Origin of the sequence: Paraburkholderia kirstenboschensis (genome assembly GCF_032806925.1) — a bacterium.
Lineage (GTDB): Bacteria > Pseudomonadota > Gammaproteobacteria > Burkholderiales > Burkholderiaceae > Paraburkholderia > Paraburkholderia kirstenboschensis.
The window spans coordinates 1,441,054-1,498,724 of record NZ_CP136511.1 but is presented as its reverse complement, the minus strand read 5'-3'; the positions used below and the strand labels follow the sequence as shown (position 1 = coordinate 1,498,724).

General features: G+C 59.9%; 43 protein-coding genes and 16 pseudogenes (1 of these 59 running past the window's edge). 29 read left to right on the top strand and 30 right to left on the bottom strand.

Annotation, left to right across the window (positions count from 1 at the left end; translation table 11 throughout):
* Together RW095_RS07335 and RW095_RS07330 are read right to left on the bottom strand one after the other, a co-directional pair.
* Window positions 1-767: the 5' portion of an aspartate racemase/maleate isomerase family protein gene (locus RW095_RS07335; protein WP_317015413.1), read on the bottom strand. 457 nt of this gene lie to the left of the window's left edge; only the first 767 of its 1,224 coding nucleotides appear in the window; its start codon is at window positions 765-767; its stop codon lies beyond the left edge, outside the window.
* 176 nt (window positions 768-943) lie between these two features.
* Window positions 944-1,843, bottom strand: coding sequence for a LysR family transcriptional regulator (locus tag RW095_RS07330; protein WP_317015412.1), 900 nt, complete (start codon window positions 1,841-1,843; stop codon window positions 944-946).
* A gap of 118 nt (window positions 1,844-1,961) precedes the next feature.
* Here RW095_RS07330 and RW095_RS07325 point away from each other — a divergent pair, with 118 nt between their 5' ends.
* From RW095_RS07325 to RW095_RS07295, 7 genes and pseudogenes are all read left to right on the top strand, one after another.
* Window positions 1,962-3,041, top strand: coding sequence for a tartrate dehydrogenase (locus RW095_RS07325; protein ID WP_317015410.1), 1,080 nt, complete (start codon window positions 1,962-1,964; stop codon window positions 3,039-3,041).
* On the top strand, window positions 3,041-4,429 hold the full coding sequence (locus RW095_RS07320) for an amidase family protein (RefSeq protein WP_317015409.1): 1,389 nt from the start codon (window positions 3,041-3,043) through the stop codon (window positions 4,427-4,429). Before RW095_RS07325 ends, RW095_RS07320 begins: the two co-directional genes overlap by 1 nt.
* A 93-nt stretch (window positions 4,430-4,522) precedes the next feature.
* Window positions 4,523-5,401, top strand: a complete 879-nt coding sequence (locus tag RW095_RS07315) for a polysaccharide deacetylase family protein (protein WP_317015407.1) — start codon at window positions 4,523-4,525, stop codon at window positions 5,399-5,401.
* A gap of 203 nt (window positions 5,402-5,604) precedes the next feature.
* Window positions 5,605-5,742, top strand: a complete 138-nt coding sequence (locus RW095_RS07310) for a hypothetical protein (protein WP_317015406.1) — start codon at window positions 5,605-5,607, stop codon at window positions 5,740-5,742.
* Window positions 5,739-6,791 carry a CobW family GTP-binding protein gene (locus tag RW095_RS07305; RefSeq protein WP_317015405.1) on the top strand — a complete coding sequence of 351 codons (1,053 nt, stop codon included), beginning with the start codon at window positions 5,739-5,741 and terminating at the stop codon, window positions 6,789-6,791. Before RW095_RS07310 ends, RW095_RS07305 begins: the two co-directional genes overlap by 4 nt.
* Before the next feature lie 29 nt (window positions 6,792-6,820).
* Window positions 6,821-7,363 carry an MOSC domain-containing protein gene (locus tag RW095_RS07300; protein WP_317015403.1) on the top strand — a complete coding sequence of 181 codons (543 nt, stop codon included), beginning with the start codon at window positions 6,821-6,823 and terminating at the stop codon, window positions 7,361-7,363.
* Window positions 7,364-7,494: 131 nt separating this feature from the next.
* Window positions 7,495-7,569 (top strand): annotated as a pseudogene (locus RW095_RS07295) (IS6 family transposase); the annotation flags it as partial.
* A 392-nt stretch (window positions 7,570-7,961) separates the two neighbouring features.
* On the opposite strand, the pseudogene RW095_RS07290 reads toward RW095_RS07295, so the two are convergent.
* The 3 pseudogenes from RW095_RS07290 to RW095_RS41370 all read right to left on the bottom strand — a co-directional run.
* Window positions 7,962-9,115 (bottom strand): annotated as a pseudogene (locus tag RW095_RS07290) (IS110 family transposase).
* A gap of 255 nt (window positions 9,116-9,370) precedes the next feature.
* Window positions 9,371-9,748 (bottom strand): annotated as a pseudogene (locus tag RW095_RS07285) (transposase); the annotation flags it as partial.
* A 58-nt stretch (window positions 9,749-9,806) separates the two neighbouring features.
* Window positions 9,807-10,111, bottom strand: a pseudogene (locus RW095_RS41370) (IS6 family transposase); the annotation flags it as partial.
* A gap of 86 nt (window positions 10,112-10,197) precedes the next feature.
* Between RW095_RS41370 and RW095_RS07275 the strand changes: the two are divergent.
* Window positions 10,198-11,263 (top strand): annotated as a pseudogene (locus RW095_RS07275) (IS110 family transposase).
* 328 nt (window positions 11,264-11,591) lie between these two features.
* On the opposite strand, the pseudogene RW095_RS07270 reads toward RW095_RS07275, so the two are convergent.
* From RW095_RS07270 to RW095_RS07240, 7 genes and pseudogenes are all read right to left on the bottom strand, one after another.
* Window positions 11,592-11,852 (bottom strand): annotated as a pseudogene (locus tag RW095_RS07270) (DDE-type integrase/transposase/recombinase); the annotation flags it as partial.
* A 270-nt stretch (window positions 11,853-12,122) separates the two neighbouring features.
* Window positions 12,123-13,149: pseudogene (locus RW095_RS07265) on the bottom strand (IS110 family transposase).
* Window positions 13,150-13,277: 128 nt separating this feature from the next.
* Window positions 13,278-13,448: pseudogene (locus RW095_RS07260) on the bottom strand (IS6 family transposase); the annotation flags it as partial.
* 360 nt (window positions 13,449-13,808) lie between these two features.
* On the bottom strand, window positions 13,809-15,140 hold the full coding sequence (locus RW095_RS07255; RefSeq protein ID WP_317015402.1) for an ATP-binding protein: 1,332 nt from the start codon (window positions 15,138-15,140) through the stop codon (window positions 13,809-13,811).
* The gene (locus tag RW095_RS07250; RefSeq protein ID WP_317015400.1) at window positions 15,137-15,799 is read right to left on the bottom strand and encodes a response regulator transcription factor; all 663 of its coding nucleotides are present in this window, start codon (window positions 15,797-15,799) and stop codon (window positions 15,137-15,139) included. The genes RW095_RS07255 and RW095_RS07250 overlap by 4 nt, the downstream gene beginning before the upstream one ends.
* Window positions 15,800-15,894: 95 nt before the next feature.
* Window positions 15,895-16,203 carry a DUF4148 domain-containing protein gene (locus RW095_RS07245; RefSeq protein WP_317015399.1) on the bottom strand — a complete coding sequence of 103 codons (309 nt, stop codon included), beginning with the start codon at window positions 16,201-16,203 and terminating at the stop codon, window positions 15,895-15,897.
* A gap of 306 nt (window positions 16,204-16,509) precedes the next feature.
* Complete coding sequence (locus tag RW095_RS07240; protein ID WP_317015397.1) at window positions 16,510-16,755, bottom strand: hypothetical protein; 246 nt, start codon at window positions 16,753-16,755, stop codon at window positions 16,510-16,512.
* Between the two features lie 85 nt (window positions 16,756-16,840).
* Here RW095_RS07240 and RW095_RS07235 point away from each other — a divergent pair, with 85 nt between their 5' ends.
* The 3 genes from RW095_RS07235 to RW095_RS07225 all read left to right on the top strand — a co-directional run bounded on the left by RW095_RS07235 (window position 16,841) and on the right by RW095_RS07225 (window position 22,246).
* Window positions 16,841-18,082: a TolC family protein gene (locus RW095_RS07235; RefSeq protein ID WP_317015396.1), complete on the top strand. Its 1,242-nt coding sequence runs from the start codon at window positions 16,841-16,843 to the stop codon at window positions 18,080-18,082.
* A gap of 142 nt (window positions 18,083-18,224) precedes the next feature.
* Window positions 18,225-19,196, top strand: coding sequence for an efflux RND transporter periplasmic adaptor subunit (locus RW095_RS07230; protein WP_317015394.1), 972 nt, complete (start codon window positions 18,225-18,227; stop codon window positions 19,194-19,196).
* Window positions 19,196-22,246: an efflux RND transporter permease subunit gene (locus RW095_RS07225; RefSeq protein ID WP_317015392.1), complete on the top strand. Its 3,051-nt coding sequence runs from the start codon at window positions 19,196-19,198 to the stop codon at window positions 22,244-22,246. The genes RW095_RS07230 and RW095_RS07225 overlap by 1 nt, the downstream gene beginning before the upstream one ends.
* Before the next feature lie 608 nt (window positions 22,247-22,854).
* Here the strand turns inward: RW095_RS07225 and RW095_RS41365 are convergent.
* Together RW095_RS41365 and RW095_RS07215 are read right to left on the bottom strand one after the other, a co-directional pair.
* Window positions 22,855-23,210 (bottom strand): annotated as a pseudogene (locus tag RW095_RS41365) (porin); the annotation flags it as partial.
* A gap of 175 nt (window positions 23,211-23,385) precedes the next feature.
* Window positions 23,386-23,804 (bottom strand): annotated as a pseudogene (locus RW095_RS07215) (winged helix-turn-helix domain-containing protein); the annotation flags it as partial.
* A 253-nt stretch (window positions 23,805-24,057) separates the two neighbouring features.
* On the opposite strand from RW095_RS07215, the gene RW095_RS07210 reads away from it, so the two are divergent.
* From RW095_RS07210 to RW095_RS07190, 5 genes are all read left to right on the top strand, one after another.
* A complete protein-coding gene (locus RW095_RS07210; RefSeq protein WP_317015391.1) occupies window positions 24,058-24,318 on the top strand; it encodes a cytochrome b in 261 nt (86 codons plus the stop codon).
* Window positions 24,319-24,430: 112 nt separating this feature from the next.
* Window positions 24,431-24,595 carry a hypothetical protein gene (locus tag RW095_RS07205; RefSeq protein ID WP_172163527.1) on the top strand — a complete coding sequence of 55 codons (165 nt, stop codon included), beginning with the start codon at window positions 24,431-24,433 and terminating at the stop codon, window positions 24,593-24,595.
* Between the two features lie 790 nt (window positions 24,596-25,385).
* A complete protein-coding gene (locus tag RW095_RS07200; protein ID WP_317015389.1) occupies window positions 25,386-25,724 on the top strand; it encodes a DUF4148 domain-containing protein in 339 nt (112 codons plus the stop codon).
* Window positions 25,725-25,790: 66 nt separating this feature from the next.
* Window positions 25,791-26,171, top strand: coding sequence for a DUF4148 domain-containing protein (locus tag RW095_RS07195; RefSeq protein ID WP_317015387.1), 381 nt, complete (start codon window positions 25,791-25,793; stop codon window positions 26,169-26,171).
* A gap of 129 nt (window positions 26,172-26,300) precedes the next feature.
* Complete coding sequence (locus RW095_RS07190; RefSeq protein ID WP_317015386.1) at window positions 26,301-26,546, top strand: hypothetical protein; 246 nt, start codon at window positions 26,301-26,303, stop codon at window positions 26,544-26,546.
* A 323-nt stretch (window positions 26,547-26,869) separates the two neighbouring features.
* Here the strand turns inward: RW095_RS07190 and RW095_RS07180 are convergent, their stop codons facing one another.
* The 5 genes from RW095_RS07180 to RW095_RS07160 form a co-directional block, all read right to left on the bottom strand.
* Entirely contained in the window at window positions 26,870-28,423 is a 1,554-nt protein-coding gene (locus RW095_RS07180; protein WP_317015385.1) for a methyl-accepting chemotaxis protein, read from the bottom strand.
* A 500-nt stretch (window positions 28,424-28,923) separates the two neighbouring features.
* Window positions 28,924-29,676, bottom strand: a complete 753-nt coding sequence (locus RW095_RS07175; protein WP_317015384.1) for a maleate cis-trans isomerase family protein — start codon at window positions 29,674-29,676, stop codon at window positions 28,924-28,926.
* 26 nt (window positions 29,677-29,702) lie between these two features.
* Entirely contained in the window at window positions 29,703-31,022 is a 1,320-nt protein-coding gene (locus RW095_RS07170; protein WP_317015382.1) for an MFS transporter, read from the bottom strand.
* Between the two features lie 248 nt (window positions 31,023-31,270).
* Window positions 31,271-32,155: a LysR family transcriptional regulator gene (locus RW095_RS07165; protein WP_317015381.1), complete on the bottom strand. Its 885-nt coding sequence runs from the start codon at window positions 32,153-32,155 to the stop codon at window positions 31,271-31,273.
* Window positions 32,156-32,232: 77 nt separating this feature from the next.
* Complete coding sequence (locus RW095_RS07160; protein WP_317015379.1) at window positions 32,233-33,198, bottom strand: D-2-hydroxyacid dehydrogenase family protein; 966 nt, start codon at window positions 33,196-33,198, stop codon at window positions 32,233-32,235.
* Window positions 33,199-33,424: 226 nt separating this feature from the next.
* Here RW095_RS07160 and RW095_RS07155 point away from each other — a divergent pair.
* Window positions 33,425-33,692, top strand: a pseudogene (locus RW095_RS07155) (phosphate acyltransferase); the annotation flags it as partial.
* 294 nt (window positions 33,693-33,986) lie between these two features.
* Here RW095_RS07155 and RW095_RS07150 read toward each other — a convergent pair.
* The 3 genes and pseudogenes from RW095_RS07150 to RW095_RS07140 all read right to left on the bottom strand — a co-directional run bounded on the left by RW095_RS07150 (window position 33,987) and on the right by RW095_RS07140 (window position 37,826).
* Window positions 33,987-35,191: pseudogene (locus RW095_RS07150) on the bottom strand (porin).
* A 434-nt stretch (window positions 35,192-35,625) separates the two neighbouring features.
* Window positions 35,626-36,054, bottom strand: coding sequence for a DUF934 domain-containing protein (locus RW095_RS07145; RefSeq protein WP_394365011.1), 429 nt, complete (start codon window positions 36,052-36,054; stop codon window positions 35,626-35,628).
* On the bottom strand, window positions 36,051-37,826 hold the full coding sequence (locus RW095_RS07140; RefSeq protein ID WP_317015378.1) for a nitrite/sulfite reductase: 1,776 nt from the start codon (window positions 37,824-37,826) through the stop codon (window positions 36,051-36,053). The genes RW095_RS07145 and RW095_RS07140 overlap by 4 nt, the downstream gene beginning before the upstream one ends.
* Window positions 37,827-38,087: 261 nt before the next feature.
* Here RW095_RS07140 and RW095_RS07135 point away from each other — a divergent pair, with 261 nt between their 5' ends.
* Window positions 38,088-39,503: an aminotransferase-like domain-containing protein gene (locus RW095_RS07135; protein WP_317015376.1), complete on the top strand. Its 1,416-nt coding sequence runs from the start codon at window positions 38,088-38,090 to the stop codon at window positions 39,501-39,503.
* Between the two features lie 44 nt (window positions 39,504-39,547).
* Here RW095_RS07135 and RW095_RS07130 read toward each other — a convergent pair whose 3' ends face one another.
* On the bottom strand, window positions 39,548-39,751 hold the full coding sequence (locus RW095_RS07130; RefSeq protein WP_317015375.1) for a DUF2970 domain-containing protein: 204 nt from the start codon (window positions 39,749-39,751) through the stop codon (window positions 39,548-39,550).
* Window positions 39,752-40,919: 1,168 nt separating this feature from the next.
* Here RW095_RS07130 and RW095_RS41360 point away from each other — a divergent pair.
* Entirely contained in the window at window positions 40,920-41,381 is a 462-nt protein-coding gene (locus RW095_RS41360) for a DddA-like double-stranded DNA deaminase toxin (protein ID WP_394365010.1), read from the top strand.
* 257 nt (window positions 41,382-41,638) lie between these two features.
* Here the strand turns inward: RW095_RS41360 and RW095_RS07125 are convergent.
* Window positions 41,639-41,863: pseudogene (locus RW095_RS07125) on the bottom strand (transposase domain-containing protein); the annotation flags it as partial.
* Window positions 41,864-42,168: 305 nt separating this feature from the next.
* Here RW095_RS07125 and RW095_RS07120 point away from each other — a divergent pair.
* From RW095_RS07120 to RW095_RS07110, 3 genes and pseudogenes are all read left to right on the top strand, one after another.
* Complete coding sequence (locus RW095_RS07120; protein WP_317015373.1) at window positions 42,169-42,372, top strand: hypothetical protein; 204 nt, start codon at window positions 42,169-42,171, stop codon at window positions 42,370-42,372.
* Between the two features lie 133 nt (window positions 42,373-42,505).
* Window positions 42,506-43,124, top strand: a pseudogene (locus tag RW095_RS07115) (IS6 family transposase).
* A 56-nt stretch (window positions 43,125-43,180) separates the two neighbouring features.
* Window positions 43,181-43,367: pseudogene (locus RW095_RS07110) on the top strand (IS110 family transposase); the annotation flags it as partial.
* Between the two features lie 713 nt (window positions 43,368-44,080).
* Here RW095_RS07110 and RW095_RS07105 read toward each other — a convergent pair.
* From RW095_RS07105 to RW095_RS07095, 3 genes and pseudogenes are all read right to left on the bottom strand, one after another.
* Window positions 44,081-44,242 (bottom strand): annotated as a pseudogene (locus RW095_RS07105) (copper resistance protein CopC); the annotation flags it as partial.
* A 92-nt stretch (window positions 44,243-44,334) separates the two neighbouring features.
* Window positions 44,335-44,631 (bottom strand): DUF2946 family protein, encoded by a 297-nt coding sequence (locus tag RW095_RS07100; RefSeq protein ID WP_317016636.1) that lies wholly within the window; start codon window positions 44,629-44,631, stop codon window positions 44,335-44,337.
* Between the two features lie 511 nt (window positions 44,632-45,142).
* Complete coding sequence (locus RW095_RS07095; protein WP_317015372.1) at window positions 45,143-45,478, bottom strand: hypothetical protein; 336 nt, start codon at window positions 45,476-45,478, stop codon at window positions 45,143-45,145.
* Between the two features lie 419 nt (window positions 45,479-45,897).
* Between RW095_RS07095 and RW095_RS07090 the strand changes: the two genes are divergently transcribed.
* The 7 genes from RW095_RS07090 (at window position 45,898) to RW095_RS07060 (ending at window position 53,619) form a co-directional block, all read left to right on the top strand.
* Entirely contained in the window at window positions 45,898-46,089 is a 192-nt protein-coding gene (locus RW095_RS07090) for a hypothetical protein (protein WP_317015370.1), read from the top strand.
* An 849-nt stretch (window positions 46,090-46,938) separates the two neighbouring features.
* A complete protein-coding gene (locus RW095_RS07085) occupies window positions 46,939-47,922 on the top strand; it encodes an AraC family transcriptional regulator (RefSeq protein WP_317015369.1) in 984 nt (327 codons plus the stop codon).
* 16 nt (window positions 47,923-47,938) lie between these two features.
* Window positions 47,939-48,994 (top strand): ABC transporter substrate-binding protein, encoded by a 1,056-nt coding sequence (locus tag RW095_RS07080; protein ID WP_317015367.1) that lies wholly within the window; start codon window positions 47,939-47,941, stop codon window positions 48,992-48,994.
* A 69-nt stretch (window positions 48,995-49,063) separates the two neighbouring features.
* The gene (locus tag RW095_RS07075; protein ID WP_317015366.1) at window positions 49,064-49,879 is read left to right on the top strand and encodes an ATP-binding cassette domain-containing protein; all 816 of its coding nucleotides are present in this window, start codon (window positions 49,064-49,066) and stop codon (window positions 49,877-49,879) included.
* A 2-nt stretch (window positions 49,880-49,881) separates the two neighbouring features.
* Window positions 49,882-51,165, top strand: a complete 1,284-nt coding sequence (locus RW095_RS07070; RefSeq protein WP_317015364.1) for a sugar ABC transporter permease — start codon at window positions 49,882-49,884, stop codon at window positions 51,163-51,165.
* A gap of 25 nt (window positions 51,166-51,190) precedes the next feature.
* Window positions 51,191-51,919, top strand: coding sequence for an SDR family oxidoreductase (locus tag RW095_RS07065; RefSeq protein WP_317015363.1), 729 nt, complete (start codon window positions 51,191-51,193; stop codon window positions 51,917-51,919).
* Between the two features lie 71 nt (window positions 51,920-51,990).
* Window positions 51,991-53,619 carry an FGGY-family carbohydrate kinase gene (locus tag RW095_RS07060; RefSeq protein ID WP_317015361.1) on the top strand — a complete coding sequence of 543 codons (1,629 nt, stop codon included), beginning with the start codon at window positions 51,991-51,993 and terminating at the stop codon, window positions 53,617-53,619.
* Window positions 53,620-54,016: 397 nt separating this feature from the next.
* On the opposite strand, the gene RW095_RS07055 is transcribed toward RW095_RS07060, so the two are convergent.
* From RW095_RS07055 to RW095_RS07045, 3 genes are all read right to left on the bottom strand, one after another.
* Window positions 54,017-54,298, bottom strand: a complete 282-nt coding sequence (locus RW095_RS07055; protein WP_317015360.1) for a hypothetical protein — start codon at window positions 54,296-54,298, stop codon at window positions 54,017-54,019.
* A gap of 168 nt (window positions 54,299-54,466) precedes the next feature.
* Entirely contained in the window at window positions 54,467-56,764 is a 2,298-nt protein-coding gene (locus RW095_RS07050) for a beta-glucosidase family protein (RefSeq protein WP_317015358.1), read from the bottom strand.
* A gap of 21 nt (window positions 56,765-56,785) precedes the next feature.
* The gene (locus tag RW095_RS07045) at window positions 56,786-57,208 is read right to left on the bottom strand and encodes a hypothetical protein (protein ID WP_317015357.1); all 423 of its coding nucleotides are present in this window, start codon (window positions 57,206-57,208) and stop codon (window positions 56,786-56,788) included.
* Between the last annotated feature and the right edge of the window lie 463 nt (window positions 57,209-57,671).

The following is a 57,671-nucleotide window of genomic DNA, read 5'->3' as shown; positions in this document are numbered from 1 at the left end:
AGCACCGGCTTGGCCCTGAGCAATTTGCCAAAGCCATGCAGCGGTACGTCTATTGACGTCATCTTCAGCGCTTTCCACAACGTCACTGCGATACTGTCGAAAATCGGCTTGCCGAGTTCCGCCTCCATCTCGTCGACCACGGCGGTCGCCGGCAGATTGGTACACGCGACGACGAGGCATTCGGCGTCGGGCGAATCTGCATCGCGCAGCAACTGCCTGATTCGCTCAAACGGCGTATTGCCGATCACGACGTTTTCGGTTTGATCGAGCCTGGCAGCGTTGACCACGGTGAATCCCTGGTTACCGTAAGTCTCGATGATCTTGCGAGTCGGTTCCTCGACGTACGGCACCGCCAGCGCGAAGCGCTTGATGCCGTAGTGCTTGAGCACGTCGAGTTGAGCCAGCGAAGAGGTCGAAGCCGGCACTCCGGTGACTTCACTGATTTCCTCGCACAAGCTGATGTCGGCTTCGAACCCCTTGCCAGTCCAACTGCCAGAGGTGCCGTTCCACAGAATGGCGTCCATACGACCGTCGCTCAGGAGCGCCGCCGCATCCACCATTTTCTGCGTCTGAAACTGGTTGACGTCCTTGCTGTCGAGCGTCAGTGTCTTTACCGGAACCCGACTGAAATGGGTGGAGATGCGCGAGCTGATCTGGTCGGTCATTGCCATCGTCATCGGCTCCAGTGCCGTGTTCGACGACGGCGTGATAAAGCCGACTTTTTTCAAGTCCTTAAGACTCTTCAACTGTTTCGTTGCGTTTCCCATCAGCGTTCCTTCAACAGGTTAATTGCCAGGCTCGGCGCATTGTAGTGTCGACAGGCCGTTAGCTAATCGGTCGATTCGTGAAAAGATAAGACACAAAACGTGAACGATAAACATTGGCGCCCTGATTTTGAACTGATATGCAATGGCGCGCGCCTGCGACCGCGAGGGACGGGGTTTCAAACGTTCGCGGCCAGCCATTCCTCGAGGAACTGCACGCATACGCGAACCTTCGCCGATGTCGACAGCCGGGATGGATAAACAGCCCATACATTCGCGTCCTGCTGATACTGGGGCAGCACCCGTTTGAGCTCGCCGCGCTTCAGACTCGGCCCGACGTCCCACATCGAGCGCAGGATGATGCCGTGTCCGTCGATTGCCCAGCGATGCGCGATCTCGCCGTTATTTGCGGAAAGCGGTCCGCGGATGCGAACCGTTTCTTGACCGTCGGTCGCCTCCAGCTTCCAGCGGCCGAACTCCTGATCGCGCTCGCGGATGACGATGCATCTATGATGCGCCAGGTCGGCGAGGCGTGACGGAGTCCCCCAACGCTCCAGATAGGTCGACGAGGCGCATAGTACACGTGCGTTGCGGGCGATCAGCTTCGTAATAAGGGTCTCCTCACGCACGACACCGATCCGGATGTCCAGGTCGAATCCCTCACGCACCAGATCGACGGGCCGGTCGAGCAGCTCCAACTGAAATTCGAGTTCCGGGTAACGCTGCGCCATCGCCGACACCGCGCGTGACACATGATTCCGGCCGAAACCTGAGCTGGTACAGACGCGCAGCAATCCGCGAGGCGCAATCTTCGAGGACGAAATCGCCTCGGCCATCTGTTCGGCATCCTCCAGGATGCGCTGTGCCCACTGGTAGACGATATGACCGCTCTCGGTAGCCGATACCTTCCGCGTGGTGCGATGCAGTAGTCGCGCCTGGAGCAGGCTCTCGAGCACAGCGATGCGTTTGCTGATCAAGGCTTTGGACACGCCCATTTCGAGTGCGGAGGCGGCGAAACTCTGTTTATGCACGACGAGGCAAAACAGGCGAAGGTCTTCCATCGAGGGGAGATTGTTCACTTTCTGTAGTCGATTGGATCACGTAAGCGATTACTATATCGCGAAGCGTGCGCGCTATGATTCGCCTCAGTCAGGCTTGGTCGGTTCCGGTAAGCCCATTGCAAGATGAGAAGAGTCAATGAAAACACACAGGATTGCGGTTATCGCCGGTGACGGCATCGGCAAGGAAGTGATGCCGGAGGGCATGCGCGTAGTCCAAGCGGCGGCACGTCGGTTCAACATCAAGCTCGAATTCAGCACAATGGATTGGGCCAACTGCGATTACTACACGCGGCACGGCGAAATGATGCCGCCTGACTGGTTTGACCAGTTGATGCAGTTCGAGGCAATCTTCTTTGGCGCGGTCGGCTGGCCCGAGACCGTGCCCGACCATATCTCGCTGTGGGGCTCGCTGCTGCGCTTTCGGCGCGATTTTTCGCAATACGTGAACTTGCGTCCAGTGCGCCTGATGCCCGGCGTGCCGAGTCCTCTGGCCGGGCGCAAGCCGGGTGACATCGACTTCTATGTGGTGCGTGAAAACACCGAAGGGGAATATTCGTCGGTCGGCGGCCGCATGTTCGAAGGGACTGACCGCGAGTTCGTGGTTCAGGAAACCGTCTTCACGCGCCAGGGCGTCGACCGGATACTTGATTTCGCTTTCGATCTCGCTCAGAGTCGGCCGAAGAAGCATCTCACCTCGGCAACCAAGTCAAATGGTATCTCGATCACGATGCCGTATTGGGACGAACGCGTCGAGGCGATGGCGAAGCGCTATCCGGATGTGCGCTGGGACAAATATCACATCGATATCCTGTCCGCGCGGTTCGTACTGAGTCCGGAGCGCTTCGATGTCGTCGTCGCCTCGAATCTCTTCGGCGATATCCTCTCGGACCTGGGCCCTGCCTGCGCCGGCACCATTGGCATCGCGCCGTCGGCGAACCTGAACCCCAATCGCCGTTTTCCGTCGCTGTTCGAGCCAGTCCATGGCTCGGCGCCCGACATCTACGGCAAAAATATCGCCAATCCGATCGCGATGATCTGGTCCGGTGCGATGATGCTCGATTTCCTCGGCAACGGAAGCGGTGTCTATCGCGAAGCCCACGATGCGATCATCCATGCAATCGAAACGGTACTGGTCGAGGGACCGCGCCCGTCGGATCTCGGCGGCACTGCCAATACCACCGACGTCGGCAAGGCCATCGCCGCGGCATTGAAATAATGACGACTACTTCCTCTTCCCCGTTTGCAGCGCTTACAGCGGCCGAGCTCGGCCGCCTGCTGCATGATCGCAAACTCGATGCGCGAGAGCTCACCGATTACTTCGTCGAGCGTATCGAGACGGGGGCAAACCCCGGAGTCTTTACGTCGACCTGCTTCGAACGGGCGCGCCATGAAGCGGCGAAAAGCGCGGCTCGCTATCGGGCTGGTCAGCCTCTTGGCCCGCTCGATGGCGTGCCCGTCGCATGGAAAGACCTGATCGATATTGAAGGTCTCGCCACGACCGCGGGTTCGGCCATCTATCGGGACGCGCCCCCAGCGCCGCATGACGCGCCGATCGTGCGCAATCTCGCGGCCGCGGGTATGGTGACGCTCGGCAAAACCAACCTGTCTGAATTCGCCTACTCTGCGCTTGGAGTCAATCCGCATTTCGGCACACCGTTGAATCCGCGCGCAAGCGACGTGCCGCGCGTGCCCGGAGGCTCGTCCTCGGGCTCCGCCGTGGCCGTCGCTGCGGGACTCGTGCCGGTTGCAATAGGCACCGATACGGGCGGCTCCGTCCGCACCCCCGCGGCATTCAATGGCGTGGTCGGCCTCAAGACCTCCGAGCGATGGATAGACACGCGCGGCGTATTCCCGTTGTCGCGCACGCTCGACACGATCGGCGTATTCGCGCACGACGTCGCCGATTGCTATTTGCTCGATCTTGCCTTGCGCGGCCTTAAGGCCCCGTCGCTCGGACCTGACGCGACGGCGTTGACATCGCTGACGTTGGTCGCCCCGGAAAATGCGATACTCGACGAGGTCGAGCCGGAAGTGCGGCGGAACTTCATCGCTTCGCTCGAGCGAGCGGCGGCGGCCGGCGTGCGGGTGCGATGGCAGCCTGTCCCTGAGCTCACACAGGTGCGCGAGTTGATTGCGCGTCACGGCAATATTGCCGCAGCCGAGGGTTATCAATGGCATCGCGAACTGCTCGAGAGCCCGCGCCATGCGCAAATCGATGTCACCGTCTATAGGCGGATGATGGGCGGCAAGACGATGTTGGCAGAGGACTTCAATGCATTGCAGGGGGGCCGTGTCGCCTTGCAGCGTTCGCTATGGGCTACGCTCGGCGACGCGCTACTCGTGATGCCGACAGTACCGCACGTCGCGCCGCCGATTGCGTCGGTTGAGGCTGATCCCGACGTGTTCGCCCGTGTGAACCTGAAGACGATCTGCAATACGTTGCCAGGCAATATGCTGAATACCTGCGGGCTCGCGTTGCCGAACGGCTTGGGCGCGGCGCAGATGCCGACCAGCTTGTTGCTCAGTGCGCCGGCCGGGCACGAAGCGCGACTGCTGTGCGCCGGTATCGCGCTCGCGCCGATCATCGCGGACGATTTTCCATAAAGGCGCTCCCAAATGGGACTTGTGCTCCTGATGGCGCAACGACGTCCGAGCGCAATGCGACCATCAGTTCACTTCACTTTGTGAGGCACGTGCATGGCTAAACAGATTTTGTGCGGTTTCGGTGTGGATGTGGATGCGGTAGCCGGCTGGCTCGGCTCCTACGGCGGCGAGGACTCTCCTGATGACATCTCGCGCGGTCTGTTCGCCGGCGAGGTGGGCTCGCCGCGGCTCTTGAAGCTGTTCGAGCGTATGCAGATCAAGACCACCTGGTTCATACCGGGCCACTCGATCGAAACCTTCCCGGAAGAGATGCAGGCGGTGGCGAACGCGGGTCATGAAATCGGCGTGCATGGCTATTCGCACGAGAACCCGATCGCGATGACGCGCCAGCAGGAAGCCGACGTTCTCGACAAAAGCATCGAGCTCATCACCCGGCTTGCCGGCCGCAAGCCGACCGGTTATGTCGCCCCGTGGTGGGAGTTCAGCAATGTGACCAACGAACTGCTGATCGAGCGTGGCATCCTCTACGACCACAGCCTGATGCATCGCGATTTCCAGCCATATCGGGTACGCGTTGGCGACTCCTGGACCAGGATCGACTACAGGAAAGATGCGCGCGACTGGATGAAGCCGCTGGTACGCGGTCGGGAAACCGATCTGATCGAGATTCCGGCCAACTGGTACCTGGACGACCTGCCGCCGATGATGTTCATCAAGAAGGCGCCGAACAGCCACGGCTTCGTCAATCCGCGGGATATAGAGCAGATGTGGCGCGACCAGTTCGACTGGGTTTATCGGGAATATGATTACGCCGTCTTCCCGATCACTATCCATCCGGACGTGTCTGGCCGGCCGCAGGTATTGCTGATGCTCGAGCGCCTGTTCGAATACATGTCCGGGCATGCGGGCGTCAAATTCGTGCCCATGGAAGAGATGGCCAGCGATTACGCGCGGCGTTTCCCGCGCAGCTGAGCGGATATCGGGCGAGGCGTGTGATGTGTGGGTTATGCGGAGTGCTCGGCGGCAGAGCACATTGGACCGATGCCGGTAGCCCGGCGGCAGAAGATGAGCATGCACAGGTGCGACGCCGCGAGCGGCAGTTGCGGGTCGCCTGCCTGAACCGGGTGCTTCGAGCGTTTGCCTGTACCGTCAGCGATTGGCAAAGCCACGCCTATTTGATCAGCACATTCACCGGCAAGACGGAAATCGTCGAAAACCTCGCACAGTTGTGGCCGGCGGTCGAGCGCCTGAGCGGTCGCAGTGTCGATCCGCTGGCCGCGGATCTGCTTGATCGTTTGCGGCAGGCATCGTGAACGAACCGCTCAACCCCGTGCAACGGATTCCCATTAATCTGCTGACGGGCTTTCTCGGCAGCGGCAAGACAACGCTGTTAAAGCGCCTGCTTGGGGAACCTGCATTCGCGCATTGCGCAGTGCTGATCAACGAACTTGGCGAAATCGGCCTCGATCATCGGCTGCTGGAACGGCTCGATCACGAGACCGTCGTGCTGCAGAACGGCTGCATATGCTGCAGCGTGCGCGCCGATTTGCGACAGGCCCTGCTCGATCTTCATGGCCGGCGCGAACGCCAACAAGTGCCGGCCTTCGATCGCGTCATCATCGAATCCACTGGCTTGGCCGACCCCGTGCCGGTGCTCAATACGGTCGCCGGCGACCCGGTGCTGCGGCACCACTTCCGGCTCGGCAATGTAGTGACGACAGTCGACGCGGTTCATGCGCTCGATCAATTCGCACAGCAGGCCGAGTCGCGCAAGCAGGCGGCGATCGCTGACCGGCTGGTGATTACGAAGGCGGATCTGGTCGGTGCCGCATACCTTGAGACCGTACAGAGTGCGCTGCGGCAGATCAATGGGTCTGCATGGCTGGCCGTGTCGCGCGACGATGCCGGCGATGCGCAGGTCCTGCTGAGTGAGGATCTCGATCAGCCTGCCGCGCGCATCAACGAGGTGCGGCGCTGGTTCGCGCTGGCGGGTATTGCCAACGGCGCATCGAACACCGCATCGGCGAAATACCGGGCGTTTGGACGACAGCCGGAAGGTCCACACCGCGGTGAGATCTCGACATATTCATTGACATTTGACGAGCCGATCGACTGGGTCGCTTTCGGTATATGGCTGTCGATGCTGATGCACAGCCGGGGCGCCGATATCCTGCGCGTCAAAGGAATTCTGAACGTTGGCGGCTCCGAATTGCCGCTGGTCATTCATGGCGTCCAGCATTTGATTCATGAACCGGTGCATCTGTCCGGATGGCCCGACGGCGAGCGGCGCTCGCAATTGGTGCTGATCGGCAGGTTGCCATCACAAGCGCAGATCGAAGCCTCGCTGCGGGCGTTCAACTGAGCCATGCCAATCATTGGAGGTCACCTGTAGTGGACGGAAAAGTCATTGCGGTTCACCTAAATGCCTCACATACCTTTTCCAAGCGATCCGTTGGTCAAATCATGTTGCTGGAAGGTTTGGGCGTCGAAGGCGATGCTCACTGTGGTGCCACGGTCAAACACCGGTCTCGTGTCGCTCGAGATCCCTCGCAACCCAACCTGCGCCAGGTGCACCTCGTTCATGGTGAACTGTTCGATCAGCTGTTGGAGAAGGGGTTCAGAGTTCTCCCCGGCAATCTCGGCGAGAACGTCACGACAGGCGGGCTGGATCTTCTATCGTTGCCCGTGGGCACAGAATTGCATATCGGCGAACGTTCGATCGTCAAACTTAGTGGCCTGAGAAACCCGTGCGCGCAGATCGATCATTTCCAGGCTGGGCTGATGTCAGCCGTTCTTGGCCGCACGTCTGAAGGAAGACTTTTGCGAAAGGCGGGCGTGATGGGTATTGTGACCGCAGCCGGACCGGTCAAGCCGGGCGATGAAATCGCCGTCAAATTGCCGCCGCCGCCGCACCGCGGCCTTGAAATGGTGTAATAGCGCATGGGCGCAACTAATCCCAACTTTACACGGAGTGCCGACAATGCCGGTCAGGTCAACGAGCTCCCTTTGTCCGAGCCCCGAATGGCACTGTCAGGTTGGTGGGGAGGCGGCGGTAGAACGAAGTGATGAAGAAAAGGAAATCGCTTTATCATGGTCACCGCTTCCCTGCCGTCGTCATCAGCTGCGCCGTTCGGTGGTATTGATATGACTTGGCGTGTCAATCGCCAGATTGGGTTTTCAGGTTGTTGCATCGACGCATGAATTCGTGAGGGCGGCGTAGCAGTAAGTCTCGACGGTGGATCGCACTTCTATGAGCAGGATGTTGTCAAGGACGCTCTTCATACATCTCTCCGGTCGATCCTAAGCCGACGTCGTGTCGCGCTCGTGAGAGGAACCAGCATCTCACCACCTTCTATTCGCTGGCGCGTTGCCAGCCTTATCCTGCAATGCGCGTTACGCCGGAATCGCCTCCGGGAACATGCCCCATCTGAGAGCTATTCGGTTGCGTTTGCAACCCAGCGTGATCACGGGCATGTTCACTTCGAACTCGTTTGCTATGCAACTGCCAGACTCCTTCCTGCGAAACCAGGGCTCAAGCTGACTTTAGGTGCGCGCCTTCGGGAATGACCCCGTCTTTCAGATAGCGCCACAACGGAATGGCAAGCCGTCGCGCTACCGCGACGATGGCAATACGTCGCGCGCGTCGGTTCGGTCCGGTGCCCTGTGTGCGCTGGTCAAACCATCTCGTTAATGCGCTGCCAGGCTGGTAGCGCAGCCAGGTCCATGCGATCTCGACCAGAAGCGCGCGTACCCGCCGGTTTCCCTGTTTGCTGATCCCCTGGTCGACCTGACTCTCGCCACTGTCGAAGGGTTGGGGTACCAGTCCGACGCATGCACCGACTTCCCGACGGTTATGGAAGTCCCGCCAGAACAGCTCGCGGGCAAGGCGTGACGCGCCTACTTCGCCAATTCCCTGGAGGCGCGCCAGCGCATCGGAACGCTGGCGCGCGGGCGCTGGTACGTTTGTCTGTCGCGTCTTCTCCAGCACCGCAAGCTGGTGCTTAACGAGTGCCAGCCGTTCGCACTCGCGCAGTAACCGCTCATGCAACTCGCGCGGCAATGTCGCACCGTCATGGCAGTGCACTTCCCCGCGCTCGAGCCGGACGGCGAAGGTCCGGTGATCGACCGCGTCCCAGCAGCCGACCGTGGTCAGCAGCTTGCGCATCCGGTCGCGGTGCTGCAGGGATTTCCTTCTGCAATTGTCCACGCTCGCGCATCAGGTGACGTGTAGCCTCGTCCTCCTGTGACGGCATGTGGACTACGTGCATGCGGTCGCGCTCGCCGCGCAGCCGCGCGCGCAGGTTGATGACAAGCTTCATGACGTCGAGGCGGTCGGTCTTCGCGCCGCTGATGACGTTCGACCGGAATGCTGGCCGGATCGACGACGTGGCATTCAATGTGTCGGCGCCGCAACGCGCGACAGATCCAGAACGCGTCCTGCCCGGCTTCACAGCTCACGACGATCCGTACGTCATCGGGCAATGACCACTTCTCCTTGTGTATCTCGATCAGGTCCAGCGTCGCCTGCAGACGCGCTGCAGCTTGAGGCTGCGGGACCGTGTGCACGGCCGGCTTCTCGCGCCGGCCATCGTGAAGCGCAACTTTCCATTTGGCCGCCGCCAGTTCCAGCGACACTGCCAGCACTGGTACGTCACCATTACCTGTATATGCCTGATCGGTACGCATGATGTTCTCCTGAGAGCAAACCTCGCCACGCTGATTTTAGGCGTCAGTCTGTCGAGGCCCTCGCTTCATAGGATCTGATATTCGCGGGTTGGGTACCGCATTACAGAGGTCCGCCCCTCGAGCCTGCCGCTATCTAAAGCCGCAAATTGAATGATGTCCGTTGCATAGTCCAACCGCGGGTTACTCGGGAGCCGGGCTACGCCGCCTTCAGGAAACTCCTCCATCTGACTCTTTGTCGGTGGGCGAAGCGCGACGCTACGCTGCCTGTACGTCTCGCGGCATGGCAAGCGACATTGCCAGCCGGCTGACGTCCCAGATGAACCCCGCTAGCTCGCGAGCGACGGCAACGACAGCGATATTCACATTCTTGCCGCGTGCGGTCAGCTTGCGATATCGGCGGCACAGTCGAACCTGTGCGTCCCATGCGCGGTCGATGATGCGCTTGGGGATGCCTTCGTGCCGGCGCTGGATGTCAGGACTCACGCGTGCGGGGTAGCGGTAGCTCCAGGCTGCCTCGACGAGCAGTTTTCTTGCATAGCTGTTTCCATTTTTCGTGATGCTGCCCTGACGACGCCGGTCACCCGAAGAGTGTTCAGATGGTGTCTCGCCCAGCCATGCCATCAGTTGCCGCGGAGGCGTTGTCAAGCTGGCTGCTGCAGGCTAATCGTGTGGAAAATTATAGTTATCCTTATCAGATAACGGTCTCGATTGCGGAAGAGCCAGTCCAATCATGGCATGTGTCGAGGCGTTCTTTGAGTATGGCGCGATGAGGTGCCGCGTTCATCTGATGTCTGGGCAGCGCGAAGTGCTGCCCGATCTGGCCAAAGCGTGACAGAAACGCTTGCGTGCGACGAGCATCGCGAAAGCCGCACATTTGGCGTTCGCGCCTGCCGGTCGGCTGGTGGCTGTTCTCGGCGCGGTTGTTCACGCGTGCAGCCGCCTTGACGAAAAGGGCGTCACATGAGCGAGCTCAGGAGTGTCAGCCTTCGCCGCCGGAATTGGTAAGGAGCTCCCATCCCCTGGCACCTGCTCCTCCCGGTGCCATCATGATAGCCATTGCACATTTGTGGAAGGGGAAAGTCATGAACGCAATTACCGGTGTTGGTGTTGATCTTGCCAGGAATGTCATGCAAATCCACGCGGTCGATGCTGGTGAACATGTTATGGTACGTAAGGCCATTGCACGTGAGCACTTCATTGAGCTGGTTTGCCAACCTTGCCCCCTGTCTGGTGGCGATGGAGGCGTGCAGCGCTGCGCACTATTGGGCCCGCAAGCTCCGCGGTCTCGGGCACGACGTGCGGCTGATTCCCCCGCAATTCGCGGCGCCTTACCGCAAAGGTGGCGCTGGCGTCAACAATGACGCCCTCGATGCTGAAGCGATCTGCGAGGCAGCCAGCCGCCCACACATGCGTTTCGTGCCGGTCAAGTCAGCCGCGCAGCAAAGCGTGCTGATCCTTCACCGCATGCGCACCGGTTTTGTGGAGGAACGCACGGCGCTCGTGAATCGCTTGCGAGGCCTGCTAGCCGAGTTCGGCGTCTTCCTGCCGCAAGGCATCGGTCGGTTCCGAAGCCATTTCGTTGACCGTGTTGAGGACACCAATAACGAACTCGCCGGTCCGGCCCGCCAGGCGCTGATGCATGGCTGGGCCCAATGGCAGGCGCTGGATGAGCAAATCGGCTGGATAGACCGGCAGATCACCGAACACGCCAGTCACGATCCACAGACGCAGCGCTGTATGGCCGTATGTGGCGTGAGCCGAATCACCGCATCTGCCGTCGTAGCGACCGTGGTCAACGCCCGTCAGTTCAGAAACGGCCGGCAGATGGCCGCCTGGATCGGCCTCGTTCCCAAACAGAACAGCAGCGGCGGCAAACAGCGGCTCGGCCGGATCACCAAACAGGGCAGCGACTACCTGCGCACGCTCCTGTTCCAGGGCGCGCGATCGGCCATTCTCACAGCGCACCGACGCGATGACCGGCTCTCGCGCTGGATCGTCCAGCTGCATGCGCGTATTGGCTACTACAAGACGCTGGTCGCGGTTGCCAACAAGCACGCCCGCATCCTCGGGGCCGTATTGGCCAGGGACCAACGCTTCGATCCATCCCATGCGCCCGCCCGCAATGCAATGGCGGCGGCGCACGCATGAACTACAGAACAGAAAGTGCAATGCCACCATGAATTGACTTCCAGGCGCAGCACGCATCACGCAGGGATAGCGACAGGTCAGACCGACAGCGGGCGAACTCGGGCAGCTATCAGGCGCTACAGTTCTTGTATTCGCCGTCGCCGGAATGGAGTCCCGCTGTGCGGTTACTATCCGGGCCGGGGCGCAGCAATCACAGCGCCCAAACAGGCCGTTTATAGGTTTGCAGTCTGCCTCGTCTGCCCTCATGCTTCCGTGCACGCGCTGACAACACAGGATTCGACGTATGACCTATTAAACCCAGCTTGCAAGAAACAGGAGCTCCTTATAGATAGCTGCGCAACCGGTCGGTCACGATCTCGCGCGGCACGGGGTTTGAACGCAGCACCCGCCGGAAGAAGCGCTTTGCCCCGGCCTTATCGCGCCGCTTCTGCACAAGCACATCGAGCTCAGCACCGTCCTCGTCGACCGCTCGCCACAACAGATGCGGCTCGCCGCGCAGCGTCACAAACATCTCGTCCAGATGCCATATGCTGCCCGGCCGGGGCCACGCCGCTTTGGTGCACTGGGCGAATCCAGCCCCGAATTTGTCTACATGAACGGCCCCCTTTGCGCCAGATGTTCGTGTGTTTTGATGAACAGGGTGGGTTGCAGCTCTACATCCGGCCTTTCTTGCAGTCTGCTTCGCTGCGGGCCCCTATGAAATCCGCTGACTCATGCCTCATTCGCACCGCGAGATCATAGTCTCTGACAAATTCTCAGGCTTGGTGAGTCCCGGTCGGACCTGTCTCGTCATCACACTCGAATGCCAACGCAACCGTGAGGTTACTTTCCATATCGTGATGCTGTCTGGCTTGGAACATTACCTGGCTGGTGTTGATCGCACGCTCTCGTACCCTTTCTGATACGGTCTTTGATGTGCCAGTATTGCCCAGATCGTTCGGGCCATCTTGTTAGCGAGCGCCACGACTACCACGTTTAGAGGTCGACGCTTTTTCAACTGTTCGAGCCACGCGCCGACGTCTTTCGCGTGGAATATCACGCTGCGGGCGCCGTGAATGAGCAGCGTCCTCAAATATCTATCGCCGCGTTTGCTTATTCCCAACAGCTCCACCTTGCCGCCGGAACCGGTTTGCCCGGGTACCAGACCGAGCCACGCGGCGAACTCGCGCCCAGACCTGAATGACTTCACATGTCCCATCGTCACTGCCAGCTGTCGCACACAGAAGACCTACGCCTGGTATTGCTGCTATCGCCTTGCTTGCCTCATCCTGTTTCATCCATGCGTGCAAACGGCGCTCGATCTGTGCAATCTGCCGGTCCAGTGCCTCCAGGCCATTCCACTGTTCGCGAAGCGTATCAATCAGTATCGCCGGCAGACGTCCGGATAACCTCTCCAGCACCCCCGCGATAGCCCGGTCCAGCGCGGCACGACCTGTGCCCATTACCTCACCGTATTCAGTCAGCAGGCCACGCAGGCTGTTGATCTGCATCGTGCGAAACTTCACCAGCTGTTGCCGCATCCGGTGCAACGCCAGAACGGCCTGCTGTGCTTCGGTCTTCACGGCCACTTCCTTGCTTGGCATCGGTGTGGCCATCCAGATCGCCCTTGCGTCCGCGGCATCGTTCTTGTTTCCGGTAACGAACGCCTTGACGAATTTCGCTGGCATCAGCTTCACCTGATGACCCATTTCGATCAACCGCCTGGCCCAATGCTGGGAGCCACCACAGGACTCCATGTCGATCAGACAGGGAGGGCGATTCGCAAAGTACTCGAGAAATGCCGCTCTCTTGATGGGTTTGTTCACGATCTCGCCGCTGTCCGCGTCGACCCAGTGAATCTGCATCACATTCTTCGCGATATCCACACCTACGATCGTATGTTTCATGATGGCCCCTCCGGTTTGCCTGGTAAGATCCTCATGATCTTCCAGCCTTGGCAACTCGATGCCGTCGGCCCGTGAGCGAGGACCTACATCCTGCATATCATTACCGTTGGCGGGGGCCGTTCATTCCATTCGCACCACCAACGGATCGTTTCGTACGTCACGACGATGCCACGCTCGAGCAATAACTCCTCGATGTCGCGCAGGCTCGAGCTGAACCGGAAGTACCAGCGAACGGCGCAGCTAATGACGACAACAGGGAAGCGGTGGCCGTGATAAAGCGATTTCGTCCTGTTCTTCACCTCGTTTTAGCCCCTCGTCTCCAGCAACCTGACAGTGCCCTTTTGCTGAGTAATCGGAAGATGCGTCCAGCGAACGGCAACCATACAAATAAGCACGCCACCGCCGATGATGGCAACCAACGCGAACCACCCTTCCGTCGATGTTGGTGGGTCCAATCCAGGCCCTGCCGCCGCGCGTCCCCATGCGACCTAGGCTGGAACTTCCGGACCCGACCCGTTGCGGTCTATCGGACGAGGGCTGCAGCAACGGCAGCTTTGCGCGCCGCTGCGGACATCGGCGCGAGCCTTCAACATACACATGGCACAGCAGTGCGCACGCGGAGCGGCGCCATAATACTCCGTCGATGCCGATTAACTTCTTCAGGCGCTGCGCAGCCCTGTCAAAGCCACGCTAAGCCCCGGCCGGCGGTTGTTGTTCTTCAGGCAGAGCGTGGCGTTATGCCGAACGGCAATGCGCGACGCAATTGCCAGTCCCAGACCACTGCCTTGCTCCTTCGTCCCCGCGCTGCGATAGAAGCGGTCGCAAACCCGGTCCAGTTCGTGCTCGCAAATTCCGGGACCGCTATCGACAACCGTAACGCTGACCTCGGATCCGTTGCGCGAAAGTATTACGTCGACCTTCCCGTGTTCCGGCGTGTACCGGATAGCGTTGTCGATCACGTTATTCAACAGAACTTCAATACCGGCGACTTCTGCGCAGATGTTATAGGGATCGTCAGCCATCAAAGGGGCGGCGAAGTCGAGGCCCAAGTCGATCTTCCTCGCTTCGGCAAGAAACGAAGCGTCCGCTACGGCACGCTCGGCGAGTCCCCGTAAACTGACGACTTCAAACTGATCAGCGCGGGGCGCATCTTCGCGTGCAAGAATCAGCAACTGGTGCACGAGGTGAATCATCCTGTCGAGTCGTCCCTTGATGCGCTCGAACGTCCCTGGACTAGTCAGCGAGCCATCGCGCTCGGTCGCCTGGATCTGAAGCTTCAGCGCGGCCAACGGCGAACGAAGTTCATGCGCGGCATCTGCAACGAAGGTGCGTTGTGCACGTGATGCAATGTCGAGCCGGTTCAGCAGATCATTCAACGCATTGACGAGCGGCTCCAGTTCGACCGGACTACGCCTGTCCAGACCCAACGGAGCAAGTGAATTCAATGAGCGCGCCGCGAGCGCGTGAGAGATTCGTTCAAGCGGTGACAGAGCCCGGCTCACGACGAGGAGCACGATCAGGATAATCGCCGGAAAGAATACCCCCAATGGCCACAACGTACGTAGCGCGAGACGCAACGCGAGATCGTTGCGTACCGATACGGGTTGCGCAACCTGCACGAAACGATCGCCCTGCTGTGAGCCGAATACACGCCAGTGAACCTCCTGGTGTTCGATTGTGCGAATGCCAGCGGGAAACCGGGGAAGATCGACACCGCCCAGCGACGCGTAAACCGGCGTCTCGGTGTTGCCCCAGATTTCGATGAAAAGCCGGTCTTCTGCGAGACCCCCAAAGTCGGGGCCGCGATGCTCTAACGACTTGCCGTCGGTAAGGGTGGACCGTAAAGAAAGGGCGACCGTGCGTAGTTCGTAGTCGAACAGTTCGCTCGCCTCTGATCGCGCGGTATGAAAAATGCCGTAACCTGCAGTCAATACCGCGGCACCGAGCCCTGCGATCAACCACCCGAGCAGCCAGCGGCGGATCGACGTCATTCGCACCTCTTGAGCCGATAGCCGACGCCGCGCACGGTCACGATGTGCTCAGCCCCCAGCTTGCGCCGCAAATAAGACACGTGAACTTCGATCGTGTTGCTGCCGACCTCCTCGCCCCAGCCATACAGTTTCTCCTCGAGTTCGGAACGGGTGAAGACTCGCCTGGGTTCTTCGATAAGTGCCTGTAACAGGCTGAATTCCCGTGGAAGCAGTGACAGTGGCTCGCCACGCAACGTCACCTCGTGGCCGACGGGGTCGAGCGTCAGGTCACCGTGTGTATACAGCGGGCTGGTTTGTCCCGTGCGACGGCGCAGCAGCGCGCGCACCCGCGCCGCCAGTTCGTCGAGATCGAAGGGCTTGACGAGATAGTCATCGGCGCCGGCATCGAGACCCGCGATGCGGTCTTCGACTGCATCGCGCGCGGTCAGGATAATCACCGGGGTACTTCCGCCACGCCGACGATAGCGGTTGAGAACATCGATGCCGTCCGCCTTCGGCAGCCCGAGATCGAGCAACACGAGATCATAGACATCGTGATCGAGTGAGAGCTCGGCCTCACGACCATCGTGGGCCCAGTCAATCGCATAGCCCGCGCGCCGCATGGTCTCCATGATCGGCTCGCCGATCATCTCATCGTCTTCCACTAACAACATTCGCATGGTGGTGCATCTCCTGACTTGTCCGTCACTGCCGATTGCCGAAGCTTAGCGCGGATGCGAGCGGCGCAAAGGTATCCGACAGTGCGGCGCATCGCTCAATGATGAGCGAAAACGCCGCTCGCCGCGCTGGACGAGACGGCATTCCGCGAGGGCACCGTCCGCGATTCCGACGATCCCCCGGGTTGCTTACCGTAGCCTGTATCGGCAGACCCGGTCAGATTCGCCGACTGCTCCGTCGCCGGATAGTGCACCTTCGACTGCATGCGATCGTCTTGCGCCGCCTGAGCGCTTCGAGCACGCACGTCCGCGCGGGTCAGCGGGCCGTTCGCGGGCTGCTGCGCAAAACTTGCAACCGGCACGGCGGCGGCGATAACAACGATGCTGATCGACAGTAGGTTTTTCATGGTGGATTCCGTTTGAGTAAGTCTGCGGTGGATTGCGCACGCCGGTGTCTTTACGTGTCCGTCGTGGACTGCAACGTTAGGACATATTGCGACGCACAGACTCAGATTACGCACGCAACCTTAGCGGACGCTTATGCGCCTTTCTCGTCCCTCGCGAACACTGAACTCAAAGCTGTCGGGACGGTTCCGCGTCATTGAATCAGCCGCCGATCAAGCCGCGAACGAAGGCGCAGGTGCGCAGAGACCACGCCAAAGAGACGCGCCAGAAGGCTCCCACTAGACGCAAGACAGCTCGTTAAGGGTTTCTTAAGCGGCCTTACGGAGAATGGCCCGCTCTTCAGGCATCCGCTCGCGGCTGCCGCAGGTTTTGTTTTGGGAGCCGATTTTGAGCGTACGCAGAATGGCAGCGGCCAGTGCTTCGGCGGCGAATGCAGCGATGAGTTCTTTTACGGCGACACCGCCAGGAATATTGGCAGACCGACCGACCCGCCGCTCATGCTCGCGGCGCCACACGCTGATCGCAATCTGCGCACTGCTGATAAGCGGCTGCACGTGGTACCACCGCGAACCGCTCGCACTTCAGGCAACGCCGACCTCCGCCCGTACGCTTGCGCGCATCCAGATCGATCCTTCGACCATGCCGTTGCCTGAACTGGCCGCGCATCGCTTCGATCCGTCGGACGGACTCGATATCGATGAAGTCGCCATGCTCGCGGTAGCCAACAATCCGGACCTCAAGCTTGCTCGCGACGACCTCGGTATTGCTCGCGCTCAAGCCTATTCGGCGGGCCTCCTGCCCGACCCCCAGTTGAGTGTGTCGAGCGACTATCCGGGCGCCGTGGGCACGACTCGCGCGTTCAACTACGGCCTGAGCATCGACGTGATGGCGATCGTGCTTCGCAGCGCGAACAAACAATCCGCCGATGCCACGGTCGCCAAGACCGATCTCGGCCTGCTGTGGCAGGAATGGCAGATCGTCGCTCAAGCGCGGCAACTGTTCATCAAAACACGCTTCCAGCAGGACACACTGCCGCTCCTGCGACAACAGCGCGATCTGTCGCGCATACGTTACGAGCGTATGGCCGAAGCGCATCGCGACGGCAACCTCACCGATGACACACTCACCGCCGCGCTCACCGCATATAGCGACGCTCGCAAACAGTACAGCGACGCCGAACGCGCCGCGCAACAAACGCACCACGATCTGAATGCGCTACTCGGACTTGCGCCCGACGTGCAACTGCAACTCACCGACATCGGGGAAACAGCCCCACTGGACGACGCCACACTCGACGCCGCGCTCGCGAAACTGGCGCAGCGCCGCCCCGATCTGATTGCGTTGCAAGCTGGCTATGAAGCGCAGGAACAGAAATATCGCGCGGCGATTCTCAGCCAGTTTCCGAGTCTGTCCGTGGGCTTCGTGCGGGCGCGCGATACATCGAACATTTACACCAGCGGATTCCAGATCAACCTGAGTTTGCCGATCTTCAACCGCAACCAGGGCAATGTGGCGATCGAAAAAGCCACGCGGGAGCGGCTGCGCGACGAATACCAGACGCGCCTGAATTCGGCCTATGCCGATGCCGCACAGTTGCGCGCGGACGACGCAATTCTCTCCCGCCAGTTGAAGCAGACCGACGCCGCGCTGCCCGATGTCGATCTCGCTGCGCGACACGCGGCTGAAGCGTTCGCCGGGCACAACCTCACGCTCGGCGCATATACCGATGCACAGAGCGCGGCATTCACCAAACGCATCGACGTCGCGACACTGCGCGAGTCGCTTGCCGAGCAGCGCGTTGCCCTGCAGGCACTGCTTGGCAGCGCGATACCCGACGCCTTCTACTCCGCTCAGAACTTCACTGAAACCCATGCGAAATAGTCCATCTCCGACGCGCCGGGCGCACATTGCGTTGCTGGCGATCGCAGCGGCCGGCGTCGTCTCCACGATCTCCGGCTGCCACTCATCGAGTACTGCCGATGCTTCCGCATCGGATGCTTCGGCAAACAAAACGACCGTGTCGGTGAAGACCATAGGTCCGCAGCGCGCGGCTATCGCTCAACCTGTGCACGCCTATGGCATCGTCGCGGCTTCGGCCTCCAATGTCACCACGATCAATCTGCCCTACACCGCCCGCATCGTGCAGATGCGGGTGCAGCCGGGACAGACCGTGACGCGTGGCGCGCCGCTTTTCGTCGTGCAAGCCGATCCGGCGGCCGTGCTCGCCGCGAGTCAGGCAAAGAGCACGGTCACGCTGGCAGAAGGCGAACTTGCTCGCACGCAGTCATTGTTCGACAAGGGGCTCGCCACGCGATCGCAACTCGCGGCCGCCGGCAAGTCTGTAGAAGATGCGCAGCAGGCACTCGCTGCGCAAAACCAGAGTGGCGTCACAAGCGGAAACAAGATCGTGACAGCGCCGTTCGACGGCGTAGTGCTCCAGACTTCGGTCGCGCAAGGAGACCAGGTCCAGGCGGGTGCGGCGTTCCTGCAACTCGCCGGCGGCGACGGCAAGGACATGCACACGAATGTGATGCTCGGCGTTGAACCGTCGGATGCTGCCGCGATTCACGCCGGTGACGTGGTGACGGTGCACGGGCTCTCAGCCTCGCTCGCCCGAACCGCAGTGGATGGCCGCGTCGTGCTGGTGGGCGCCTCGATCGATCCGCAGAGTCAGCTTGTCGACGTCGGCGCGAAGGTGCCGCTCGATCGGAGCGCGTTCATTCCGGGCACGCGCGTGAGCGCCGACATCGCTACGCGAAATGGCACGCACTGGATCGTGCCGCGCTCCGCCGTGCTGAAGGACGATAAAGGCACGTACGTCTTCCAGATCGACGCGCAGAACAAGGCACGGCGCGTCGCCGTTGCGATCCAGGTCGAAAGCGGTGACCGATACGGCGTGGACGGTCCACTCGACCTTGGCAGGAGTCTCGTGATCAGCGGCAACTATGAGCTGGAAGACGGCATGGCGGTGCAAACCGGTGGAGGCGCACCGTAATGAATTTTGGTCAATGGATGCAGAAGCACCGGCGCTCGTTGCTCTTTGTAATCGCCCTGCTGGCGATTGCGGGCGCCATGAGTGCCTTCCGGTTGCCGATTTCGCTGTTCCCGAACGTCGCATTTCCTCGCGCGGTGGTCTCTCTCGATGCAGGCGACCGCCCCGCCGAGCAGATGGCCACGCTCGTGACCATGCCGGTTGAAGAAGCGCTACGCCGTGTGCCCAACGTGCTCGACGTCCAGTCGAAAACCAGCCGTGGCTCCGCGGAAATCTCTCTCAACTTCAACTGGGGCACCGACATGGCGCAAGCCACGCTGCAGGCCCAGTCGGCTATCAGTGAAATTCTCGCCACACTGCCCCAGGGCACCTCGATGCAGGTGCGCCGAATGGACCCCACCGTGTTCCCGGTGCTGGCTTATAGCCTGACGTCGAAAGACCAGTCGCTCTCGGCGTTGCACGACCTGGCGCAGTTCCAGATGCGCCCGCTGCTCTCTTCAGTGGCGGGCGTGGCGCGCGTGGACGTGACAGGCGGCGCGCAGGACGAACTCGAAGTCGCGATCGATCCTGCCCGGCTCGCCTCGTACAAGCTCTCGCTTGCCGACGTGTCGAAAGCGATTGGCGCAAGCAATGTGCTAATGGCAAACGGCCGCATTGAAGACCACTACAAGCTGTATCTCGTCATTGCCGATGCCACGATCACACAGCTCGACGAACTGCGTAGCGTCGTCGTGTCGGCAAACGGCGCCACGCAGATTCGCCTCGGCGACATCGCGACCGTGCGAAGCGGCGTCGTGCCCCAATGGATGCGCGTGACCGCCGACGGCAAGGACGCGGTTCTCATCAACGTCTATCAACAGCCTGGCGCGAACAGCGTGGCAATGGCCAAAGCGATTGGGGCGAGACTCGCGGACTTCCAGCACCAGATGCCGCGAGGCATACATCTGTCCAACTGGTACGATCAAAGCGAACTCGTGATCGCCTCGGCGACCAGCGTACGCGACGCGATCATGATCGGCGTCGTCCTGGCTGCGTTGACGCTTTTCTTCTTCCTGCGCAACTGGAAGATCACAGCAATCGCCGTCGCACTCGTGCCGGTTGTCATGGCAGCAACCATCCTGCTGCTCCAGGTATTCGGCATGGGCTTCAACATCATGACGCTCGGCGGCATGGCCGCAGCGGTCGGGCTCGTGATCGACGACGCAATCGTGATGATCGAACATATCGTGCGACGCATGCGCGAGGGCGGCGCCCGCGCCTTTCATGGCCGCGTGATGGCAGCGGCCCTCGAATTTACACGGCCGCTTGCCGGGTCGTCGGCGGCGACGTTGATCATCTTCGTGCCGCTCGCGTTCCTCTCGGGCGTCACCGGTGCTTTCTTCAAGGCACTGTCGATCACGATGGCGAGCGCCCTCTTCATTTCCTTTCTCGTCACTTGGCTCGCGGTGCCGATTCTGTGCGACCGTTGGCTCAAACCAAAAGACGCCGAGGAACACCGCGAAACACGCTTTGCCTCGTGGATGAACCGGCGCTACGCGATTCTCGTCGAGCGCGTCACTGAACGGCCCGTCCTGGTGCTGTTGGGCGTCTTACCGCTCGTCGCGGTGGCCGCGTTCGCCTTCACGCGCGTGGGCAGCGGCTTCATGCCCAGCATGGACGAGGGCGGCTTCGTGCTCGACTACCACACGCAGCCGGGCACTTCCATCAGCGAGACGGACCGCCTCATGAAGCAGGTGGAGCGCATCATTCAGGCGAATCCGAATGTCGCGACGTATTCGCGGCGCACGGGCGCGGGTCTCGGCGGCGATCTGAACGAGCCCAACAAGGGCGACTTCTTTGTGCGACTCAAATCCGGCAAGCGAGAGCCCATCGACACCGTGATGGAAGAGATCCGTTCGAAGGTCGAGACGCAGGTGCCCGGCGTCAATGTGGAACTCGCGCAGCTCATGGAAGACCTGATCGGCGACCTCACGGCAGTCCCGCAACCAGTCCAGATCAAGATTTATTCCGACGACCAGAGCACGCTCGATACAACCGCACGCAAGGTTGCCGCACGAATCGGCAAGATCCAGGGCGTGGTGGACGTGAATGACGGCATCAACCCGGCGGGCGACGCACTCGAATTGCACATACGACCCGAAGCCGCTGCTGCCGAGGGCATGGATCCGCAATCGATTGCGCAGGCCGTTTCCGACATGGTCGAGGGTAACGTAGCGACGCAGTACCAGAATGGGCCGAAAACGGTCGGCGTGCGGGTGCGCGTGGTGGGCGCGACTAGTTTGACCGACACGCAACTGGGCCGGCTACAGATACGCGCCCCGGACGGACACCTGTTCGCGCTGAATCGCGTGGCGGATCAGATCACCGTGACGGGACAGCCGGAAATCAGCCGCGACAATCTCAAGCGCATGGTCGCGGTGACGGCGCGCATCGACGGACGGGATCTCGGCTCCACCATCGCCGACGTACAAAAGGCACTCAGCGATAAAAACCTGTTGTCGGGCGGCGTCTACTACGAACTGGGCGGCTTGTATCAGCAGCAGCAGATTGCGTTCAAAGGCTTACTGACCGTGTTCGGCGCGGCGATCGCACTGGTGTTCGGGCTGCTGCTGTTTCTATATGAGCGCTTCCGCGTGGCGCTGGCGGTCATGGCCATGCCTTTGTTAGCGGCGGGCGCAGTGTTCATCGGGCTATGGATCACCGGCATCGAACTGAATATCTCCGCCATGATGGGAATGACGATGATTATCGGCATCGTGACCGAGGTGGCGATTTTCTATGTGTCGGAATTGCAAGGACTCAGTCGCGAAGAGGAGTTGCCGTTCGCGGAGGCGTTGACCGCTGCCGGACGTAATCGCCTGCGGCCCATCGCAATGACGACCATCGCGGCGATCCTTGCGCTTCTGCCGCTCGCTTTCGCGCTTGGTCAAGGATCGGCCATGCAACAGCCGCTGGCGATTGCGATCATCTCCGGGCTGATTGTCCAGATGCCGCTCGTTCTACTCCTGCTGCCCGTGCTATTGAAGTTGCTGATGAAAAATCGGGCCATTTGACCTGTCGTTAAGTGGCATAAACGGATTGCCGCTTTGCCAATCTGGAATTAATGCCGACCGCCAGAAAAGCAGCGTCGTCTGATCTGTGCTCGAAGACGCTAAAAAATCTGCGATTGTCTGGCCTCCTTCGACGATAGAGGCCGCAAAAACTCAGGCTGTCTGAGTGAACCGGCGATCGAAACGTACGACCGAAAACTGGAAGCGGTCGTACGTGGATCACGCTGGGCGTTTTTAGCGACTCCCTTTGACCGCCCACAGCTCCGAATGACGATTCGCGGATGGGAAGAGGACATCACAAAAGTCAGCAAAGTGACGGGCGAGTGTCGCCTTCTGGCGGATCGGTGCATCATGCAGGCAGCCTACGCGCACCGAGGCGGCAGGGCGCACCGTTCGGCGGCAGGCAAGCCCTTTCGGGCTTCTACGAACCAAACGGGAAGAGCACCCCGATGGACCAAGTGGTGTTTCCGGAATGGCTAGAATGCGCAAACAACGGCCTGAATTTCGTGAGTTGCCCGCGGGCCGAAGGCGAAACCGAGAGCTGGTAATTGGCGTTGGAGCCGAGACTCGTTGAGTCGCCGAATGCGTAGCCTGCGCTGGCGAAGACGCCGTTGGCCCGGGTCTTCCATCTGGCCGTTGGCGACTACGAATTCGCTCTCGAGACGGAAAATGATTCTCGTGCCGCCACCGATGTCCTCGGCGCCTTTTAGACCCCAGCGGCTGCCGCTAAACCACGGTTCACCGTCATTACCCATGCGATGACGTGATTGCCGTTGGTGTCCGCGTGGGTCCGGTACGTCGGAAAGCTCAGGTCCATCAGTCCGTAAAGCTGGACACTCGACTGCGCGTGCGCACCGGCCGCCCCGCAAACACTGGCCGCGACTGCCAGCGTAAGGTACCTTTTCTTCAAGTTCGTCTCCTCGTGTTGCTGCGTTGAAAATCTGCTTGCCTTGCTCTGCTCCCGCATTGGCGGCGTTGGTGATCGCGCTTCATCGCGTCTGGCCGTGATTCATCTAGCGTGGCCGTCCGTTACACCGTGGTCGAATCGTAGATACCTGAATCCTTCACGCGCCTTTCCTGTACCATTGGTACAACTAAGTACATCTACCGATTCGCACGCGTTGACGTTGTTCGGATTCGGACTACTCGATAGCTTTTGGCCGCAGAATATAGCCGAGGCCACGCAACGTCGTGATCTGCGCGTTGCAATTGGCGAGATGCTTGCGCAAGCGGTGAATATAGATGTCGATCGCGTCCGCACTCGGTTCGTCGTCGAGACAAAACACACTTTCCATCAACACGGATTTCGATACTGTCTTGCCCTTTCGTAACATTAGTGTTTCAAGGATCGTATGTTCACGGCGCCGCAGCGCTAGCCGAGCGTCGTTGTGGAGAAACTCACGGGTGTCGGATATTAGTGCAGGTCGACACACGTGAGGCATGACGTCATGTCGCCCAATTGCCGGCGAATGTGCGCCTTGATGCGCGCGACCAGTTCACGCGCGTCGAAGGGCTTGACCACGTAATCGTCGGCACCGGTACTGAAACAGTCCACCTTGTCCCGGGAATAAGTCGCCCGTACTTGCGGTTGTGCTCCGGTCAGCATAATCGCAGCAGTTACCTGTTCGCGAGTGTGAATCGGGTGGGGAGCGCGCCGCTGCATTCACAGGTGACTCAACCACTTTGATGCGAGCGACGGGAATAAATCCGGCTCTGAGAAGGTATGTCAGTTTGTAGCCACGCAGATTGCATCGCCGATTGATCTGGCAAACGAGGTTCCGCCCGTCACATTATTTTGAAAAGTGAGATTTTTCATGACCCGCGCCAACAATGACACTTACACACGCTTTGCCATCATCATGCACTGGTCCATTGCGCTCCTGATCCTGTTGAACCTGTCGATCGGACTCTATATGGATACATTCCCGCATAACTCACCTCGCTTCAACGGCATCCTGTTCTATCACGCATCGATCGGTAGCCTGATCTTCATGCTGATGGCACCACGCCAATTGTGGCGCCTTTTACATACGCCGCCGGCACTCCCGCCCAGCATTCCGACGTGGCAAGCGTAATCCGCGAGCGTTTTGCACGGGACGCTGTACGTACGCTGTTCCTGGTGCCGTTTGCCGGTTACGTGCACCGACTGGCGGGTGCACATCCGGTAAGTTTTTTGGTTTGATGGATATGCCGGTCTTCATCGGCCGGGACGAACCTTTGCGTCTGCTGACTGATACCCTGCACCGCGGGTTGGTGCTGACGCTTGCGCTCTTGCTGATTGCGCATATCGCCGCCGCGTTGAAACACAAGTTCATCGACCGCGACGGCGTTGCTGGACGTATGGGCATTTGATCTACAGGAACTTCGCGGGAGGCGCCGCCTCCCGGCTTCCTTCGAGACTTTCGTCAACGTAGGCAATGGTGGGGCATCGAATTCACAGTGACTGACGAATCGCTCGTGATCGCCGTCACCGCTGCATGGAAGTTGATTCGCTGGCTCATGGTTACCGATCGAGTCCCCGGGCGACGGATTTATCATGGAGGTCGGGTAGGCATCTTCCATGGCAGCAGCGAGGCGCTGTCGTCAGCGTGTGCTGCAAACGGTAGCTCCATCCCAGATCACGAATAAGCCTGATTCGTCACCCGCCTTGAGGTCACCGGCGAGATTCCGCTGCGATTTGCCCGGATCCTTCCCGGCCCTCCTCCCATCGGCCTGTCCTCCCGGTTTCCCGGCGTCTGACAGAAATAATGGAAAGCGTGCCTGTTTATTCTAACGATGTGCCGCATTCTGCGCACGAAGTTCGTGCCACAAGCGTCCATCGTTCGTGCTGATGTATTGGGTATGCGCTGGCGCCTTGAATCGAACTGATCGGAGGGCGTCACTTCGCTGACGTTGATCTGCACCAGCAACTTGCCAGGCGACGCGGTCGCCACTGCATCATGTTTTGTCCGCAACCTGGGTAGCGTTGGGAATAAGCGGCGCCCGCCCCCGGTATACCGTAGCGTGAGCACGCAGATGACGACCGCAGCGTTTCGGTCCCCTCACATTGATGCGAGCAGAGAAAAGAAGACACCGGTTGAGTCTTCCGAGCGCTTCATGATGCAGAACCAGCAATTTCCCCTCATTTAAATTGGAGCCCGAAGTGAATAAACGAACCATGCTTTTCACCCTGATTCTCGCCGCCGCAGCGGGCATTTCGATCAACGCACAGGCTCAGGAAAAGACCCAGACGCAGGTGCGGCAGGAGTTGATTGAAGCCGAACACAACCGTCTGAATTTCGTGAGTGACGCGTCGTACCCCGACGTCGCGCCGATCTTTGAACAGCAAGTCGCCAGGCTCAAGCAGCAAAATAGCGACAGCGGGATGGGTGTTTCAACGACAGGCACAAGCGATGCCGGCCACATCAAACAGGAGACGCCTTCAAATCCGTCAGCCTGCGTTGGACCTGTCAGCTTCTGCACTATTTATTCCGGCTCCTGAGCCACACGTCAACGTGTTTCACTAGTTCCCCGGCAAACGGGTCCCTTGTTGGAAGGAGTCAAGATTATGAAAAAGCTCGCCTTACTGGCGTTGACACTCAGCGCGGTTGTCAGCTCCACATCGGCTTTTGCGCAGTCCGCGTCCGCCCCGCTCACCCGGGCGCAGGTACGCGCCGACCTCATCAGGCTCGAACAGGCTGGATACAATCCGTCGGCTACCGATGACGCGACCTATCCCGCCGATATCCAGGCTGCGGAGGCGAAGGTAGCCAGCCAGGACGCTGAACAGCAAGCCGCCACACCCCAGCAGCAAAAAAGCGACAGTGGCATGGGCACCGAAATGAAAGGCACGAGCGATGTCGGCCACAAAAAACAAGATACGCACCCCTCAAATCCGTCGACCTGCGTCGGACCTGTCAGCTTCTGCGATATTTTTTTCGGCTCGTGAGCCGTACACCATCGCGCTTCGCTGGAAGGGATTTTATACACGCCCTGTGCCAACTTCTCGCATGCCGTGTTAGTTTTCCCAGCAAGGCACGACGAGAAAAATTCGCAGACGGTCAAGTGTACGTAGCTCATGGCTATTTCAGATGCTGATGATCTTTCGCCCGTCGTGCACACGCCTTCTGCCAGCTCAGATGAAGCCACCCTTGTCGAAGCTACACTCGACGAGAAGCTTGCGCTGGGCGGCATCGAACTGATCTCCTCCGCACCGCAGGAACCATTGCTCGATGATCACGACGCTGCGTCGATACCGGCGCCGCTGGAAGATTGCGCGTCTGTTCGCATGACTTCAACAAGTTCAAGAGTGTTCTTACTCTGAGATTGACCCGCCAAAACGGACACTTATCCTTTTGATCAGGAGGTGTCGAAATGGGCAGGCATCGTACCCCATACCCTGTGGAATTCCGGGCCCACATGGTCGAGCTGGTGAAGGCAGGAAGAACGCCTGAGGAGCTGGCGCCCGAGTTCGAGCCGACCGAACAGACGATCAACAACTGGGTCGCCGCGCAGGCCGATCGGGATGCGGGTGTGCGTCACGACGGCCTGACCGGTCACCCACCGCAAGCTCGCAGAACGGCGCGCTCATTCGCGCGCTGCCGCCGACGCATGGCCCCAACGTCGCGCCGCGCCGGCCCCGGAATGTCACGATGCATGCACACGAAAAACCGAGACAGCATTGTCCAGTTGCCCCGCCTGCTCTTTCAACGACAGCGCCGCCGCGGAGGCCTGCTCAACTAGCGCCGCATTCTGCTGCGTCACCTGGTCCATCTGCACCACTGCGCTATTGACCTGTTCGATGCCCTTCGACTGTTCTTCAGACGCGGCGGCAATCTCACCCATCAAATCACTGACCTTCCGCACCGAAGCCAGGATGTCCGCCATCGTGCCGGTTGCTCGATCTGCCTGCCGCGCGCCCGTTTCCACTCGGTTCAGTGAATCGGTAATCAGCTCCTTGATCTCTCTCGACGCCGTTGCGCTGCGTTGAGCCAACGAACGGACTTCGCTGGCGACAACCGCGAATCCGCGTCCCTGCTCGCCCGCGCGTGCCGCCTCCACGGCCGCGTTCAGCGAAAGGATATTGGTCTGAAACGCAATCCCTTCGATGACACTGGTGATATCGGCGATCTTGCCGGACGCATCGGACAAGCTCCGCATCGTCTGAACGACTTCCTGTGCCGCAAGGCTGCCCTGCTCAGTGAGCAACGCCGTGCTGCGAACCACCTGACTCGCCTGCTTCGCATTGTCGGCGTTCTGACGAACTGTCGAGGTCAATTCTTCCATTGACGAGGCGGTCTCTTCCAAAGACGCGGCCTGCTCTTCAGTCCGTTGCGACAGATCCAGGTTGCCGGCAGAAATTTCCTGCGCGGCGATGTCGATCGATCGCGATCCGTCTCGCACGACATCAATCGTTTGTACTAGCTTGCGTTGCATTGTCTGGAGGCCGGCCATCAAGCGTCCCATCTCGTCGCTTGTTTGCACCTCGACCCGCGTCGTCAGGTCGCCACTGGCAATCGCGTTGAAATGGTCCAGCGTTCTCGCAAGTGGCTCGCCTATTGCGCGCTGAAGTGTCCACCACGCCATCATCGCCGCGCCGAGCGCTATCAGTATTCCCGCAACGGCTACGCCTACGAACCAGTGAAAGCGCGCTTGCGCGGCATCAAACCTCGCTTTGGCAGCGGAGACTTGCATGGCGGTCAGCGCATCCATGCCGTCAGTGACATCAATGAACATCGACGCCGGCGTGTGCAAGGCAACGTCAGTGAGCTTCGCTGAGTCGTGAGCTGAGACAGCGTTGAGCATCGGCTCCAGGCCGCCCGAGAGGAGCTTTTCAAATTTCGAATTCACGTCGGTCGCGCGGCTGGTTTCGTCAGGTCCGGAGAACGGAAGCGCGCGATATTGTTCCCATGCTTTCTTCGAGACAACAACCAGATCGCGAGCAGCCTGTGCTTGCTGCGGCACACCGGAACCGGTGGGATCGAGCGCTATGCGAAAAAGCCAGAGACGCGCTCTTGCCAGCGAAACACTCGCTCGATTGAGCGCTTGTGAGGATGCGAGCCGGCTTGAATAAAGCTCTTGCACATCGCTATTGCTCATCGCGACGCCGACAATACCCATGACGCCGACGACGATCAGCAACGCGCTGAGAAAACCCATTGCCAGCGCGAGGCGGACACGGATACTGGTGTTTTTGAACATGCTGATAAAAGAATTGAGATTGAATAGGATGACGCGTCGTCGACATTGAAAGGGACGCGGGAGATCAAGCACTCAGCACGTTGCCAGAGCACGGTGTCTGAGTAGAGTTTCCCTGATGTTGTTTACGGCGTAACGCCGCGGATCTTTATTATTCGTCAGTTGTTCTGAAAGAACCGTGCTCGCTCTCGCGTAGTGCATGACAAAGAGATAGCCAAAGTATTTTGAATTGGCCGCAGCCTGGACGCTTTCCTGAGACTGAGAAGGTGCGATGTGTGAACTAAAGCGAAAGGAAGCCAGAAATATAGAAGCCGATCTACCCGAGCATGTGACTCATGGCATAGATCGGCTTTGCATTGGTGCGTTGTTGAAAGTCAACCCGCAGTGACGCAAGACTCAAGAGATGATTGTCTAAACGGGCCGCAAGCCAGCGAGGGACAAAACTGTCACCGTCGAATGACGCCGCCGCTATCACAGTAGCGGTCGACGTAGCGCTGTTGTTCTTAAAACTTGCCGGACAAAAGATGCCCGGCGTTGGGCACGCGTGCCTCCAGTCCAAGCGTCTTCAGAATGCGATAGACGGTCGCTGCGGCAGCAGAGAGAACGGGCTTGCCGAGACGATCTTCGACAGCCTGGATGGCCGGCAACGACGGCATCTGCACACATGCCGACAGCACGACGGCATCGGCTTTGCTGATGTCGAGCCGATCGGCGTGACCGATCAGGTTCATCGGATCGAGGCGGCCAACTGCCAGATTGTCCGATACTTCGAGGCTCATCGAATCAGTAACCTCGATATCCTCGCTCTGGATGTAGTCGACAACCTGCTGTGTCAACGGCTTCATGTACGGCGTGATGATCGCGACCCGCTTGAAGCCCATGGTCTTCACGCCTTCAACCAACGCACCCGCCGAGCTGATGATCGGGGTCGGGGCGTTGTTGCTTTCAACCGCTTTCTGCAAACGCGCCTCAGATACACGGTGATAGCCCGCGCCCTGGCACATGATCGCGACGAGGCACGCATAGGCCAGAACGTCGCAACGCGCGTCGCTGAGTTCGAGCGCGCAACGGTCGCTGTCGACATCCATCTTCTTCAGTTCTTCCGGAGTCACATGCATCATGCGCATCCGTGCGGAGTGAAATGTGAAGCGCTCTTCCGGGAAAAGCGCGTAACGCGAGTTGAGCATCGCCGGGATTTCGGTTTCCATCGTGGTGTTGGAGCTGGGCACGATCTGGCCGATTCGATAAGTCTTCATGGTCGATTCAGATTAAGAGTTGGCAATCAGTTTCCGCTTGTGAGTTCTACGCCCTGCGTTTCTCGAAGCGTGAAAACAAGAATCGCGGCGGTGACATAGGCAATCGATGCAATGCAGTAAGTCGCGGTGAAGCCGATCAGCGGGATCAACACCGGTACGAGCTTGATGCCGGCAATCGCGCCGACGCGGCCAAAGTTGAAACAGAAGCCCGCGGCAGTAGAACGGATGCTGGTCGGAAATAGTTCCGCGTACCACGCTCCGAAGCCGCTGAAGTAGCCCGTGAAAAATCCAAGCAGCGCCGACAAGATGCCGATGATCACGATGTTCTGTGCGTTGAAATCGAGCTTGCCGTTTGTAAGCGGAATCATTGTCGCGCCGTAGGCGAAGATCGGCACGGCGATCGCGATACCGGCGAAGAAGCCGGCGAACGCGGCGCGTCGTCCAACCCGCTCGGCCAGCCAGCCATAAACGAGGTAGCCAGCCGTCGCACCAATGCCTGTCCAGACGAGAAACACCGGCGCCTGATCGATACGGACATGCAGCACGCTTTGCAGATAGGTCGGCGTGAAGGTCGTGATAATCCAGTAACCGTACATCCCGAGAGTCGAGATCGTCAGCGCCAGCAGCGTCGTGCGACGAAACTCAGGCCTAAAAATCTGCATCAGGTTGCCCTTGCTCGCGTTCTTTCTCAGGAACTCGCGATTGGCGAGCCATACGGGCGACTCTCTGACGAACATGAGAATAAACAGCGCAACACAGTAGGCCGGAATGGCGGACAGGATGAAGAGCTTGCGCCACGAAGCGGGGTTCGACGCGTCGAGCAGCGTCCACGCGAAGATCGCCGCCAGTAGGCTGCCGCCCGACCAGCCGGTCTGCATCACTGCGATGGCTTTCGCGCGGCCCGAAGGCGGCCAGATTTCGCTCACGAGCGCGACTGCGGCCGACCACAACCCGCCGACGCCGATCCCAACCGCAAAGCGGAACGCGTTCAGTTCCCAGATGCTCTGTGCAAAGCCGCACAGCAGCGTACCAGTCGCATAGGTCAGGACGGAAATCAGCAGCGTTCTCTTGCGGCCGATCTTGTCGGCGATATTGCCGAGAAAGAATCCACCGATGCCCGTCGCGAGCAGAAACCATGCGACGGTCGATACCACGTCGGAAAGCGAGACCGAGAACGTATGAGCGACCGCCAGAATCACGAAGCCGAACACCGTTGCATCCAGCGCATCGAACAGCCATGCACCCCATGAACCGCCTAGAATCACGTAGCGACCCGCACCTGACATCCGACCGGTTGAATCGGCGAGCGCAGCCCGCTTTGTCTCCATTGCTCCAGTGCTATCCATTTTTTTCCGATGACGGCCGCGTGGACCGTGTTGATCTAAAATTCCGGGACGCCCATGTATTGCGCGATTCAACGCCTGCGCACGCCGAAACCGGGAAGCCCGTGAATGGGCTGGCGGTCGAGCTGGCTCGTCGAAGGATGTCTGCCGCTACGAATGTGCGTCAAGGGCTTTGATGCTAAGGATGCCGCGCGCGGCCGTCCAACAGCGAATGGCTAGGCCGCCATAACGAAACGCGATGGCAGAACGCGTCAGGGACTCGCGCGCAGATGGTCGAAGAAGAGGCGCGCAGCGGGCGATAGCGCGTCGGCACGCCGCACGCAGATCACAAGCTCGCGGACTGCCCAAGGCTCATCGAGCTTTAACATGCGGGTGCCCGGCAAGCGATAAATTTCGGCATTGCCTGCCGGCAGAATGCCGATGCCCATGCCTACTTGAACCATCTTGCAAAGCGCGTCGTATGACGACACTTCCACCTTCGCACGCAGCGGCTTGCCCGCCTGACTGGCGGCATTCAGCATCTGGTGACGCAGGTGCGTACCGGCGCGCAGAACGACGTGTTCATAGTTGAGCGTCTCGGCGAACGTGACACGTTTGCGGGTCGAAAGCGGATGATCGACCGGGACCAGAACCTTGAGTTCATCGCTGCGAAACGGATGCACTTCGATGTCGGCGCTATGCGGCAGGCGCGTGAACACGCCGATCTCCGCGACGTTCGCCGCGACGCTTTCGGTAATCGCGAGACTGTCGCGCTCCAGCAGCGAAACGTTCACTTCCGGATAGCGCTCAACGAACGACTTCACGAGGGGCGGCATGCAGGTCGACACGGCCGAAATGTTGACCAGCACGCGTACAGAGCCACGCAGACCATCCGAGAACACCTTCATTTGCAGGACGATGTTGCGTAGATCGTCCAGCACGTCGCGCGAAAGAACGGACAGATTCATCCCCGCTGCCGTCGGCGTGATGCCTTTGTTGGTCCTCACAAGGAGCGCCGTGCCGAAGAGTTCTTCGAGTTCTCTCAGCCGTTTGCTGACAGCCGGGGCGGCAATGTGTTCCCGTTCGGCGACGGCCGCAATCGTGCCTTCTTCGACGACGCGCACGAACAGCCTGAGCGACAGTGGATCGAGCTTCAATGATTTGCTCCAGCTTCAATGAGCGATACTCGCCGCGCGCCTGGCGCAACGCCGCGAGTTGGGGTGGGCGCGACGCGTTATGCGTTGTCCGCCGGCTTAGTCTGATCGAGCCATTCGACGATGTTTCGCACGGTATCGCCATAGAACGTTTGATACAACTCGCGCGTCACATAGCCGATGTGCGGCGTCGCGAGCACGTTGGGCTGTGAGCGCAGCGGATCGGTGAGGTCGAGTGGCTCGGTGTCGTACACGTCGATGGCGGCGCCCGCGATTTGTCCGCTATTCAATGCAGCGAGCAGCGCTTTGGTGTCCACGATCGGGCCGCGCGATGTGTTGATGATGCGGCTCGTCGGCTTCATGCTCGCCAGTTCAGCGGCGCCGACAAGACCGCGCGTGCGCTCGCTCAAACGGACATGGACTGACAGGAAATCCGACATGGAAAAGAGCGTGTCTTTATCGACCCGTTGCACGCTCTTCGATTGCGCGCGTTCCTCTGTAAGATTCTGGCTCCACGCGATCACGTTCATCCTGAACGCGCGGCCGATCACGCCGACGGCCGAACCCACACGACCCAGCCCAAGCAGCCCGAGCGTCTTGCCGGCGAGTTCCGTGCCGAGCGTGCGTTGCCAGCCGCCTTCAAGCAAAGACCGATTTTCGGTCGTGATGTTTCGCGCCATTGCCAGAATCATCGACCACGTGAATTCGATGGTCGGCGTGGACGAATAGCCGGTATGCGCGACCTTGATGCCGCGGTGCTCGGCCGCGTCGGTGTCGATCGCCGCGTTAGCTGAACCGGTTGACGCGATCAGTTTGAGATTCGGCAGACTGTCGATGATTTCGCGTGTGAGCGGCGTGCGTTCACGCATCACGCAGACCACGTCGAAAGGCGTCAGGCGCTCGATGACCTGCGCCGTGTCCGCGAGGTGATCGTTAAAGACGGTGATGTCCGCGCGCTCCTTCAGCGGGGACCAGTCGGCCGAGTCGAGTGCGACGTTCTGGTAGTCATCGAGAATCGCGATTCTGACGCGGGACGGCAAGGGCATGCTCCACTCCTTTAGGTGGAAAGACGGAGACCAAAGTCTACTCGTCGACGCGGAATCCTGCTGTTGCTTGCGCTAAGGCATGCGGGCGTTGCTTATGGTCTCGGTTGTAGATAAAAATAGATCCTTCAGTTGGTATGTGGCCGCAACGGAGGCTGTGACGTGCCCGCGGATTGCTTTCGCTCACGGTTATCGGTGAACTGAGGCTGGAGGAAATTCCGGTGCAGGCGTTCTGCTGAAGCGCGGTGAAGCGGACGCGATGATCTGCGCATGGTGGGCAGGACGCACGGCACCTGCACTTCATCGATCAGGTGGTCGGCAAGAGGAAGGGCTGAAACGTCTCCGCGGTGATGGACGCGCTGGTGCTGCCAGGCCGGCAGATTTTTCTCGTCGATACGCATGTGAACGTTCATCCGACGGCGGAAGAACTCGCCGAAATCACCATCATGGGTGTCGGCGAGGTGCGCCGTTTCGGCATCGAGCCTAAGATCGCGGTGGCGGGTATTGCGGAAACTATCCGGCACAGAGTCGGTGCTCACCCTAGGTGTGACGCTCCTCTGCGGGAGGCTGATCGCTCTGGCAGACGGGGCGTGATGGTCCGCTTGCGTCAAGCGACCGGTATTCTCACAACGTGGCCTGAATTCATCGGACACGTGAACCTTGGGTTAAAAGGCTCCCATACACTCACCCGGTCACCCGGTCACATTGGGGCGTCGTCCGCAGCGAATCGGGACCCCGGTCAACGCGCCAGCGGGTGAGCAACCCTCACCGTTTCTTTTCGCGACTCGTCGTCAATTGCGACGGCTGATCGAGTAAGCACGGAAGGATGCCGGATTGCCTTGGAAACGCGTACGCATTCCCAGCGTGCCGACTACCTGATTGGCAGTGGACGACGCAGCCCCCGAGGTCTTCATGAACGCAACGTAGTTTTTGCCCGTGACGTGCTGATACATCGCTTCGGCGTAGACGTCGGTTCGCTTCGAAAGCGAGTACACAGTCTGCAAATCCAGTTGATTCCACTTCGGATCGGTGCCATAGGTGCGGGTGTTGTCCACGTGGCCTTTCGTGTAGGTGTAAGCGACGGCGACACTAATGTCCGGTGTCAGCATGTACTTGCCATTCATCTCGAAGTTGTGGAACGAAACGTTTCCGCCGCTTGATCCAAACGAACCCGAACCGCCGAGTTGGGTGTGCGTGTAAACAAAGCCGACCAGGGCCGGCCCGAATCTGTAGTTCAAGCCGCCGCCGAACGTACGCTGGTGTTCGGCGCCAAGCGAGAAGCCGCCGTGGCCATTGACGGAGGATGCCTTGACATCGATCGCCCCTGCGCTGCTCGCGGAGCTTCCCTCGAGCCGTCGATCTGCAGGTAGGCTACGCCCGCACCGAACGGTCCGTAGATGTAGCTCGCGCCACCGCTCCCTGCGCGATTCGCGGAGAACGCAGCGCTGTTGGAAAACGCGTACATGGCATTGAACATCAACCCGCCGTAATCGTTGCTCGCATACTTTGCAGCGTTGCTGATTCGCACTGAGTGATTCAGATTGTCGTTGTCGAACGGGTGCGAAAAACCTGCGCAGCCGGACTTACCGGAAACGGCAGAGAACGGCGTAACAGAGTCGGTCATGGAGTCGTACTGGCGTCCCAGAGTGACCGTGCCGAATCGGCTGTCGCTCAGTCCGACGTATGCCTGCCGGCCAAAGAGCCTGCCGTTCTGACCGGATTTGCCGGTCTCCACATTGAAGCCGCTTTCGAGAACGAAAATGGCTTTTACTCCGCCGCCAAGGTCTTCCGCGCCACGCAGGCCGAAGCGGCTTCCATTGACGGTGCCGCTGGTTGCCTGCCACAGCGCGCCGTGCGCATCTCGGCTTGCTGCATTGTTGGTGTACATGATGCCTGCGTCGATCAATCCGTACAGTGTTACCGAACTCTGCGCGTGGGCCTCGGACTCAGCAAGCGCTGCGATGCACGAGCCGGTTACGATGAGGGTCTTCTTCACGTCAACTCCGATTGGATGGTTATATTGGGAGAGTCGACGGACTGCAGAAATGCGAGGCGGCGAGATTAACGCGGTGTGACAGAAAAGTCTGTTGCAGGTTTCAGAACAAAGAGCCGCCTTCGTCAGACGGCCGGCACCTGAATGCCGATTAAAAGCGTTGATGCTTCGCGCACGAGGCCAGCCCCGTTGCATCGTCGTTGCCCGCCAACGCGCGCGGTTTGTCCACATTCGGCAACATTCCCCTGCAGGTGCGACGCTTACTCGCATGCGCCGGCCTTCCTAAACTGTCGTCACTGATTTACGAAGGTCATGGTGCAAATAGCGCGGGCGGGCGACGTCTTCCGTCTGAGTGTCGAAATATCGCCTTGCTTTTTCTTCCAACTTTTCCTGGTGCGCCGAGGCCTCGCCGGCGCGGCAGTGGTTTTGCGACACCTTCAATCGGACGTTGAACCGGGTCTAAGCGCTTGGGCTGCGGCAAGAGGCAGAGAATCTACGGTGAGGTCGCGTTGATAGAAGCCAGAAAATTGCTCCAGGTGGCGGGCCGCCTCCGTCGGGTTGAGTCCGTCGTTGAGCACCGCGCTGGAGAAGCCGGTTCGCGCCATCTGCAGCAGTTGGTCGACCTGGACGTCGCCCGTTGCCCGCAAATCTCCCGTGAAGCGTAGCCTCCGGCGCAAGAGATACGCTTGGCTATACGCTCGGCCGTCGGTGAAATGCGGAAAATGCAGTTCAATTCGCTGTACGCCGGCGAGCTCGCCTGCTAGCGTCATGGGGTCTGCATCGTTGGGCAGCGTCAGAACGCTCGGTTGGTCGCGCTCTTGAGCCGCGCGCCTGTCGATGACTTCCAAGCGGGGAATATTGTTCACGCCAGCACCTCATCTTTGTTTCGAGCGCCATAAGCCGCCGCCTTGAAGGGGTCAAGGCCGATGCGACGCAACGTCTCGATGAAGCGTTCGTACCGCCCCTGTTCCCGGTGTTCCCGCAGGTCGCGATAAGCGCCGAGGATGGCCTCGATTGCATCAGGGACTTCGGCAGCAGAAAACGACGGACCAATTACCTTGCCTGGCTGCGCGGTGCCGCTGGCTTGGCTCCCGTCGGCCCCGCCCAACGTAATCTGGTACCACTCCTTCCCATCCTTGTCGACACCCAGCACGCCGATATGCCCGCTATGGTGATGGCCGCAGGAGTTGATGCATCCACTGATATGGACATCGATGTCACCGATGTCGTCGAGTTCGTCGATGTCTTGATACCGTTCGGCGAGGGCCTGCGCGACAGGAATTGAACGCGCGTTGGCCAGCGCGCAAAAGTCTCCTCCCGGGCACGCGATGATGTCTGTCATCAAACCGATGTTTGTGCTGGCAAGACCGAGTGCGCTCGCAGCCTCCCACAGCGCGTATAGCTCGGACGCGGGTACCCAGGGCAGAACGATGTTCTGGGTGTGGGTGACCCGCGCCTCACCACCGGAGAAACGGTCTGCCAAGTCTGCCAGGCGCTCCAACTGCTCCGCCGAAGCGTCTCCTGGCGCGTGGCCCAGCCGTTTGAACGACAGCGTCACGATGCGCAGCGCCGGTTTCTTATGCGGCGCCACGTTCCGCCGCATCCAGCGCGCGAAACGGTCCGAGACGGCGGGTGCATCTGCTTGCGAGCTCCCGGTAGCCTCGGCGACTGCCTCGGGCGGCACAAATGCGGCGGTCACCCGGTCGAGTTCTGCTTGTGTGATGGTGTGGGGAGCGCCGTCAAGTTCAACGATTTGCCGGAACTCCTGCTCGACGTCGGTGATGTAGCGCTGTCCTTCTGCCTTTACCAGAATCTTGATGCGCGCCTTGTACTTGTTGTCGCGCCTGCCGTAGCGGTTATACACGCGCACGACCGCTTCAATGTAGTTCATGATTTGGTCCCATGGCAGGAACTCCCGCAGAACCGTCGCAATCATTGGCGTCCGGCCCATACCGCCACCGACCGAGACGCGGAATCCCAGGTCGCCCGAGCTGTTTCGCACCAGTCGAAGACCTACGTCGTGCCAGTCGGTCGCCGCTCGGTCTTCGGTGGCGCCGGTGACTGCAATCTTGAACTTTCGCGGCAGATAGGCAAATTCAGGGTGCAGTGTTGTCCACTGCCGCATCAGCTCAGCGAAAGGCCGTGGGTCGGCAATTTCGTCAACGGCCACGCCAGCACGCTCGTCGCATGAAATGTTTCGGATGCAGTTTCCGCTAGTTTGAATGCCGTGCATGTCCACGGACGCGAGGAGGTCCATCACGTCGGCGGCTTTATCTAACGGAATCCAGTTGAACTGGACGTTCGTGCGGGTGGTGAAGTGAGCGGTGTGCGTCGGTAGATGGGTCGAGCCAAGCTTTGCCTGCGCCTCGACGGCGCACCGATAGACGTCGGACGCTGGGTCATCGTATTCGCGGGCGATGCGCGCCAGGACGCGCAACTGTGCGCTCGACAGTTCGCCATACGGCACAGCCACGCGCAACATCGGTGCGTGCCGTTGCACATACCATCCGTTTTGCAGTCTGAGCGGGCGAAAGTCCTCCTCGCGCAGTTGGCCACATTGCCACCGCTCCAGCTGGTTGCGGAATTGCGCCGCACGGCTTCTAACGAATGCTTTGTCAAAATCGGTGTATCGATACATGGGTGCGAAGCCTCTCCGGTCACGCTTTTCCAAACGCGCTCTCTTATGGCGCAGACGGCTACGGTAGATGCGTTGACGATAATCAGGAAGAAGCAGATGCGGTGGATTTCTGCGCAGCAGTCGGGACGTGGTCAGCCCCTCAGCGTGAGGGGTCGTAGATTCCGGGTAGCATGACACCAAACCGTAGAGGTGGCTCAGGGGCGTCATCACGGCGCAGGCGCCCCAAAGTTCCGCTTCAGCAGCGCGCCGCAAGGTCATTCAATGAATCGCTTTGAAATCATCGCGAATAACCTGGCAGAACAAATCCGTGCAGGGCACATCCCTGTCGGGGCCAGGCTTCCGTCTTTGCGCCAAATTATCTCGCAGTACGGCGTCAGTCAGACAACGGTATTCCGAGCCTACTACCTGCTCGAGCAGTGGGGATTAGTCCGCGCCGAAGAACGCGCCGGCTACTTCGTCACCCCTGGTGCGGCTGTCGACGCGGTGGCACCTGCCGAAAGGCCGGAAGAAGCGCCGAAGGAAGTCGACATTAGCGACCTGGTGTTTTCGGTACTGGAGTCGACCCGACACCCGGACATAGTGCCCTTGGGTTCGGCATTTCCTTCCCCTAGGCTGTTTCCGTCGGCGCGGCTCTTGAAGTCTCTGGTGGCGGGCACGCGTTCGCTTAGCCCCTGGAGTACGGTCGAGGACCTGCCCGGCAGCGACCCACTCCGCAAACAGATTGGGTTACGTTACATTGGGACAGGATTTGCCGTTGCGCCCGAGGAAATCGTTGTGACCAACGGCGCACTTGAGGCATTGAACCTCTGCCTGATGGCAGTGACGCGGCCGGGAGACGTCGTTGCCGTCGAATCTCCGTGCTTCTATGCCGCGCTGCAGGCAATCGAACGACTCGACCTGAGGGCAGTCGAAATTCCAGTGGACCCAGTCTTGGGGTTAGACTTGGACGCGCTGCGAAGCGCGCTCGCGCAACATCCGATCCGGGCATGCTGGTTCATGCCCAACTTTCAGAATCCAACAGGGACCTCTCTGTCCGTCGAGAAGAAGCGCGCATTGGTCGAGATGCTACGCGAAAAGCAGGTCCCGCTCATCGAGGACGACGTTTATCAGGAGCTTCACTTCAGTCGTGACCGGCCTTTGCCCGCCAAGGCATTCGATACTGAAGGACTCGTCATGCATTGCAGCTCGTTCTCGAAGACGCTCGCACCCGGTTACCGGGTTGGATGGGCCACAGCGGGCCGATTTGCCGACAAAGTTCGGCGACTCAAGCTAATGACAACACTGTGTGCAAGTATCCCCGCCCAGGCTGGCATAGCCGACTACCTGGAGAACGGCGGCTACGACAGGCATCTGCGCTCGCTACGCTCATCGCTTCAAACGCAACTTGGACAGATGGAGGCCGCGCTGCACCGATGGCTACCCGACGCGGTCAAGTGGACGCGCCCGCACGGAGGCTACATGCTGTGGCTGCAACTCCCACAGTCTGTCAAGGCGTTGGAGCTTCACGCGCTGGCGAGCGAACGCGGCGTCAGCATTGCGCCAGGCCCAATGTTCTCAGCGACACACGCTTTTCAGAACTGCGTGCGGCTCAATTTCGGGCACCCATGGGATGCTCGCTTCGAAAATGCAGTTCGGGCACTTGCCGAGATTCTCGACTCACCCGCAGTTCGCGCCTGACGATGTCGCGAAACACAGATGCGCGTTGCGACACATGTCCGCAGTCAAAAGCCCTGAACTGAACTTGTTCCATCGACAATCAGTTCGACTACACCGACGATGAGCAACCCAATCACTAGAGCCAGCGCCACTGCGACAAAGGGTAGCAGCATCATGTTGACGTTGGCCAAATCGGCTTCATGGTTTGCACGCTTGCGCACGCCGAAGAAACTGGCCAAAACCATGCCGACCATGCGTATCAGTTCCACGACCTTTCTCCTCACAACACAACTCACGCACGCATATTGGAGAACGGCGAGGGGCCGCGGAAGTAGCAGATACCGCGTGATACAGGTAAGCAGCCTCGATTTCTTCATAGGCTCCCTTGCATCCGCAGGAAGCGGCTGCTTTCTCTAAAAAAAGTTCCATTCATTGAATGGCTTGTATGTCTAAGAGACTCTTCGATGATACGAATGTTTAAAGACATATCTAGCGATCGATGCTTTAGGCCTTTTCCGGTGTCACTTTAGATGGGCATGGTCGTCCGCTCGTTAGACCGCTGGAGCCGTCCCGGATTCAGAAGTAACCGGAATCGGCCAGATGGACGAGGCGGTGCTGATAGATTTCTCTTGCGACTGGCGAGCAGAAAACAAGGTGCAGGTTGTCGCAGAATGGCGTCTTCACCGATGCTTCAGTCGCGTCGAAGTGCACCCACGGACTCCAGACTTTTGGCTACATCCAATGCCCGAGCGGAGAGCCAAACCCGTTGAATCACGTCAGTCCCTATGCCGTTCGCTTTGAGCCACAGCATCCTTGACTCGACGACATGCTCAACCGACAGCCATTCGCCAGTCATCCGCCGCGCAATGAGATGCGATGCGACGAGCAAAGCGAGGAGCTCGGCGCGGGCGCGCAAATTCCTGGTCGCGCAAGATTTCAACAGATTGTCGGTTTGGGTGGCCGCCCTTCATCGTACCGATTTAGAAAGCTCGCATATTTCTATTTATTAAGCCATTGGCTATATCATTACAATATCGGTCCGCTTAAAGCATAGAACTGCCCGCGGCATTAAATGTGCGGGAGCGTACAGTTCTCCTCGTCGCGCCAGGCGCCTGCCGAATGCCGGATCTGCTGCATACAGCGGCTATCAAAGATAGCGCGCAGCGCGTTGCCATTACTTTTTTCAATCTAAGAGAATTGCCGTCTAGCCAGCGAACGCATTGACATGCTTGAGGCGCAGGCTCGTCAGATCGGACTGACGCTTACGAATTCGATCGCGGCACGGCCCGGCTTTGGCGCGGTCTCCAGTGTGGCAAAACGATGACTGAGCGACTATCATTTTTATCGCCTTTCCGCGTGACCCTGATTTCCGAAACAGTGCTCAGCGCACGCGGCGATTAATGTTTCTCAAACGCGCGGACTTGTACACACAGATGAATGGTCGCTGGAGCAGTCATGCATACATCCAACACGATGAGATGTCACGGACTTACCACAGACGAACGTGAACAGCTGCGACACTGTCGCGAGTTCTTTGCGCTCCCACCCACTCGCTCCTCGACAGACACTGCCATCGTCGGCATTCTGCTCATACCCGGCGAAAAACCACTGTATCTAAAGAGTGGCCGGCACGGAGGGCCCTGCGGCGGGACGCACAGGGGCGGTATTCCCAGAAGCGCAGGAAGCGGAAACAACCGATACTCACTTACTCACGTCGAAGGCCATGCTGCCTCCGTTTTGCACAATCGCAGAATCGCTCGCGCTATGCTGCTCATTGAGATGGAGCCTTGTGGCGCTTGCGACCCAAACATTCCCCGCATGCTTCCCGAAGGCGCTCGTCTCGAGGTAGTTTCTCCAAATGAGACAACCTACTATTGGAGTTGCCAACTTCCACCATAAATGTGAAACCGCAGCCAACTACCAAAGGTCCATCAAGAGGCAACTTCATTCGATGATGGCGTACATCGTTTAAACAGCCTCGTCATCGGCCTTTGCGGTCATTGCCATGTGTCTGCGGGGATCCTAACCGAGCGTCCGCTACCGCCAAAGCACCAGCGGCCGCAGTTTGACCCACTTCTGCCATCGGAACTACGCCATCTCGACTACCCCGAACGTAAGCGTGGCCCCAGCAACGTCTTGACGGGAGATCGTGATGTTTAGACGGGGGTGTGGAGCTGATCGGCGATGGCCCACGGTGCGAGTTCATCGATACGGTTAATCGCATGGTCTGCGATGCGTGCGAGCACGTATCGCAGATACGCCTCAGGATCTATGCCGTTGAGTTTTGCGGTGCCAACGAGGCTGTAGATTGCGGCAGCACGTTCGCCGCCGGAGTCTGCTCCAGCGAACAGATAGTTACGCCGACCGATGACAGGTTCGCGATCATTCTGCCCATGTCGGGCAGTAAGTTGAAGTCCATTACCGTTGGCATCCCTTGTACGGGCGTCGCGTCAAGGTACGAGACGTCGAGGAACGAAACAGCGGTCGCGTGGTGCACGTCGAGGCCAGCCCAGGCGTAGTGATGGTGGTGTCGGCGTGGATGCTGGATCGCGTCTCGTGTTCTGCTATGGCCTTGGGCGAGCCGCGCGTCACAGTTGCGGTGCTGAGTGAACTCGAACGGCTGCTCGTTGACTGGCGCTTGCGAGCACACTCGTCGACGGTTCCACTACCGTCCGGGAGAAACGCAATGGCCAAGCTGCCAAGGGGCGTCCTGCAGCGCCCACAACCGCCTGCACTGACGCTGTCCCAGATGAGTCTCAGGTTCGACACCGCGGAGCTTCAGGGAATGAGTGCGGCACAGCGCGCAAGGGCAATTACACGCCTTGCGAAGCTGCTGCTCAAGACCGCAGGCGTCGCCATCGGCAAGGAGTCTGACGATGACGAACGCTGATCGTCTGCCAGGGTTCTGGTGCAAATCGTGAAGGTGAACCGGTTAAAGTGTTGCTCCCCGATCTCATCATCCGACAATGAGCAAGCTGAAGAGTACGGACGAACTGTTCTGAGGTCGTCACTTCAACCGCGACGTGATCATTCTGTGCCTGCGCTGGTATATGCGCTATAAGCTCAGCCTGCGTGATCTTGTCGAGATGATGGCCGAGCGGGACCTGTCGCTGGCCCACACGACGATCTTGCGTTGGGTGAAGCGCTATACGCCGGAGTTCGTCAAGCGCTGGGACCGTTTCGGCACGCCTGCAGGTGCGTCGTGGCGCGTCGACGAAACTTACGTGAAAATCCGCGGCAAATGGGTCTACCTTTATCGGGCGGTAGATCGGTCGGGGCAGACGGTTGATTTCCTGCTCAGGGCGAAACGTGACGTGAAGGCGGCCATAGACCATCACGCTCGATGGCTATGCCGCCTCACACCGTGCTGTGCGGGAGATGAAGGCGGATGGCCTGCTGCCGGAGGATACGAAGATCCGGTCCTCGAAATATCTCAACAACTTGATCGAGCAGGACCATCGCCACATCAAGTCCCGGACCAATGTCATGCTCGGCTTCAAACGGTTCAGGAACGCCGCGATCACGCTCGCAGGCATTGAGTTGCTGCATCGCATTCGAAAAGGTCAATTCAATCTCGCGAAGCTCGGCCTCAAAGATATCACTGCGCCCGCCGTCTGGAGTGCTGTCCTGTCTGCTCGATAAGAAATCCTTTCTATCTGAACCGTCTCTTCCAGACGGCCTATTTGCACCAGAACCCCTGGCTGCGCTACCAGCCCGGCAGCGCATTAACGAGATGGTTTTACCAGCGCACACAGGGCACCGGACCGAACCGACGCGCGCGACGTATTGCCATCGTGGCGGTAGCACGACGGCTTGCCATTGCGTTGTGGCGCTATCTGAAAGACGGGGGTCATTCCCGAAGGCGCGCACCTAAAGTCAGCTTGAGCCCTGGTTTCGCAGGAAGGAGTCTGGCAGTTGCATAGCAAACGAGTTCGAAGTGAACATGCCCGTGATCACGCTGGGTTGCAAACGCAACCGAATAGCTCTCAGATGGGGCATGTTCGCGGAAGCGATTCCGGCGTAACGCGCATTGCAGGATAAGGCTGGCAACGCGCCAGCGGATAGAAGGTGGTGAGATGCTGGTTCCTCTCACGAGCGCGACACGACGTCGGCTTAGGATCGGCCGGAGAGATGTATGAAGAGCGTCCTTGACAACATCCTGCTCATAGAAGTGCGATCCACCGTCGAGACTTACTGCTACGCCGCCCTCAGGAATTCATGTGCCTACCAAACGAAAACCGATCCCGATTGACACGGAAAGTCATATCAGTCCTTCGACCCCTTGCTGCCTCTCAGGTGGAAGTGGCGGGCGTCTGCTTGCCGACCGATGCTGTTGAAAAAGTCGCGCCATACGGTTTGTCGTGCAACAGCAAAGAAATCGACCTCTCAGATCGGCCTACAAGCCGCTCGCAGCCCTTGGGTAAGGGTAAAGCGACCCATGAAACCCTCGCGATTCGACGGTCGCCGACTTTTTCAACAGCATCCGACCGAAACCAGTCAATCAACGATAACGCAATGTCTTGCCATTAACGCTTTGAAGGTCGTGCGGCAGGTAACCGCACGACGTAGAACTCAACATGCCGCGATGCCATTGACGCTTACTTCACTTCGAACGCGTAATCGCCATGGGTGCGATGCCCGTCTGATGCGACTGCCACCCAATGCACGGAATAGCGCCCGGCCTGCAAGGGAGGCAGTGCAACGGTGATCACGCCCGGCTGATGCGTGTCGACCACGGCCTTATCGGCGTTGACCTGTTCATCCTTGTTTGAGGTCGTTGTAATGGGTCACACGTCGGGAAACAGGCGCGCGACACACTGCGATGCAGCGAATGCATCGCGTCGGTGGAGACTCAAATCAGGATGGGACCGTGGGGCGCGGGGTTGGGCTGGAGTGAATGGCAGGCCGCGCCGAATGCTCTCGGACCGGGCGGCAATGCGATGCTGGGTTGTCCAGACCGTGATGCACAAGCGGGTTGAACGCTTGGCATCGCCGGCATGTGGGCGAGCAGGTTGCAGTAACCGCAAGCCTGCCCGTGGGAAGCCAGGGAGTGGGAAGCGTCCTGGTTATTCGGCGCGTCGTCTGGCGTCGATTGCGCGGAGCAAAGTGAGGCCGAAAGAACTGTCCCATCGCGCCTCGCAGCGAGCATCTGAGACACGGCCGGCGCGAGTGTCACCATCAGGATCGCAAGCAATCCCAAAAGGCTGCCAATCTTCAAATGGAAACGCGCGGGCATGGGTCAGACCGTTGAAGCGGCGCTGCCGTTATGGTGCCCGATTATGGCACGACGTATTCAAGGCACGTAGAGGTGGCCCCCTTTTGTCGCGGGACGATTCCCGCTTCCGTTGAATCGAGAATGATGAATGGTCACTCTACGGCAATGCCCGAACGTCGTCTGATGGCCCGGGTGCTGCCCGGCGGCCTTTGCAGCGGGACCTTGCTTAGTCTTGGTCAATGACGTCGCTTGTGCCATCCAAGCGCCGGACGTGCGGCATCGTGGCCATTTCGCAACGCCTGCGGGAGCCATTGACATAAGCCCGCGCCGCGGTAGATGGACCACGCGGCCTCTTGCAAACATCCAGACGAAATACCGGATTGCTTCGGCAATGCAGATGTGTAGGATGAAGCTAACGCCAGCGTCCTGTGCGCGGCGTGTGTGTTCAGGCCGCAGCGATCTGCGGCTTTTTTTGCATTCGCGCTGTCTCAGGCGCTTGCACCGGGTATCCGGTGTTGCTAACGACGGCACAAACGGCTGGCGCAGATTTATCGAAGGGAAACGGCGGCCTCGGACGTGGCCGACCGTCGATATGGGCTTTGGCGTATTCAATGGCAAACGTACATGCTGCGTTCTCGGATGCGAAGTATCCAAGAATGCAAAATGTTTCCCGTTTGCCGTTCCGATGCGTGACGATCGCTGTTGCTGCGTAGCCGGGCATGGAAATTGGGGCGAGAGGCATGATCGTAGATGTCTTGTATTCCACAGGATCAGCGTGCATGGCATGTCGCTCCTTGTCGTGGCTCGGCGAGGCGAGCGTGAGGCCCAACTATTCGATCCCAGGACAATCTGCGACGTTCAAAAGGAGCCGAGCTGGCTGGTGGCAACGGACGGTCGATGCGGCCGTGGGCCAGCCACCCAAACCGCAGTCGCGACTAAACCAGGGCCACCGGGAACTGAGACGGACGGCGGACATCGCAGGACACCCATCTCAACCTTTCGGTCGGCGGTGCGACCATTGTCGAAACAAGTTGGCTCGATGCTCGATGCAATAAATCGCACTTGGACGTTTGGTCGAACGGCTATTAGGGCGACGAATGCATGGATGCATGCGCGGAATGTCGCTTCCTCGGGGACGGCCAGCGAGGGACCGGATCTTGCTCGCGATGTCCCTGTCCTGCTGATGGAAGGGAGCGCGTCATGATGAAGCTACTTGGCATCCTGGCTTTAGCGTTCGGTATTGCGGGTTGCGTCGCTGCCCAGCCGCCCTACTACGGCTACGGCGACCCGCCCGGCTATTATGCGCCGCGCCCCAGTTTCGGCATTGGGATTGGGGCAGGCAGTTTCGGTGGGAGTGGTTTCGGAGGCGTCGGCGTCGGGCTCGGGTTTTAGATGGGGCGATACTGCCGTCAATCATGCGTCGTCTCTGGCCAGCAGTCCGACATAAAGAACGTCACTGTCCCGGGCAGAGCCTCATGCGCGACGTAGCGGGAGCGTCAGTTCATTGCGCCCATAGATATCAGCCATGAGACCGATCCTCTCGCCGGCATCACTTCGCATTCGTCCCGTTTTTGCGCCGCGTTGGTCCCACACCGACCCCAACTCGGTCGTCCATCGCTGCGCTCCCATACGTCGCATCCTGCGACTATAACGGCCATTCGTTGCAGCAGCCTCACTTGTCTCGCCGTCACAAACTCTCCATCGAGCCAAGTGTGCGTATATGCCGTTGTCCATTCAACTGGCAACATCTGCTTCTTGACCATTGCCGATGGCAGGTCCTGCGATGAACGTTCTTCAGTGCTTTCGCTGCAAACCGGACCGCACGCGACGACTGGGCTGGTATTCCCACCAATTGCGGCGACTCAGGCACACGGCACAACTGCACAGCACGGATAGCGCTTATGCAGCAAAATCACACGTGCGCCGCAATCAAGGGCATCCGGCCTCCGAATCCGAACCAGAACGAGCCACCGCACCTGACCCGCCGACATTCTTCCTAAAATTTGACCCTGAGGCGCCTTGTGGCACCGTACGCCGCCCGTATGCCCGCAGAAACTGCTGCACTGCACATATTTTGTGCCCGAGAACATCAATAGGGGTTACCCGAATGCAAAAAACTATCAGAATATCGTCCTATCGCGTGTAGTGAAATTTTGCGGCAACGACTATCCTTCGATCCATGGAAGGCGGTGAGAAGACCGAACAGTCCGTCGGCACAGACGGCAGTTCATGGAGACAGACGTGAAGAACGACACGATCGATGCGGCTGAACGCGGCACTCGCCGTCGTGCCCGTGTTGCCCAGCCCGACCTCGAGCTGGTTGCCGTGCCGCGCGACGAATCGTTCAAGGTGTGGTCGCACGGCTATCCCTACAGAACTGTGCGCTGGCACTTTCATCCCGAGTACGAACTTCATCTCATCACCGCCACGACGGGAAAGTACTTCGTCGGCGATTACATCGGCGACTTCGCCGCCGGCAACCTCGTCATGACCGGTCCCAATCTGCCGCACAACTGGGTCAGTAATGTGCCGCGCGGCGAGCAGGTGAACGAGCGCTGTCTGGTGCTGCAGTTCGATTCCGAATTCGTCCTGCGCGCAATCGATGCCTTTCCCGAGTTCAGGAAGGTGACGGGCCTGCTCGAAGCATCGCGTTGCGGCGTGTTGTTTCCACCGGAGACGGGCGCCGCCGCCGAACCGATCATGCGGGAGATGCTGCACGCGCAAGGGATGCGGCGCATTGCGCTGTTCGTGTCCTTGTTCGGCCTGCTTCTTCAGAGCAGCGAACCGGTCAAGCTGGCAAGCGCGGCCTATCGAGCCGATCCGGCGCGCTACGCCGAGACGCGCATCAATCATGTGCTGACGTATATCGGCAAGAACCTGGCCCAGGAACTTCGCGAAGCCGATCTGGCAGGACTGGCGGGCCAAAGCGTGAGCGCATTCTCCCGGTACTTCCGCCGCCATACCGGCGTGCCCTTCGTGCAGTACGTGAACCGGCTGCGCATCAACCTTGCGTGCCAGTTGCTGTTGTCGGGCGAATTGAGTATCAGCGAGATCGGCTATCAGATCGGATTCAACAACCTGTCGAACTTCAACCGGCAGTTTCTGATGCTCAAGGGTATGTCGCCCTCAAGATGGCGCGCATACCAGCAAATCAACGCTGCAAGCGGGTCCACCGCGCCGAGTATGGCGTCACAACACATGGCGGCAATCGCCGCCACCCAATAAACAAAGGAGACACTCAATGAAAAAGCTTTCGAAAATCGTCGGCAGCATCAGCGCAATTACATTAGGGATGCTAAGCGGATCGGTGCTGGCGGCACCTTCAGGAACCGTCGCGTTTCTTATGCCCGATCAGGCATCCACCCGATATGAACAGCACGACTTTCCGGGCTTCAAGGCGACGATGAGCAAGCTGTGTCCCGACTGCAAGGTGCTCTATCAGAACGCGAACGCGGACGTCGCGACCCAGCAGCAACAGTTCAACTCGGTCATCGCGCAGGGCGCGAAGGTGATCGTGCTGGACCCGGTGGATTCGACTGCCGCGGCGTCGCTGGTTCATCTGGCGCAAAGCCAGGGCGTGAAGGTGATTGCCTACGATCGTCCGGTTCCATCGACGCCGGCTGACTACTACGTGTCGTTTGATAACGAAGGCATCGGCCGCATGATCGCCCAGTCTCTCGTGCAGCATCTGAAAGACACCGGCGTGCCGACCAGCAAAGGTGGCCTTCTGGAAGTCAACGGCTCTCCCACCGACGCCGCAGCGGGGCTGATCAAGAAGGGCATCCATTCCGGCCTCGCGTCCAGCGGTTACAAGACGCTCGCCGAGTACGACACGCCGGAATGGGCGCCGCCGAAGGCGCAGCAATGGGTCAGCGGACAGATCACGCGCTTTCAGTCGCAAATCGTGGGCGTCGTGGCCGCAAACGACGGCACCGCCGGCGGAACGGTCGCGGCCTTCAAGGCGGCCGGCGTGAATCCGGTGCCACCCGTAACGGGCAATGATGCGACGATCGCCGGTCTCCAACTGATCATTGCCGGCGACGAGTACAACACCATCCTGAAGCCGAGCGAGATCGTTGCGGCGGCGGCAGCCAAGGTCGCCGTCGGCTTCCTGTCCGGGCAGGCCGCGAAGGGCGAAACGACGCTCTTCAACACGCCCACGCAACTCTTCACGCCGACGGTCATCACGGCGAAGAACCTCAAGGCCGAAGTGGTCGACAAGGGTTTCGCGAGCGGGAAGACCTTGTGCACCGACCGTTATGCGGAAGGCTGCAAGAAGCTGGGCATCACCAATTAAACCGGCGCCGCGCCGGACGAACGGCGGCGCCGCATCGGTTTTTCATTCGTTCAAGCAGAGGTACGGTCCATGACTGACAACTCCACGAAGCCGCCCGTCCCGGGAAAGCTGGTGCTTAGTCTGCGCAACATATCCAAGCACTTCGGAGCGGTCTCGGCCCTGACGGACATCGAACTCGACGTACATGCCGGCGAAGTCGTCGCGCTGGTGGGTGACAACGGCGCCGGCAAATCGACGCTCATCAAGGTGCTGGCGGGCGTGCATCAGCCGAGCTCGGGCACGATCACCTTCGACGGCAAGGAAGTCACGCTCGCCAACCCGGCTGCCGCGCTCGATCTGGGCATTGCCACGGTGTTTCAGGATCTCGCGCTGTGCGAGAACCTCGATGTAGTCGCGAACATCTTCCTCGGGCGTGAACTGAGTCCCATGCGCCTGGACGAAGTTTCGATGGAGATGCGGGCATGGACCCTTCTGAATGAATTGTCAGCGCGCATTCCCGATGTGCGCGATGTGGTGGCATCGCTATCCGGCGGGCAGCGGCAAACCGTGGCCATCGCGCGTTCGCTGCTGCTCGACCCGAAACTGATCATGCTGGACGAGCCGACGGCTGCGCTGGGCGTGGCGCAGACCGCGGAAGTCCTGAACCTTATTGAACGAGTGCGCGACCGCGGGCACGCGGTGATCATCATCAGCCACAACATGGAAGACGTGCGCGCCGTGGCGGATCGGATCGTCGTGCTTCGACTCGGCAAGAACAACGGCGTCTTCTATCCCGACTCGTCGAATCAGGAGCTCGTCGCCGCGATCACGGGCGCGACCGAGAACGCAGTCTCGCGCCGCGCCGACCGGCGTCAGGCTCAAACGAATGCCGAGTGGGAGAATTAATCATGGGTAACCAGGTTCCGGATGCTCCGCAGGGAAAGCCGCAGAAGCCTGATCAGCCTTCTGCATTGCTGGATCGCAGCGACGTGCGCGTCAAACACGCCGCGGGCATCGGAGGCGCGATCTCGGCGTTCGTCGATCAGGTGAAGTCGGGTGATCTGGGTTCGTTGCCCGTCGTCGTTGGCCTCGTCATCATCTGGACCGTGTTCACGAGCCTGAACCCGGTCTTCCTATCGGCCAACAATCTGGTCAACCTGCTCTTCGACTGCTCGACCATCGGCGTCATCTCGCTCGGTATCGTGTGCGTGCTGATGGTCGGCGAAATCGACCTGTCCGTCGGTTCGATGAGCGGCTTTGCTTCAGCTCTCATGGGCATGCTCTGGGTCAACGAAGGCTGGCCGGTGGGACTGGCGATCGTTGCGGCCATCGTCGTGGGCACGATCGTCGGTGCGCTGTATGCCTCCTTGCTCAACCGCCTCGGGATGCCCAGCTTCGTCGCAACGCTGGCCGGATTACTCGCATTGCTTGGGCTGCAGCTGTATGTCCTCGGTTCAAGCGGTTCCATCAATCTGCCCTATGGTTCGGCGATGGTTAACCTCGGGCAGCTGATTGTGCTTCCGCCTGTCGTGTCATATGTGATTGCGCTCGTGCCGGGCGTCGTGACGCTGGTCCTCGGGATGCGAACGTACCAACGCCGCCGGGCATCGAATCTGTCGGCGCCGTCGATGAGCAGTCTGCTGACGCGCTGCATCGTCATTACCGTGCTGCTGGAAGTGGTGGTGGCGTATCTGAACCAGGGACGCGGCGTTCCGCTTCTGTTCGGCCTGTTCCTGGCGCTTGCGGTGGTGATGGACTACATGCTCAGACGTACGCGATGGGGCCGTTCGATGCAGGCAGTCGGCGGCAACAAGGAAGCCGCCAGACGCGCGGGGATCAACGTCAAGCGCATCTATATGAGCGCCTTCGTGACCTGCTCCGGTCTGGCGGCGCTCGGCGGGGTCCTGTCGGCAGCGCGCCTCGCGTCGGCCAGTCAGCAGGCCGGCACCGGCGACGTCAACCTCAACGCGATCGCAGCGGCGGTGATCGGCGGGACCAGTCTGTTTGGCGGGCGCGGCAGCGCGTACTCGGCGGTGCTTGGCATCATCGTGATCCAGTCGATCGCCAGTGGACTGACGCTGCTAAACCTGTCGTCCTCGCTGCGTTTCATGATCACGGGGGCAGTGTTGGCGATTGCAGTCATCGTCGATTCGCTTGCCCGGCAATCGCGCGTCTCTCACGGTCGCGCCTGAATTCAGATTTCCAGGAGACAGATGAATGACTGACACCATCAAAGGAAAAGTCGCGGCCATTACCGGTGCAGCGTCGGGCATCGGTCTTGCCTGCGCGCGTGAGCTGATCGCTCACGGTGCGAAGGTCGTGCTGATCGACCGTGCCAGGGAGCGCCTCGACACGCTATGCGCGGAGCTTGGTCCCGATGCATTGCCGATCGTCGCCGACCTGTTGAATCCGGCGGAAGTGTCGGGCCTGCTGCCTCGCATCCTTGATGCGGCCGGCGGCCTCGACATCTTCCACGCCAACGCCGGCGCGTACGTGGGCGGCGAGGTTGTCGAAGGCGATCCGGACGCATGGGACCGCATGTTGAACCTGAACATCAATGCCGCGTTCCGTTCGGTGCATGCCGTCCTTCCGCACATGGTCAAGCAGCAGTCCGGCGACATCATCTTCACCAGCTCCATCGCGGGCATGGTGCCGGTGGTCTGGGAACCCATCTACACCGCTTCGAAGTTTGCAGTGCAGGCTTTCGTGCACACGACGCGGCGTCAGCTCTCGAAGCATGGTGTGCGCGTAGGATCGGTTTTGCCGGGCCCGGTGGTGACGGCGTTACTGGACGACTGGCCGAAAGCGAAGATGGATGAGGCACTCGCATCCGGAAGCCTGATGCAGCCGAAAGAAGTCGCCGATGCCGTGCTCTTCATGCTGACACGGCCGCGCAACGTGACCATTCGTGACCTCGTGATCCTTCCGAATGCGGTCGATCTCTGAGGCCAGTCGGCCATGCCAGGGGCGCCGGTGCGCCTCGACTTCGACCCCAACGCTTCCTCAGGCAGTGAGCCATGACTTCTGATCACACGACCTTCGACGTAACGAACGCGCGGTTTGTCGTCGGAGTAGATGTCGGCACCGGCAGCGCCCGCGCTGGCATCTTCGACCTCGATGGCCGCATGCTGGCGGCGGCAAAGCAGGACATCACTCTGTATCGCGCGAGCGGTTCCATGGTCGAACAATCGAGCACTGAAATCTGGGCCGCCGTCTGTCATGCCGTCAAGGAGGCGATCGCGCAGGCGGATGTATCGCCCGAACAGATCGTCGGGATCGGATTCGATGCCACGTGCTCGCTCGTCGTACTGGGCGCAGGCGGCACGCCGCTCCCGGTCGGACCGTCGGAGGTGGCGGAGCGCGACATCATCGTCTGGATGGATCATCGCGCCGTGGAGCAGGCGGAACGCATCAACGCCGCGGGGCACGGCGTCCTGAAATATGTGGGCGGCAAGATATCGCCGGAGATGGAAACACCGAAGCTGCTGTGGCTTCTCGAGAATCGTCCGACCGTATTCGATGATGCGTGGCAGTTCTTCGATCTGACCGACTTTCTGACGTGGCGTTCGACGGGTGACTTGTCGCGATCCACCTGCACGGTCACGTGCAAGTGGACGTATCTTGCCCATGAGCGTCGTTGGGACAGTAGCTACTTTCACAGCGTCGGACTCGGCGTACTGGCGGACGAGGACTTCGCTCGCATCGGCCGGAACATAGTGGAACCCGGCACGCCGTTGGGAACGGGCCTTACCGAAGATGCGGCCGCGGAGCTTGGCTTGCGCGCGGGGACGCCCGTTGCTGCGGGCATAATCGACGCTCACGCGGGTGGTATCGGCACGGTGGGCGCCGAAGGCGAGCCGGAAGCCTGTCTTGCTTATGTGTTCGGAACGTCGTCCTGCACAATGACGACAACCCGTGAGCCGGTGTTCGTGCCTGGCGTCTGGGGACCGTATTTCTCTGCGATGGTCCCGAACGCCTGGCTCAACGAGGGCGGCCAGTCCGTTGCGGGGGCGGCCATCGAAAGGCTGCTCACGCTGCACCCCGCAACCGCCGAGGCGCGAAGCCGTGCCGAAGAAGTGGGACAGTCGCTGCCGGCGATGCTGGCCAATCTCGCGACGCAGGCGTCCCACACATTGTCGGACGTCGTGAAGCTGGCGCAGGGCGTGCATGTGGTTCCCGAATTCCTGGGCAACCGCGCGCCGTTCGCCGATCCGCATGCGAGAGCGGTGATTGCGGGCCTCGGCATGGAGACCGACCTCGACAGTCTGGTATCGCTCTATATCGCGGGTATCTGCAGTATCGGATATGGCTTGCGCCAGATCATCGAGACGCAGGCGTCGGCAGGCGCACCGATCGAGCGCGTGATGATCAGCGGAGGAGCGGGGCGACACGATCTCGTACGTCAGTTGCTCGCCGATGCGACCGGCAAGCCGGTGCTGGCCACGCGGGCGGAAGAGCCGGTTCTTCTCGGCGCAGCGATTCTGGGCGCCGTGGCGGGCGGGCAATTCGGCGACGTGCAAACGGCAATGGGCGTCATGTCTCACGTTAACAAGGTCTATGAGCCCCGCCGCGATATCAGTGCGTTGCACAATGCGCGGTTCGGTGCGTTCACCCGCTTGCAGGCGGTCGCCAGGGAGATTGGTTAGCCGGCCGTCGCGGAAAGTGAGATGACGGGTGTCCGCAGGCCTGGAACTGTCTCACCCGAGAGGCGATGGAACGACGCAGCAGGCGATGCCTCTGTCGAACGGCCGCCAACCTGATGATACTGTTGAAAAAGTCGCTGGTCGTCTATTTCATGAGGTTTTCAGGGGTCCTCTTACCCTTGGGCGGCATGTGCGAGCGGCTTATAGGCCGATCTGAGAGGTCAATATTCGCGCAGAACAACTGCTAAAACCTCCTCGGCGACTTTTTCAACAGTATCCTGATTACAGCGGACGCTGGGATGACCGATTTGTGTCGCGTTCGAAGGGCAGTTACTGGCCCGACTCCCGCCCGACGTCACGTCGGGACCGCGGCGGTCCCAAACGCTTTTCGCACGCCAGTTCAATCTGGATTGTGCGGCAGCGCCTGGCGCAGCACGTCGTCCACGAGCTTTCGGGCGGCACTATAGCCACCCATCAGCGCATCGGCCTGGGTTGCGAATGCCCAACTGCCGACATCCGCGAAACGCGGCGGAGACGCCGGCGCGGTTGTACCGGACGGCCCATGGATACGGACGATCGCGAAATATCGAACGCGCTTGCGCTTGTTCTTATCCGCGACGCTACTGAAATCAGACTCAACGCAGATCTTGAGGTTGAAGCTTTCATATTCGTAGCTGCGCATCTTTATCGCCTCAACAGATGCTTTCAAAACAGACTGCTAGAACAGAGTCGCTGCGAGCTCGCACTGCAGTGACTTGCGGCGGGAAAAGCGGGATCGGCGCGAGCTTATCGCAGCCATACTCACCGGACGACTAAGCGACGTCCGTGCCATCGCGCCGACCATGCCGATTCATGGCCGTCGAGCCCAATCCCATCCAAACGGAGCGGGATCACGGCTGACATTGTCATCGCCATCGCCGGTGTCGCGCATCGCCACGTTAACCGTAAAGGTGCTCTGTGCGACTATGTTGTCGGATGCATTGCCGACATAAACCGTATAAGTCCCCGCGGCGATTTTCCAGCTCTGCGCTGGACTGTCCCAGTAGCTAAGCGCGTGAAAACCGTTAATCGGATAGATATACAGCGAAAACGCCCTCTTCTCGCCCGGTTTGAGCAGCACTTTCTGGAACGCGATCAGCCGCTTCGCGGGTTCGCCGAGGTTCGGCGGCAAGCCCAGGTAGACCTGTGCGACCTCCGCGCCTTCTCGCAGCCCGGTGTTCTCCACGGTCAGCGCGACCTGAATTGGGCCGTTGCCGGTATAGCCACGCGGCGAAACGTGGACGTCGGAAATCTTGAAAGAGGTGTACGACAAGCCGTGACCAAACGCGAACAACGGTTTGATCTGTCGCGTGTCATACCACCTGTAACCGACCAGTAGACCCTCCGAGTATTGCACAACGGGATCCGTTCCCGACGTTCCGGGGTAGCGGTCCGGCGTGCTGGTAGGAGTATCCGTAGCCAGTCGTGGATACGTCACCGGCAGCTTGCCGGAAGGATTGGCCAGTCCAAAGAGCAATCGCGCGACGATGTTGCCGTCTTCCTGTCCCGAATACCATGTCTCCAGTATTGCCGGAACCTGGTCAGCCCACGGCATCAGAACCGGGTCGCCGTCCTTCAGAACGACGATCGTTCGCTTATTGCTGTTCGCGACAGCCGCTATCAACTTGTCCTGCCCTTTTGGCAACGACAGATCGGTACGGTCGGTTCCCTCTCCGGTCACTACGCCGGCCATCACGATCGCAACATCGGCGCTCGCCGCAGCTGCGGCGACCGCAGCGTCCATGCTCCCGTCGTTCGGCGCGGCGAGCACCTTCACCGCCGCACCGGAGCCTAGCTGCCGGAGCACATTCGTAATCCCTAGTAGTGGGCCGACGGTGTAGGTAGGTAGCACTAGCGAACTACCGCTTCCGCCAGCGATTGCATTATCCACATAGGTATTGTGCCCAACGATCACGATCGATTTCACCGCGCCCGACATCGGCAGCAGATTGCCGCTGTTTTTCAATAACACCGCGGACTGTTCGCCGATCGCACGTGCCTCGGCTCCGTCACTCTGGATCGTCGTGGAATCGAGCGGCGTGCGGACTACCGGACGATCGAAAATGCCCGCTTTGAACATCTGCGTGTAGCGACGGGTCAGCGCCTGGTTGACCGTCGCCATAGTCAACTCGCCTGTCGCCAATGCCTGATTGATGTTTGGCAGCGTGAACCAGATACCCGATTGCATCTCGAGGTCCATACCGGCATTCATCGACGGTGCAGTCGAATGCGTTGCGCCGAAGTCGGACTGCACGTAGCCGGTGAATCCTAATTCACCGCGCAAGATTGCATTGAGCGTTCGCGGGGTTTCACAGGCGTACGTCGGGCCGATCCGGTTATAAGAACACATCACCGAATCGACGTTGCCCCTTCTCACGGACACGCCGAATGGCAGCAGATAAATTTCATGAAGCGTACGGTCATCGACGACCACACTGACGGTGTTACGGTTCGCCTCCTGTTCGTTGAGTATGAAATGCTTTGACATCGCAATGACGCCAGTCTCTTGCGCACCGCGGATCTCGTTCTCGGCGATAACACCGGCGAGCACCGGGTCTTCGCTAAGGTACTCGAAGTTCCGGCCGCCCTGTCCCACGCGGACTGCGTTCATGCCGGGCGCCTCGACCACGTGCATGCCCAGCATGCGTGCTTCGCGGCCCAACAGGGCGCCGTACGCTCGGGCAAGGGTTGGATCGAAGCTCGCTGCCAGCGCCATCGACATCGGCAATGCGGTCGCCCGGTCCTGCGGCACGCAATCGCCCGCCCCAACCCCGACAGGTCCGTTCGTAATCCGAAACGTTGGAATGCTCAGCGCCGGTATGCCCGGGACGTGACGAATGCTGTTTCCACACGCCGGCACCTCGGCTATCGTGCCGCTCTGGCCATGTAACTGCGCGGCTTTCTGATCCAATGTCATCGCGCTGACCAGCAATGCCGCTCGCTGCTCGGGAGCAAGAGCGGTATTCATCCACGGCGGCGCACTTGCTGCTTGCGACGCACTCGCTGACAGCACAACGAACGTGGCGAATGCAACGGCGCTTTCGCATGCGATGCGGATTGCGCGATGCGAGATCACGGCTAGATGGGGTGATGCTTTGGAATTGGACATATCGGTTCCTCGATCGAGTGATCAAGGAAAAGGGGACCCGATATGCAGGGAGCCTATTCGTTGTTGACTACGGCATTGCAAAATCCAGTCGCCGTTTTTGCTCGAGTCACGGTTCATCGGAGTGACATTCGGCGAGCCCGCTTCGACCGGCTGCTGAAAATGGGAATCACGCAAGGTTGTTACGTCAGTGGAAGCAGCCGCATCGATCGTCGTCTTATGACTAATTTTAGTGCTGCCGTTCGACGCAGTTTCAATCTCGTAAACCCTGCTGAACAGGCCAACCGTGCCAGTCGTCGCCGGTGCCTGATGGTGATGGACCGCGCGGACGGTTGAAAATACGCATAAGAAGGCATCTATGCGCCTGCGGGCTCGCGATGGAATCGTTGTTCCTTTGTGGTCAACATTGAGCTGGCTGTCCTCGCCGCCGTCTTTGGTCTGTCGCAAAGCGGCTTGAGCGCGAACTCGCGCGCGATGGCTGGGCTACAAAAGAAAGAGGCTGGCAAGGAATCCTTGCCGCCCTTTCGTTCAGTCATGCGCTACGGCTTTCCACTGGGTACGGCGATGGCGCTTCCAGTTGCCGATGTGGGACGCCGCTACCCGGTAGTCGTCCGAGGCGTTGGGCAGATTGCGCACGCCGCGCCGCTCACCTCGCCCTCATCCTTGAGCACGAGGGCCGCCTGACGGCGCTCCTTCATCTTCGCGATTTTCAGGAGGTCGCCGTAATCGTTTGATCGTTCGGCGGTGAGTTCAGCTAACTGCTTGCTGGTTACGTCAAGCTTGGAGGGTGACCTTCTGCCTGTTGGCCGGCCTCGGCCTCATGCCAACCCCGTACCGATCCTGTGCTCGGCCGCTCCGACGGTTGGCTGCACGCGACCCCCTCCGGTCATTCAGCCTCGCTCACCCGATG

Excerpts from the sequence above, each read along its gene's own strand:
- RW095_RS07050 (WP_317015358.1), bottom strand. The coding sequence starts at position 56,764 with ATGTCCAATTCCAAAGCATCACCCCATCTAGCCGTGATCTCGCATCGC.
- RW095_RS07175 (WP_317015384.1), bottom strand. The coding sequence starts at position 29,676 with ATGAAGACTTATCGAATCGGCCAGATCGTGCCCAGCTCCAACACCACG.
- RW095_RS07255 (WP_317015402.1), bottom strand. The coding sequence starts at position 15,140 with ATGACGTCGATCCGCCGCTGGCTGCTCGGGTGGTTGATCGCAGGGCTC.
- RW095_RS07060 (WP_317015361.1), top strand. The coding sequence starts at position 51,991 with ATGACTTCTGATCACACGACCTTCGACGTAACGAACGCGCGGTTTGTC.
- RW095_RS07190 (WP_317015386.1), top strand. The coding sequence starts at position 26,301 with ATGGCTATTTCAGATGCTGATGATCTTTCGCCCGTCGTGCACACGCCT.
- RW095_RS07160 (WP_317015379.1), bottom strand. The coding sequence starts at position 33,198 with ATGCCCTTGCCGTCCCGCGTCAGAATCGCGATTCTCGATGACTACCAG.
- RW095_RS07320 (WP_317015409.1), top strand. The coding sequence starts at position 3,041 with ATGACGACTACTTCCTCTTCCCCGTTTGCAGCGCTTACAGCGGCCGAG.
- RW095_RS07140 (WP_317015378.1), bottom strand. The coding sequence starts at position 37,826 with ATGTATCGATACACCGATTTTGACAAAGCATTCGTTAGAAGCCGTGCG.
- RW095_RS07095 (WP_317015372.1), bottom strand. The coding sequence starts at position 45,478 with ATGCACGCTGATCCTGTGGAATACAAGACATCTACGATCATGCCTCTC.
- RW095_RS41360 (WP_394365010.1), top strand. The coding sequence starts at position 40,920 with ATGGTCGCTGGAGCAGTCATGCATACATCCAACACGATGAGATGTCAC.
- RW095_RS07325 (WP_317015410.1), top strand. The coding sequence starts at position 1,962 with ATGAAAACACACAGGATTGCGGTTATCGCCGGTGACGGCATCGGCAAG.
- RW095_RS07080 (WP_317015367.1), top strand. The coding sequence starts at position 47,939 with ATGAAAAAGCTTTCGAAAATCGTCGGCAGCATCAGCGCAATTACATTA.
- RW095_RS07135 (WP_317015376.1), top strand. The coding sequence starts at position 38,088 with ATGAATCGCTTTGAAATCATCGCGAATAACCTGGCAGAACAAATCCGT.
- RW095_RS07065 (WP_317015363.1), top strand. The coding sequence starts at position 51,191 with ATGACTGACACCATCAAAGGAAAAGTCGCGGCCATTACCGGTGCAGCG.
- RW095_RS07245 (WP_317015399.1), bottom strand. The coding sequence starts at position 16,203 with ATGAAAAACCTACTGTCGATCAGCATCGTTGTTATCGCCGCCGCCGTG.
- RW095_RS07235 (WP_317015396.1), top strand. The coding sequence starts at position 16,841 with ATGCCGTTGCCTGAACTGGCCGCGCATCGCTTCGATCCGTCGGACGGA.
- RW095_RS07055 (WP_317015360.1), bottom strand. The coding sequence starts at position 54,298 with ATGCGCAGCTACGAATATGAAAGCTTCAACCTCAAGATCTGCGTTGAG.
- RW095_RS07195 (WP_317015387.1), top strand. The coding sequence starts at position 25,791 with ATGAAAAAGCTCGCCTTACTGGCGTTGACACTCAGCGCGGTTGTCAGC.
- RW095_RS07210 (WP_317015391.1), top strand. The coding sequence starts at position 24,058 with ATGACCCGCGCCAACAATGACACTTACACACGCTTTGCCATCATCATG.
- RW095_RS07180 (WP_317015385.1), bottom strand. The coding sequence starts at position 28,423 with ATGTTCAAAAACACCAGTATCCGTGTCCGCCTCGCGCTGGCAATGGGT.
- RW095_RS07315 (WP_317015407.1), top strand. The coding sequence starts at position 4,523 with ATGGCTAAACAGATTTTGTGCGGTTTCGGTGTGGATGTGGATGCGGTA.
- RW095_RS07070 (WP_317015364.1), top strand. The coding sequence starts at position 49,882 with ATGGGTAACCAGGTTCCGGATGCTCCGCAGGGAAAGCCGCAGAAGCCT.
- RW095_RS07250 (WP_317015400.1), bottom strand. The coding sequence starts at position 15,799 with ATGCGAATGTTGTTAGTGGAAGACGATGAGATGATCGGCGAGCCGATC.
- RW095_RS07205 (WP_172163527.1), top strand. The coding sequence starts at position 24,431 with ATGCCGGTCTTCATCGGCCGGGACGAACCTTTGCGTCTGCTGACTGAT.
- RW095_RS07120 (WP_317015373.1), top strand. The coding sequence starts at position 42,169 with ATGGCCAAGCTGCCAAGGGGCGTCCTGCAGCGCCCACAACCGCCTGCA.
- RW095_RS07170 (WP_317015382.1), bottom strand. The coding sequence starts at position 31,022 with ATGGATAGCACTGGAGCAATGGAGACAAAGCGGGCTGCGCTCGCCGAT.
- RW095_RS07225 (WP_317015392.1), top strand. The coding sequence starts at position 19,196 with ATGAATTTTGGTCAATGGATGCAGAAGCACCGGCGCTCGTTGCTCTTT.
- RW095_RS07100 (WP_317016636.1), bottom strand. The coding sequence starts at position 44,631 with ATGCTCGCTGCGAGGCGCGATGGGACAGTTCTTTCGGCCTCACTTTGC.
- RW095_RS07090 (WP_317015370.1), top strand. The coding sequence starts at position 45,898 with ATGATGAAGCTACTTGGCATCCTGGCTTTAGCGTTCGGTATTGCGGGT.
- RW095_RS07075 (WP_317015366.1), top strand. The coding sequence starts at position 49,064 with ATGACTGACAACTCCACGAAGCCGCCCGTCCCGGGAAAGCTGGTGCTT.